50 protein-coding genes and 1 tRNA gene (2 of these 51 only partly in view) are annotated in these 57,671 nt (G+C 46.9%); 45 read left to right on the top strand and 6 right to left on the bottom strand.

Annotated features, from left to right (window positions below):
- From DFP83_RS07285 to DFP83_RS07195, 19 genes are all read left to right on the top strand, one after another.
- Positions 1-615, top strand: partial view of a DUF294 nucleotidyltransferase-like domain-containing protein gene (locus tag DFP83_RS07285; protein ID WP_110574356.1) — the end only. It extends 1,224 nt beyond the left edge of the window; 615 of the gene's 1,839 nt are visible here — the last part of the coding sequence; its start codon lies beyond the left edge, outside the window; its stop codon occupies positions 613-615.
- A complete protein-coding gene (locus DFP83_RS07280) occupies positions 615-1,268 on the top strand; it encodes a 3'-5' exonuclease (protein WP_110574355.1) in 654 nt (217 codons plus the stop codon). Before DFP83_RS07285 ends, DFP83_RS07280 begins: the two co-directional genes overlap by 1 nt.
- A gap of 129 nt (positions 1,269-1,397) precedes the next feature.
- Complete coding sequence (locus DFP83_RS07275) at positions 1,398-4,388, top strand: TonB-dependent receptor (RefSeq protein ID WP_110574354.1); 2,991 nt, start codon at positions 1,398-1,400, stop codon at positions 4,386-4,388.
- A 246-nt stretch (positions 4,389-4,634) separates the two neighbouring features.
- The gene (locus DFP83_RS07270) at positions 4,635-7,535 is read left to right on the top strand and encodes a TonB-dependent receptor domain-containing protein (RefSeq protein ID WP_110574353.1); all 2,901 of its coding nucleotides are present in this window, start codon (positions 4,635-4,637) and stop codon (positions 7,533-7,535) included.
- Between the two features lie 287 nt (positions 7,536-7,822).
- Positions 7,823-10,480, top strand: coding sequence for a TonB-dependent receptor plug domain-containing protein (locus DFP83_RS07265; protein ID WP_110574352.1), 2,658 nt, complete (start codon positions 7,823-7,825; stop codon positions 10,478-10,480).
- Positions 10,481-10,587: 107 nt separating this feature from the next.
- Positions 10,588-11,517 (top strand): class I SAM-dependent methyltransferase, encoded by a 930-nt coding sequence (locus DFP83_RS07260; protein WP_110574351.1) that lies wholly within the window; start codon positions 10,588-10,590, stop codon positions 11,515-11,517.
- Between the two features lie 161 nt (positions 11,518-11,678).
- Complete coding sequence (locus DFP83_RS07255; protein ID WP_110574350.1) at positions 11,679-14,543, top strand: TonB-dependent receptor domain-containing protein; 2,865 nt, start codon at positions 11,679-11,681, stop codon at positions 14,541-14,543.
- A gap of 213 nt (positions 14,544-14,756) precedes the next feature.
- Complete coding sequence (locus tag DFP83_RS07250) at positions 14,757-15,098, top strand: LytR/AlgR family response regulator transcription factor (protein ID WP_110574349.1); 342 nt, start codon at positions 14,757-14,759, stop codon at positions 15,096-15,098.
- Positions 15,099-15,161: 63 nt separating this feature from the next.
- The gene (locus tag DFP83_RS07245; RefSeq protein WP_110574348.1) at positions 15,162-15,713 is read left to right on the top strand and encodes a FlgO family outer membrane protein; all 552 of its coding nucleotides are present in this window, start codon (positions 15,162-15,164) and stop codon (positions 15,711-15,713) included.
- Between the two features lie 6 nt (positions 15,714-15,719).
- Entirely contained in the window at positions 15,720-16,283 is a 564-nt protein-coding gene (locus DFP83_RS07240) for a FlgO family outer membrane protein (RefSeq protein WP_241971606.1), read from the top strand.
- Between the two features lie 64 nt (positions 16,284-16,347).
- Positions 16,348-17,055 carry a DUF1499 domain-containing protein gene (locus tag DFP83_RS07235; RefSeq protein WP_110574346.1) on the top strand — a complete coding sequence of 236 codons (708 nt, stop codon included), beginning with the start codon at positions 16,348-16,350 and terminating at the stop codon, positions 17,053-17,055.
- Between the two features lie 15 nt (positions 17,056-17,070).
- Positions 17,071-19,371, top strand: coding sequence for a TonB-dependent receptor (locus tag DFP83_RS07230; RefSeq protein WP_110574345.1), 2,301 nt, complete (start codon positions 17,071-17,073; stop codon positions 19,369-19,371).
- A gap of 11 nt (positions 19,372-19,382) precedes the next feature.
- Entirely contained in the window at positions 19,383-21,524 is a 2,142-nt protein-coding gene (gene lpdA / locus DFP83_RS07225) for a dihydrolipoyl dehydrogenase (RefSeq protein WP_110574344.1), read from the top strand.
- A complete protein-coding gene (locus DFP83_RS07220; RefSeq protein WP_110574343.1) occupies positions 21,521-22,606 on the top strand; it encodes an ABC transporter substrate-binding protein in 1,086 nt (361 codons plus the stop codon). Before lpdA ends, DFP83_RS07220 begins: the two co-directional genes overlap by 4 nt.
- Positions 22,582-24,180 (top strand): ABC transporter permease family protein, encoded by a 1,599-nt coding sequence (locus tag DFP83_RS07215; RefSeq protein WP_126753152.1) that lies wholly within the window; start codon positions 22,582-22,584, stop codon positions 24,178-24,180. Before DFP83_RS07220 ends, DFP83_RS07215 begins: the two co-directional genes overlap by 25 nt.
- A complete protein-coding gene (locus DFP83_RS07210) occupies positions 24,167-24,790 on the top strand; it encodes an ATP-binding cassette domain-containing protein (protein WP_110574341.1) in 624 nt (207 codons plus the stop codon). Before DFP83_RS07215 ends, DFP83_RS07210 begins: the two co-directional genes overlap by 14 nt.
- A complete protein-coding gene (locus tag DFP83_RS07205; protein WP_110574340.1) occupies positions 24,783-25,397 on the top strand; it encodes a CDP-alcohol phosphatidyltransferase family protein in 615 nt (204 codons plus the stop codon). Before DFP83_RS07210 ends, DFP83_RS07205 begins: the two co-directional genes overlap by 8 nt.
- A gap of 4 nt (positions 25,398-25,401) precedes the next feature.
- The gene (locus DFP83_RS07200) at positions 25,402-26,184 is read left to right on the top strand and encodes a sterol desaturase family protein (RefSeq protein WP_110574339.1); all 783 of its coding nucleotides are present in this window, start codon (positions 25,402-25,404) and stop codon (positions 26,182-26,184) included.
- Between the two features lie 434 nt (positions 26,185-26,618).
- Entirely contained in the window at positions 26,619-28,226 is a 1,608-nt protein-coding gene (locus tag DFP83_RS07195; RefSeq protein ID WP_110574338.1) for a putative bifunctional diguanylate cyclase/phosphodiesterase, read from the top strand.
- A 3-nt stretch (positions 28,227-28,229) separates the two neighbouring features.
- Here the strand turns inward: DFP83_RS07195 and DFP83_RS07190 are convergent.
- The 6 genes from DFP83_RS07190 to flgA form a co-directional block, all read right to left on the bottom strand.
- Positions 28,230-28,306: transfer RNA gene (locus tag DFP83_RS07190), tRNA-Arg, on the bottom strand.
- A gap of 61 nt (positions 28,307-28,367) precedes the next feature.
- A complete protein-coding gene (locus tag DFP83_RS07185) occupies positions 28,368-29,555 on the bottom strand; it encodes a flagella assembly protein FlgT (protein ID WP_181416386.1) in 1,188 nt (395 codons plus the stop codon).
- 78 nt (positions 29,556-29,633) lie between these two features.
- Positions 29,634-30,113, bottom strand: coding sequence for an LPP20 family lipoprotein (locus tag DFP83_RS07180; protein ID WP_110574336.1), 480 nt, complete (start codon positions 30,111-30,113; stop codon positions 29,634-29,636).
- 73 nt (positions 30,114-30,186) lie between these two features.
- A complete protein-coding gene (gene flgN / locus DFP83_RS07175) occupies positions 30,187-30,588 on the bottom strand; it encodes a flagellar export chaperone FlgN (protein WP_110574335.1) in 402 nt (133 codons plus the stop codon).
- Positions 30,589-30,605: 17 nt separating this feature from the next.
- Positions 30,606-30,941, bottom strand: a complete 336-nt coding sequence (gene flgM, locus DFP83_RS07170) for a flagellar biosynthesis anti-sigma factor FlgM (RefSeq protein WP_110574334.1) — start codon at positions 30,939-30,941, stop codon at positions 30,606-30,608.
- A gap of 81 nt (positions 30,942-31,022) precedes the next feature.
- Positions 31,023-31,730, bottom strand: coding sequence for a flagellar basal body P-ring formation chaperone FlgA (gene flgA / locus DFP83_RS07165; protein WP_110574333.1), 708 nt, complete (start codon positions 31,728-31,730; stop codon positions 31,023-31,025).
- A gap of 166 nt (positions 31,731-31,896) precedes the next feature.
- Here flgA and DFP83_RS07160 point away from each other — a divergent pair, with 166 nt between their 5' ends.
- The 26 genes from DFP83_RS07160 to DFP83_RS07035 form a co-directional block, all read left to right on the top strand.
- Entirely contained in the window at positions 31,897-32,844 is a 948-nt protein-coding gene (locus tag DFP83_RS07160; RefSeq protein ID WP_110574332.1) for a chemotaxis protein, read from the top strand.
- Positions 32,845-32,861: 17 nt separating this feature from the next.
- Positions 32,862-33,701: a CheR family methyltransferase gene (locus DFP83_RS07155; RefSeq protein WP_110574331.1), complete on the top strand. Its 840-nt coding sequence runs from the start codon at positions 32,862-32,864 to the stop codon at positions 33,699-33,701.
- Positions 33,702-33,769: 68 nt separating this feature from the next.
- Positions 33,770-34,174 (top strand): flagellar basal body rod protein FlgB, encoded by a 405-nt coding sequence (gene flgB, locus DFP83_RS07150; protein ID WP_110574330.1) that lies wholly within the window; start codon positions 33,770-33,772, stop codon positions 34,172-34,174.
- Positions 34,175-34,185: 11 nt separating this feature from the next.
- A complete protein-coding gene (gene flgC, locus DFP83_RS07145) occupies positions 34,186-34,638 on the top strand; it encodes a flagellar basal body rod protein FlgC (protein WP_110574329.1) in 453 nt (150 codons plus the stop codon).
- A gap of 13 nt (positions 34,639-34,651) precedes the next feature.
- A complete protein-coding gene (locus DFP83_RS07140; protein ID WP_110574328.1) occupies positions 34,652-35,338 on the top strand; it encodes a flagellar hook assembly protein FlgD in 687 nt (228 codons plus the stop codon).
- 15 nt (positions 35,339-35,353) lie between these two features.
- The gene (gene flgE, locus DFP83_RS07135; RefSeq protein ID WP_110574327.1) at positions 35,354-36,814 is read left to right on the top strand and encodes a flagellar hook protein FlgE; all 1,461 of its coding nucleotides are present in this window, start codon (positions 35,354-35,356) and stop codon (positions 36,812-36,814) included.
- A gap of 150 nt (positions 36,815-36,964) precedes the next feature.
- A complete protein-coding gene (flgF, locus tag DFP83_RS07130) occupies positions 36,965-37,708 on the top strand; it encodes a flagellar basal-body rod protein FlgF (protein ID WP_110574326.1) in 744 nt (247 codons plus the stop codon).
- Between the two features lie 22 nt (positions 37,709-37,730).
- Complete coding sequence (gene flgG / locus DFP83_RS07125; protein ID WP_110574325.1) at positions 37,731-38,519, top strand: flagellar basal-body rod protein FlgG; 789 nt, start codon at positions 37,731-37,733, stop codon at positions 38,517-38,519.
- 16 nt (positions 38,520-38,535) lie between these two features.
- Positions 38,536-39,210, top strand: coding sequence for a flagellar basal body L-ring protein FlgH (gene flgH / locus DFP83_RS07120; RefSeq protein ID WP_110574324.1), 675 nt, complete (start codon positions 38,536-38,538; stop codon positions 39,208-39,210).
- Between the two features lie 40 nt (positions 39,211-39,250).
- A complete protein-coding gene (locus DFP83_RS07115) occupies positions 39,251-40,327 on the top strand; it encodes a flagellar basal body P-ring protein FlgI (protein WP_420843785.1) in 1,077 nt (358 codons plus the stop codon).
- Positions 40,308-41,339: a flagellar assembly peptidoglycan hydrolase FlgJ gene (flgJ, locus tag DFP83_RS07110; RefSeq protein ID WP_110574322.1), complete on the top strand. Its 1,032-nt coding sequence runs from the start codon at positions 40,308-40,310 to the stop codon at positions 41,337-41,339. Before DFP83_RS07115 ends, flgJ begins: the two co-directional genes overlap by 20 nt.
- Before the next feature lie 101 nt (positions 41,340-41,440).
- Positions 41,441-43,450, top strand: coding sequence for a flagellar hook-associated protein FlgK (gene flgK / locus DFP83_RS07105; protein ID WP_110574321.1), 2,010 nt, complete (start codon positions 41,441-41,443; stop codon positions 43,448-43,450).
- A gap of 5 nt (positions 43,451-43,455) precedes the next feature.
- On the top strand, positions 43,456-44,682 hold the full coding sequence (gene flgL, locus DFP83_RS07100; RefSeq protein WP_110574320.1) for a flagellar hook-associated protein FlgL: 1,227 nt from the start codon (positions 43,456-43,458) through the stop codon (positions 44,680-44,682).
- Between the two features lie 98 nt (positions 44,683-44,780).
- Positions 44,781-45,602: a flagellin domain-containing protein gene (locus DFP83_RS07095; RefSeq protein ID WP_110574319.1), complete on the top strand. Its 822-nt coding sequence runs from the start codon at positions 44,781-44,783 to the stop codon at positions 45,600-45,602.
- Positions 45,603-45,690: 88 nt separating this feature from the next.
- On the top strand, positions 45,691-46,089 hold the full coding sequence (locus tag DFP83_RS07090; protein WP_110574318.1) for a hypothetical protein: 399 nt from the start codon (positions 45,691-45,693) through the stop codon (positions 46,087-46,089).
- Between the two features lie 123 nt (positions 46,090-46,212).
- Entirely contained in the window at positions 46,213-47,031 is an 819-nt protein-coding gene (locus tag DFP83_RS07085) for a flagellin domain-containing protein (RefSeq protein WP_110574317.1), read from the top strand.
- Positions 47,032-47,092: 61 nt separating this feature from the next.
- Positions 47,093-47,518 (top strand): flagellar protein FlaG, encoded by a 426-nt coding sequence (locus DFP83_RS07080; RefSeq protein WP_110574316.1) that lies wholly within the window; start codon positions 47,093-47,095, stop codon positions 47,516-47,518.
- Positions 47,519-47,557: 39 nt separating this feature from the next.
- Positions 47,558-49,021, top strand: a complete 1,464-nt coding sequence (fliD, locus tag DFP83_RS07075) for a flagellar filament capping protein FliD (RefSeq protein WP_110574315.1) — start codon at positions 47,558-47,560, stop codon at positions 49,019-49,021.
- 5 nt (positions 49,022-49,026) lie between these two features.
- Positions 49,027-49,455, top strand: coding sequence for a flagellar export chaperone FliS (gene fliS / locus DFP83_RS07070; protein WP_110574314.1), 429 nt, complete (start codon positions 49,027-49,029; stop codon positions 49,453-49,455).
- Positions 49,455-49,754: a hypothetical protein gene (locus DFP83_RS07065; RefSeq protein ID WP_110574313.1), complete on the top strand. Its 300-nt coding sequence runs from the start codon at positions 49,455-49,457 to the stop codon at positions 49,752-49,754. Before fliS ends, DFP83_RS07065 begins: the two co-directional genes overlap by 1 nt.
- 63 nt (positions 49,755-49,817) lie before the next feature.
- Positions 49,818-52,652, top strand: a complete 2,835-nt coding sequence (locus DFP83_RS07060; protein ID WP_110574312.1) for a motility associated factor glycosyltransferase family protein — start codon at positions 49,818-49,820, stop codon at positions 52,650-52,652.
- Between the two features lie 12 nt (positions 52,653-52,664).
- The gene (gene pseB, locus DFP83_RS07055) at positions 52,665-53,663 is read left to right on the top strand and encodes a UDP-N-acetylglucosamine 4,6-dehydratase (inverting) (RefSeq protein WP_110574311.1); all 999 of its coding nucleotides are present in this window, start codon (positions 52,665-52,667) and stop codon (positions 53,661-53,663) included.
- A complete protein-coding gene (gene pseC / locus DFP83_RS07050; RefSeq protein WP_110574310.1) occupies positions 53,663-54,823 on the top strand; it encodes a UDP-4-amino-4,6-dideoxy-N-acetyl-beta-L-altrosamine transaminase in 1,161 nt (386 codons plus the stop codon). Before pseB ends, pseC begins: the two co-directional genes overlap by 1 nt.
- The gene (gene pseF, locus DFP83_RS07045; RefSeq protein WP_110574309.1) at positions 54,820-55,515 is read left to right on the top strand and encodes a pseudaminic acid cytidylyltransferase; all 696 of its coding nucleotides are present in this window, start codon (positions 54,820-54,822) and stop codon (positions 55,513-55,515) included. The genes pseC and pseF overlap by 4 nt, the downstream gene beginning before the upstream one ends.
- Positions 55,505-56,590: a UDP-2,4-diacetamido-2,4,6-trideoxy-beta-L-altropyranose hydrolase gene (pseG, locus tag DFP83_RS07040; protein WP_110574308.1), complete on the top strand. Its 1,086-nt coding sequence runs from the start codon at positions 55,505-55,507 to the stop codon at positions 56,588-56,590. The genes pseF and pseG overlap by 11 nt, the downstream gene beginning before the upstream one ends.
- Positions 56,587-57,671, top strand: the 5' portion of a protein-coding gene (locus tag DFP83_RS07035) for a pyridoxal phosphate-dependent aminotransferase (RefSeq protein WP_110574307.1). Its footprint extends 64 nt past the window's final position; only the first 1,085 of its 1,149 coding nucleotides appear in the window; the start codon lies at positions 56,587-56,589; its stop codon lies beyond the right edge, outside the window. The genes pseG and DFP83_RS07035 overlap by 4 nt, the downstream gene beginning before the upstream one ends.

Genomic DNA, 57,671 nt, shown 5'->3' with positions numbered 1-57,671 from the left:
TGCCGCGGTACTCAGCAGCAATGGCTGGCGCGTTTTGAACGCTGGACCACACACCCAACTCCTAAAGCATTGATGTATTGCCAGATCTTTTTTGATAGTCGCGCGGTAGCCGGACAACAAAAAATGTTTAATCAGTTTCGCGAGGCGGTCGCGTCGCTGGGCAAAAATGAATTTTTTATTGGTAACCTGGCTTTGCTGATCAATCGAATTTCGGTGCCATTGGGATTATTTAACCGCTTTCGTACTGAAGATGTAGAGCAGGGTGAGCGTATTGATATTAAGCGCTACGGTATTGCGCTCATTAATGACATTGTGCGTTTGTACGCGCTGCATCAAGGGGTAACTGAGCCCGCGACGGTGCAACGTATTGAACGATTACAATCCAGTCGACTCATTAGCGAGCGCGATCGACAGTCGCTGCTTGAAGCTTGGCAATTCTTAACCCAACTCAGGCTCGATCACCAGTTGCGCGTTTGGCACACTGATGAGCCCAAAAATGCCATCGATCCCGATAGTTTAAGTACGCTCTCGCGACGGCAACTCAAGACGGCGTTTAAGATTATTAAGCAGGCGCAACAGGGCGTTGGGCTTAAGTTCAGTCGGCAGGGGTATTAATGCGTAAGGGTATCGGGTGGAGTCATTTGCGAAAACGTTGGTCAAGACAGCGACAATTGCGAAAACCTTGGCATGATCAGAGGTACATTGCTGTTGATATTGAAACGACGAGCTTAGATCCGGTGAGTGGGCACATCCTATCGATCGCTTGGGTGCCGATTGAACCGCCCATGATTTTAATCAACGAAGCGCGTTACCATGAGTTTCAAGTTGCCGCTCATGTCGACTTACAGCAAAGCCCCACCATACATGGTTTGACTAAAGCGCAGTTAACGAGTGGTGGCGACATAAAGACTATCTTAAAAGATTTAGAAGCAATTCTTTACAATCGTATCATGGTATGTCATCACCAACGCCTTGACTGGTCTTACCTTCGTGAAAACCCTATAACAAAATCTTTACATTTTGAGCCTTTGGGGATTTTTGACACGCTGAGTTATGAAAAAAACAAACTGTCTTTTAGCAGTGAATCTCAACTAAACAACTCGTCACTGACTCTGAGTGCTTGTCGTACAAGGCATGGGCTGCCGTCATATACAAGTCATCATGCAATGGACGATGCCATCGCTTGTGCTGAATTATTTTTAGCGCAAGCTACAAAAATAAAGCCCTACAATGAATCGTTGGCGTTTCTGTTGAAACAGAGTAAATAATTAACATCAACAGCAAACTTTTTAAACATATTGTTTACATATGTTGTTGGTCTTGCTATGTTCGAATGACGTCAAAAAGTCTTAGATGCTTTGCGACGAAAAAAAATAATTCCAGGGAGTTATACAATTATGAAATCTCAGTTTTTTAAACGCACATTGACCGCTGCCGCAGTCGCAGCGTCATTGACTGCCATCGCTCCAGCAATGGCACAGCAGCAGTCAAGCATTTTGGGTGAAGTGCAAGCTCAGAATGTTCAAGGCTTGACTGTTACAGCAACAAATCCAGAAACCGGGTTTTCTCGTGAAATCGAAGTAAGCGACGGTAAATTCCGCTTCCCAGCGATGCCTACTGGTAACTACGAGCTTCAAGTGAAGCGTGGTACCGAGGTTGTAGCGACTCAAAACGTCCGTGTTTCATTGGGTACCAACGCAACTCCGACTATCACTGTCGGCGACTCAGTTGAAACCATTCAAGTTACTGGCGCGCGTATCTCTAACGTCGACGTGACCACCACCAACTCAGGTTTGGTTGTAGGTGAAGTTGAGTTCGATAAACTGCCTGTAGCGCGTAACTTGACCTCAGTCGCATTGCTTGCACCAGGCACCGTTCAAGGTGACTCTGGTTTCGGTAACACTGCGTCATTTGGTGGTGCATCGGTTGCAGAGAACTCTTGCTACATCAACGGCTTAGAAGTTACTGATACTCGCCGTGGTCTTGGTTGTGGTTCAGTACCTTTCGAATTCTACAAAGAATTCCAAGTTAAAACAGGTGGTATGTCACCTAAATATGGTCGTTCTACTGGTGGTGTGATTAACGCCGTCACTAAGAGCGGTACCAACATGTGGGAATTCGCAGCGGTTTCTTACTTTGAGCCGTCTGGCCTACAAGAAGAAGGTGAAATTTCGCGCGGTCAAGGCGGTACAGGTAATGTATTCCGTGACAACAGCGTCACCGAAACTGACGAATATAGCGTATCTTTGAGTGCGTCAGGTCCAATCATTGAAGATACTCTCTTCATCTATGCGTTGGTTAACCCGGGTTCACGCGAGAGCAAATACGCAGCAGTAACAGGCGGCGAGTTCGCAGCAGATACGCGTTACAACGTTGACGAGTCGACTGGCGGCGATAACCTGTTCTGGGGCGCGAAAATTGACTGGGATATCAATGCAAACCATCGCTTGAGCTATTTCGGTTATTCAAACGAGCGTACTGTAGAGCGTGAAACGTTCCAATATAACCCTAATACTGGCGTTATTGGTAACAACATCGGTACGACGATTCTTGAGAATGGTGGTACGGCTCACAGCTTAAGCTACACGGGTTATTGGACTGACGATCTCACTGTATCTGCTATGGCGGGTGAGTTAGAGACTCAATACGGTTCACAGCCATCAAACACTGAATGTTCTACTGTAATCGATACACGTGACGTTGCTGACCCAGCAGTATCATGTGGTCCTGGTGGTTCTATCGGTGAAAACTTCGATAAAAACACTCAGTATCGTTTAGATATCGAGTACTATTGGGGTGATCACACAATCCGCGCAGGTTACGATTATCAAGAGCGTGATTCTACCAACATCACTCGTCCTATCGGTGGTCACAGCTGGGAATACGCAACACTTGAGAACGGCGGTTCTGTTCAAGGCGACAGCGGCGTGTTGTTCACCAATAACAGCGGCGGCCCGATTGACTACGTTTCAGACCGTATCTTCGAAGGTGGTGGTCAGTTCGGTTCAGAACTTTCTGCATACTACATCGAAGACGAATGGCGCGTTACTGATAACGTCCGTTTGAACATTGGTCTTCGTAAAGACAAGTTTGAAGGTTCAGGTACTACTGACCAAATCTTGTACTCTTTTGATACAGATTGGGCTCCACGTTTAGGCGCAAGCTGGGATGTATTTGGTACAGGCGAAACTAAGTTGTACGCAACTTGGGGTGAATACTACCTACCAGTACCTAACAACACCATCTACCGTGCTGCATCGGGCGTAAGTGATACAACTACGTATTACTACTTCGATAGCATCGATCCAAACAGTGGTGTTCCACAAGGTCTTGACCCTGTTAACGGTTCAGCTGGCAACAGCCAAACTGTGAGTTCGGTTTCTGTTGTTCCTTCAAAACCAGTATTCCAATCACAAGAAGCGGACCCGTTTGCACGTGAAGAATTCATCATCGGTTTTGAGCAATCTATCAATGATGACCTTGCATTCTCACTACGTGGTACTTACCGCGATGTGACCAGCGCATTGGATGACTACTGTGGTATCTACGCATATCCATACTGCGTATTGATCAACCCAGGTGAAGATTCTTCATGGTTCAAAGATGGTTACTATTGGGATGGCGAGCAACTAGACGAAAGCAAGTTGCCGTTGTATGACGGTCAACCTGATGAAGGTTCTTTGACTACGCATCCAAACGATACAACTATCCAAATGCCTGAAGCGAACAACGAGTACTTAGCATGGCAAACTGAGTTGAAGTATAATACTGATAACTTCCGTATGAACTTCATCTACACTTGGTCACGTAGTACTGGTAACTTCGAAGGTGCCGTTAAGTCTGATATCGACCAAGCGGATCCAGGTATTACTCAGGACTTTGACTTCCCAGCATTGATGGATGGCGCACAAGGTTACCAAGCAAACGACCGTCGCCACGTATTCAAATTGTTCGGAAGCTATGACATCGACGAAAACTGGACTGTTGGTTTCAACAGCACCTTGTCAAGTGGTCGTCCATTGTCAGCGTTCGGTCAAGGTTACCCAGACAAAAATCCAAACATCTATGGTAGCTACGGTGACACGTTCTACATCGCGGATTGTGACGATGCAACAGGCGAATGTACTTATGATCGCGTACCGCGTGGTACGGTAGGTCGTACGCCTTGGACCTTCAACGTTGATGCATCTGTCGCATACAACTTCACTGCTGGTGGCGTTGATATGAAAGCATCACTTGACGTATTCAACGTGTTGAATACTCAAGAGCCTACTTCATTGAACGAGCACTATGAAGTAACTGAAGGTAACCGTAACCAATGGTACGGTGCTGCATACTCATGGCAGACTCCACGTTATGTCCGTTTAGGTTTCGAAGCACGCTTCTAATCTAAATTTACATAACACACAAAATCCGCGGCTGGGAAACCAGTCGCGGATTTTTTTTGTTTCTATTTCCCACGCAATTCCTCCCCTTAGCGTTCAGAAAAACAATTTTGTGTCAAAGACTCTATAATAAATTTAATTACATATGCGCAACAAAGTGTTTACATAAAATTAACTTCTTGCTAAATTCAAATTGCCTCAACCATATTTTGAGGTAAAAAACAATAAAGTTCCGGGGAGTTTCAACTCATGAAAAGCACAACTTTTCGCAAAAGTTTGTTGGCTGCAACCATTGCAGGTGTATTTAGCATGCCTGCTTTGGCGCAGGACCAGCAAGATCCTGCTTCTGATGATCAACAAGCAGAAGAAGTAGCCGAGCGCATTCAGGTAACAGGTTCTCGTATTCCACAGTCGTCAAACGTTGTGAGCTCGAGTCCTATTTCTCAGGTTACCTCTGAAGAATTTGAATTTTCGGGTAACGTGCGTACCGAAGACTTGGTGAACGACTTACCGCAAGTATTCCCAGGTCAAACTTCAACCGATTCAAACGGTGCAACAGGTACGGCAACCATTTCATTGCGTGGCCTAGGCTCAAACCGTACCTTGGTCTTGATGAATGGTCGTCGCTTGGTAATGGGTTCTCCGTTACAAGGCGCGATAGCACCTGACTTGAACCAAATTCCAGGCGCATTAGTCGAAAACGTAGAACTACTCACAGGTGGTGCATCTGCGACTTATGGTTCTGATGCCGTCGCGGGTGTTGTTAACTTCATCATGAAAGATGACTTTGAAGGGGTGAAGCTCGATTATCAACACAGCTTCTATCAATACAATAACCCAAATGAGAACGACGTGGCGCAAGCTGCGCGTGATGCCTCTTTCGACTTAGCACCAGGCTCAGGTCGTGACGGTCACATGAATGACTTCTCTATCATCTGGGGTGTGAACGCTGATGATGGTAAGGGTAACATCACGGGTTATGCGACTTACCGCGACATTAAAGCCGTAACTCAGGACAACCGTGATTACAGTATCTGTTCGCTCGCCGGTGGTCCGGGTGCATACTCGTGCGGTGGTTCAGGTACTATCCCTGATGGTCGATTAACTGACTTCGTTGATTACGATTACTTCATCGACCAAGGGACGTTCCAAGAATACGACGGTCGCTTGTACAACTTCGGCCCACGTAACTATTTTCAACGTCCAGACGAGCGTGTCACTATCGGTGCCTTCGGTCACTATGAAATCAGCAAGAACATGGAGTTCTTTGGTGAAGTGGGTTTTGTTAAAGACCGCAGCGTATCTCAGATTGCAGAATCAGGTGCGTTCTTCCCACAGGTTGACTTAAGCTGTGACAACCCATTCTTGTCTGAACAACAAGCGGGTGTTATCTGTGGTCCTGGTGGTCCTGCTGGCGCATCGGGCGATCCGAATGTGTGGGAAGGCGTTTATATAGGTAAACGTAACGTCGAAGGTGGTCCACGTCAGAACGATATCCAACACTTGTCTTATCGCGGTGTGTTTGGTATCCGCGGTTACCTAAATGACACTTGGAGTTACGACGTATCCGCTAACTTCGGCAACGTAACGCTAAGTTCAACCTACCTAAACGACTTAAGTATCAATAACATTGGTCGTGCATTGAATGTTACCACTGATCCTGATACCGGTGAGGCCGTTTGTACCGCAGCACTGAGTGGCGTTGATCCAAACTGTGTGCCTTGGAATATCTTTGCACCGAACATCAGCCAAGAAGCACTCGATTACCTCACGCTGCCTCTGTACGCGAATGGTGAAACTAACTTACGCGAATATACTGCTTACGCAATTGGTAACTTAGGTGATTACGGCGTTCGCAGTCCTTGGGCCGTTGGCGGCGTTGAACTTCTTATCGGTGCAACCACTCGTACTGAAGAGCTTATTTTCCAACCGGATAGTGGCTTTACCTCGGGTGACGGTGCTGGCCAAGGTGGTCCTACGATCGGTGTATCAGGTAGCTTAAGCGTTGACGAGATCTTTTCAGAAGCAAAAATCTACTTAGTAGAAGGTGCTGACTGGGCAGATACATTAACGATGGACTTAGGTTATCGTTATTCTGAGTACTCAACTGCTAAAGAAACCGATACATACAAGTTAGCGCTAGGTTGGGATATTAACGAAACGTGGAAAGTACGGGGTAGTTTCCAACGTTCAGCGCGTCACGCAAACATTCGCGAATTGTATCAAGCACAATCGCTAGGTTTGTATGATATGGACTCGGATCCTTGTGCAGGAGCTAGCCCAGAGGCGACATTGGAACAATGTCAACGCACTGGCGTAACGTCAGCGCAGTATGGCAGCATTCCACAAAGCCCGGCTAACCAGTACAATGCGATCTTTGGTGGTAACCCGAATCTTGAGCCAGAAACCTCAGATACTGTTTCGGCAGGTTTTGTTTATCGTACAATGGATGGCGACTTCGACGTATCAGTTGACTACTTCGATATCAAAGTTGAAGACGCGATTGGTATTGTTGCTGCTGAGACCACATTGGACCTGTGTTTAGACACCGGCGATGCTCAGTTCTGTGACTTAATCAACCGTGGTTCGCAAACAGGTTCACTTTGGTTAGGCGAAGACAACATCGTAGCCACTAACGTTAACATTGGTTTCGAACAACGTTCTGGTTTCGACATCAACTCGAGCTATACGCTTCGTTTTGATGATGACTTCGGTAAATTGAAGTTTAACTTGGTGGGTACTTACTTCACTAAGTTCGACACACAACCTGTCGTAGGCCTTCGTGTATACGAGTGTGCGGGTTATTGGGGCGGCGTCTGTGGTTCTCCAAACCCAGAGTGGCAGCATAACCTGCGTGCAACGTGGGAAAATAACGACGGCTTAGCAGTATCAGCTAACTGGCGTTACCTTGGCGAGACACAGCAGTTGGATGATGGCGCTCAAGACATTGATGCTGAAAGCTACCTTGACTTGACTGCTCGTTATCGCTGGGGCGAGAACACCACAGTGAGCGTGGGTGTGAACAACGTACTTGAGAACGATCCTCCGTACTTAACAGGCGCACCGGGTAGTAACGGTAACACCTATCCTGGTTACTTCGATGCGTTAGGTCGTTATGTATTCGCGAGCGTCTCTTACCAGTTCATGTAAGTTAAAATTAAGCAACAGCTAACATTAAAAGGCAGCCTTCGGGCTGCCTTTTTTACATCTTTTAAACAGCTGTTAATATAAAATTAAACATTAGACCAACAAGTAGACATTCAGACCAAAAAGTAGCCAAACAGCACACTGTTTATAGTCATTTAGTTGAATTTCCCTTCTGCTAGCGTTAAAAGTCTTGCTCGGTATTTCTAAGACCTCAACTTAGCGATGCCCTCTAGTTCAAGTCGCGAACTTAGTTCATGACAGAATAAGAACATACACCAGGGAGTAAAAACATGACTAACAGTACCTTCCGCAAGAGCCTTACCGCTCTCGCTGTGGCGGGCAGTTTAGCTGCACCTGCAGTCGCTGTAGCTCAGGACAACGTTGATGCTCAAGCATCATCAAGCAACATCGAAAAAATTCAAGTAACAGGTTCACGTATCAAGCGCTCAGACCTCGAGAGTGCTTCACCTGTCGAAGTGATTTCAGCAGAACAATTGTCTGACCAAGGCCGTTTGTCTGTATCAGACGCATTGCGTAACTTAACGTCGAACTCATTTGGTTCGTTCGTACCAAGTTCAGGTAGCAGCGCACAATCGCAATCTACCGTAAACCTTTTAGGTGTAGGCGCTAGCCGTACTTTGGTACTTTTAGATGGTAAGCGTGTTGCAGGTTCACCTTCATTAGGTGGCTCTTCTGCAAACTTAAGCACCATTCCAATGGCCGCTGTCGAGCGTATCGAAGTACTAAAAGATGGTGCTTCTGCGGTATACGGTTCTGACGCTGTAGCGGGTGTTGTAAACATTATTTTGAAAGACGATTTCGAAGGCGTAGCAGTTAATACGCAAGTCGGTCGTCCAGAAGCTGAAGGCGGCGATAACGAGAGCTTCAGCATTACTGCGGGTACTTCGTCTGAACGCGGTAACTTGACCATGGTGTTTGAGCATCAAACGCGTGATGCCATTTATGACCGTGACCGTCCGTACACTGCACCACAAATGAACGACGAGAACGGCGACGGCTTGATCTCGATCTATGACGAGACCATCGGTATCTCTTACTACGGTGCGACGCTTGTAAACCCTCAAGGTAACTATGAAGCGTCACCTCTTTGTGGTGATCTGGCAAACAATGTTGAAGGTTTCGTCGGTGTACTTGACCAAGGTACATCATTCGGCGGCGTTGGCGGCGGTACTGTGTGTGGTTACGCGTTCGCAGGCGTATCAACGAACATGGCATCGACCGATCGTAACTCTTTGATGGTTAACGGTAACTACAAGATTACTGATGACATCGAAATGTACATGCGTGGTTTGTTCGCTAAGAACAGCTCATTTGGTCGTTATGCACCCGCAGCAGCGCCTTGGGAAAATATTCCAGCAGACGCTTCACACAACCCATATGACGAAGAGCTAGAAGTCGGCTACTTCCGTTGGTACCCCGTAGGTAACCGTGACGGTTATGTTGATGACTATCAACAGGATTACGTGGTTGGTTTCCGTGGTTTTGCACTCGACAACATCGACTGGGAAGTTTACTACCAGCGTGCAGAGATGGATTACAAAACAGTCGGTCGTGATTACTTGAGCAATTCAGCGTTGAACTGGTTAGCCGCTGAAGGTGAGGACCCGTTCTCTGCAGAAAACTCTGACAAGATCGGTATCACTACCTTGACCGAAGGCAAAACGATTTTCGATCACTACTATGCGGGCTTCGGCTTTAATGCAGGCGAGTTGGCCGGTGGTATGGTTTCTCACTATGTCGGTTGGGAAATGTATGACCAAGTGTTCGAAAACAGCTACGATGCGCAGTCTGAAGCCGGTTTAGTTGGCGGCGGTGCGGGTAACTCTGCAGCAGAAGATCGCAACGTACAAGCATACTTCTACGAAGTAGCGATGCCGTTCACGTATGACTTAACTGTAAGCGCAGCTTTCCGTTATGACGATTACAGTGACTTCGGAACTGCAACGACCAGCAGCCTGAAAGCTGAATACCGTCCAATGGATGACTTATTGATCCGTGCATCATACAGCGAAGGCTTCCGTGCACCTTCATTAGAAGAGCTGTCTGCACAAGATCAGTACTCAGCAACTTACGCGTATGATTATGTTGCATGTCAAACTGCCGGCGTCGCGTTAACCGAGTGTCCTGAGATTCAGATTGATAACCAGGTACAGAGCAACCGTAACCTAGGTCCAGAAGAGTCAGAATACATCAACGCGGGTATCGTATACTCAGGTCTTGAGAACTGGGACTTCCGCCTTGATTACTTCGACCTACAAGTTGAGAACGTAATCTCTGATGTGACTGTACAAGACTTGATTAACATCGAACTTGGCGGCAACTTGGACTCGTTCTTGGCGGCTAACCCGGCATTCGACCTACAACGTCGTGCAAATGGTTCAATCGATGGCGATGTGTACACGCGTACAGAAAACGGCGCGATTTTGGCACGTAAAGGGTTCGATTTTGAAGTAGCGGCTGAGTACCCACTCGGTGCTGGCTTATTCAACGCGACCTTCGGTACTACGTACATGATGGAAGTTGAAGAAGATGTATACTTCGGCGGTCCAAGCCAAGATATGGCAGGTTCTTCAGGTGCACCTGAGTTACGTTCACAGTTGATGTTGCAATACGCAATCAACGACTTCAACGTGACTTGGACATCAGACTACATCGACTCAACAGGTGAGACTGACGTACTTGACACCTCATGTGGTGATTCTCAGTGCTTCAACTACAACTTTGTTGGCGAGCTTGAGTCTACGACGTACCACAACGTTACTTTCTCATACAACTTAGGTCAGTATGGTAAGGCGACACTTGGCGTGCGTAACCTGTTTGATGAAGAACCAGTGCTTAACAGCAGCGGTGAATACACTAACCCAGAGCTATACGTTCGTGGCCATATTGGTCGTGAATTCGTAGCGGGTTATCAAATCAAGTTCTAATCGAACGGATTGTTTTAAAAAAGGCTCCTTCGGGAGTCTTTTTTTATGCGTGATTATCGGGGTATGATAGGGATGTTCGTTTAAAACCATAACCACAAGAGCAGTATATGAATAAGAACACTCAACAACAGCCCAACGCGTGGGATAGTTATTGGCGCTCGGGTGCAGAAGCAAGTTATTTAAACAAGAATACCTCGTTGCAACGTTACCAGATGCGCAAGTTTTGGCGTGAGCGTATGGAAGAGTTTGAACCTAAATCACCTATCGTTGATGTGGGTTGTGGTAACGGGATCGTGCTGCAATGGCTTAATGAATATAAAGAGGAAAAGAATAAGTCGAAATGGACTTTCATTGGCGTTGATAAAGCGGCGTTGAAGCCGATTAATCCTGCACTCGATATTCGTGAGCGCACGCCTTACGAAACGTTTAAGCTAACCGGTAACAAGAAGATCGGTACCGTCGTGTCGCATTTTGGTCTTGAGTATGGGCCGCTGAGCGAGGGGTTAAAGCATTTACACGGGCAACTTAAAAAAGATGGCGCGTTAGTTGCGCTCGTCCATTCACCTGAGTCCTCGTTAGTTCGAAATAACAAGGCTATTTTTGAAGTAATGCCGCCGCTCATCCGTCATTTAGAGAAGCACGTTTTCTCTTTATATACAGCGATTTTAGAAGCGCGGGGTAAGCCGCTCGGTAAACAGGCAGCGTTATCGCAACGTAAGCTGGATGAACTGGCACACACTTATCGCAAAAATCCGGCATTTGGGCGCAGTAACTTCGTACCCGCTGTACGACATATTTTACAAGCCGCCTCAAAAGGTAAAAAGCTTGAGGCACGGCAGGTATACAATGACTACCTCACTAATCTGAAGCTGCATCATCAACAGTTGAGTACCATGGTTGATGCGGTAGCACAGGTAAAATCTGCGGATCAGCTTATGAAGCTAGCGGAACAAGCGGGCTATAAGCGCGTTGTAGTACAGGATGTTGAGTTCCCAGAGACCGGTGTTGTAGGCTATTGCCTGCAAGCGATCAAATAACGATCTTTTGTAGCCCAAGTGTTATAAAAAGGTTGCCTTGTTATTAAAAATATGTTCTTCTTCTCTTTGAGCGCAGTCTAGCAAAGGGCTGCGTTGAATAACGACTATATAAATAAAGTTATTTTGTCGTAATAATAATAAATTATTCGGGGAGACTGAACATGAACGAACAGTCATTATTGGCTCGTTCTATCAGAACGATTCTAATGGCAGGTGTAAGTTCTGCGTTTATCGCAGTGCCTGCTTTAGCACAAGACCAATCGAGCAACACTGAAAACCAAAATGCAGAAGATGTAGAGCGCATTGAGGTTACAGGTTCTCGTATCAAACGTATCGGCGAATTAGCACCGACGCCTGTAACAGTTATCTCAGGCGACTCGCTAATTGACGCGGGTGTTAACAACGTAGCTGACTTGTTGAATGACTTACCTTCATCAAGTGTAGGTATCTCGCCAGAAACCAGTAACAACACCATCTTCGCCAGTGGTTTGAACAACACTGACTTACGTGGCTTAGGTAGTGAGCGTACGCTAGTACTTGTGAATGGTCGCCGTTTCATCGGTGGTTCACCAGGTTCTTCTGCAGTTGACTTAAACAACATCCCAACTGCGATGATCGAGCGTATCGAGATCACCACGGGTGGTGCATCGGCCGTTTACGGTTCTGACGCAGTCGCTGGTGTTGTTAACATCATCACTAAGAAATCGTTTGACGGTATCGAGCTAGATGTTTCTACTAGCCAACCGACTCAAAGCGGTGGTGAAGATGAGTTCGCTTCATTTACTTTCGGTTCAGAAGAAGGTAAAGCAACGTTCATCACTAACCTGAGCTGGGCTCGTCAGAAGCAAATCAAAGGTAGTGACCGTGATTGGTATGTAAATGGTCCTGTTACCATTGCAAACCCAGAAAACGTCGATAACACCGATGGTATCCCAGCACGTGTTGTTTATGCGTATGCACCTCAATCACTGCGCTTCTATAGCCGTACCGTAGACTTCTTTGGTCCAACTGGTCACTATACTTTCTCTAACGATGGTCAATTACGTCCATTCGAAGAAGGTGAAGTATTACCAGCAGGTCCTCCTGGAACAACTAACACCAACTACTATATTGGTGAAGGTGATGGCTATAGCTTCATCGAAAACGGTTACTTGAGAACACCGCTTGACCGAGTCAACTTCTCGACTATCGTCAACTACGATATTAACCGTGACCACGCGTTAACGATGGAAGTAAACTGGGCAAACAGCCAAGCTTACGGTGAGAGTTCACCTGCATTCTTCGGTGGCTTACCAATTTATGCTGATAACCCGTTCTTACCGCAAGAAGCACAAGATGAGATCAATGCTGCAGGCGGTGTTGTTGGTGGTTATTATCTAGCACAGGACTTCGGTAACCGTCAGTACAGCCAAGATCGTACGACTTCACGTATCGCTCTAGGCCTTGAAGGCTCATTAACAGACACTTGGTTCTACAACGCATATGCAACAGTGGGCGAAGTACAAGCAGATACCCGTTGGTACGGCGAAATGTTTGAACAGCGTTTCTACGATGCAATCGACGCTGTAGAAGTCGATGGTGAAATTGTTTGTCGTGACGAAATCGCACGTGCAAATGGCTGTTTACCTTTGAACATCTTTGGTCGTAACCAGTATAGCCAAGAAGCTTATGACTACGTTGCAACCGACGCTATCCGTGAAGCTGAAATCGGTCAAACTGTATTTGGTGCAACGGTAACGGGTGATATGTTCATGTTGCCGGCAGGTCCAATCGCAGCAGCATTCAGTGCTGAGTACCGTGAAGAGCGTTCTGAAACATTGCCTGATCCAGCAATGCGTGCAGGCTTGTTGTTTAACAACCAGTCTCAGCCGTTATCGGGTGAGTTCGATGTGTCAGAAGCTTCTGCTGAGTTCTCAATCCCATTGTTAGCTGATATGGAATACGTTCAGTCATTGACGTTAGAAACTGCATATCGCTACATGGACTACTCGACTTCTGGTACTGATGATGCATGGAAAATTGGTTTGAACTACGCGTTAAACGACGACTTCCGTGTTCGTTTGAACCGTTCAAAATCAGTTCGTGCGCCTAACATCTCTGAGTTGTACGCGCCTCCAGGACAAACGTTCCGTAGCCTTTCTGATCCATGTTCACAAAGCAACATCGATAATGCGAATCCAAAATATCAGGACAACATTATCGCAAACTGTCGTGCGCAAGGTATTCCAGAAGGTTTCGAACCATCTGATGAGTGGAAAGGTGTTACTCAGCCTGGCTTCATCGTAGGTAACGAAGACTTGGTCAACGAAGTTGCAAAAGACATCACTGTTGGTGTTGTTTGGACGCCTTCATTTGTTGATGACTTGAGTCTTACAGTTGACTACTGGTCATTCGATATGGAAAACATGATCCAGTACTTCTCTGGTCCTCAGGTTGTGCAGTACTGCTATCAAGCGTCTACTTTAGACAACGCATTCTGCCCATTAATCGAACGTGATCCGAACAACTTCGAAATCGTTAACTATTTCGAAAAACCAGTTAACTCTGCATCAAGTGAAACTACCGGTGTAGATATCGAAGCGGCTTACGGTTTTGACACTGAGTTTGGTGCATTTAACTTCCGTGTTATCTCTACCTACTTAGACAAGCGTCAATTCAACAGCACCGGCTTTGAAGAAGACCTTCAAGTGCTAACTGGTGAGCAATCTCGCCCACGTTGGAAAGGTCGTTTCATCACTGATTATAAAATTGGTGACTTCTCTGCTGTGTTGATCGGTAACTACCGTCATGCAACAGTTGCGGATCGCGATTGGGATCCAGAAGTTAATAACTACAACGAGATTCCGTCATACACCACTTGGGGTTTGACTGCTCGTTACGATATTACTTCAGGTCTACAAGTGCGTGCGGGCATCCAGAACATGTTTGACCGTATCCCACCGCAAACTCCGTTTGCATATGACCAAGGTGCATACTACGACCTACGCGGACGTCGTATCACAGCTGGCATTAACTATCGTTTCTAATCAACGAATCGATATGTTCAAAAGCCCTCCTTCGGAGGGCTTTTTTTGTTTTTGTATTACAGAATAAAGGGCTCACATACACCATTATATATCTCTTAAAATGTAGTGTTTGAGGTATAAGGTGTCGTGTTAGTCACAAAATATCCCATCTTGAACTGGGTGCCATACCATCATGAGTTAAACCTTTATGAGCCTGATGGATGCTGGCGTAAGATGGATAACGTATTTCCCGTGAGGATGGTAGGTAAAATTGTTTTTATTCCCCTGACCGATATTATTTGTATCAAAGGGGCTGCCAATTACGTTGAGGTGCATACATCGCAAGAACGTCTGCTTCATCGCGATACCATGAAAAACGTTGCTGAAACACTTCGTGCTGCACAGTTTCAGCGCGCTCACCGCAGTGTGATCGTCAATTTAAACCACGTTAGAGAAATCACCAGTGAACTGGGTCGGCTCACATTACTGGTGCTCAGCAATGGTGACGAGGTGCGCATCGGTCAGTCTTATCGCGAGAGTATCTTTCGAAGCTTAGGCATTGTGTCTACCACCTAAAACACTAAATTTTTTCTGCCACAAGCCGATAGGGTGATATCACGTTTAATAAAGAGACACCCTATGCGTATATTGGTTATTCTATTCGGCTTGTTGGCGGTGCCAGTGCAAGCGCATTCAATTAGCCCATATGATGAAATTGCCGATAGGTTGTCACAGCAACTTGTGCTGCAGTTGAACAAGCATCAGGGTCACCAAGGTTATGCGCAACTAGGGATCACACGTTGGGTGATGTCGGATACTTTAGCGCTACCGACTCCCGAAAATGCACTTTACGCGGTGAGCCATGAATTAAGTGAACTGCTATACAGCCATCTTGCCGAACGTAACGTCCAGCTTATCGACTTTCGTGCACAAAATGGTGTGACGATGACGTCTGCTGGTTCCACCATGTTGACTAATGATAAAGAAAAACTGAATCTTCATCCCCAATTAGACTGGGTTTTGGTTGGTACAATGAGCCGCGAGGAAGATGGTGTGATGCTTAGTATCCGTGTGTTAGATCGTCGTTCTCAGTCCGTTTTAGCGGCGGCAAACCATTATGTGCCCAAACACTTGTATTGGACAAATAAGGGTGCAGAGATAGTCAATGGGCACCTACAAAGAAGTCGTTAGGAGAAAATGATGCGCTTATTATTAATGGTTGCCATGACATTTGTGCTGGCAAGCTGTACGGTGCTTCCTAAGCCAGAAGCAAAAGCGGAGTTCGGTAGTGGTAGCGCTGCGCCTGCGCCAACGAATAGTTTTAGTCGGCAGCTCGCTGAACAATTGGTGAGTAATAGCCAGATTGATTTGGCAAAAACCCATATTGCAGTCAGCGATTTTGTCGGCGTGCAGTCCGCCTACAATAAAGCGACGCCTTTTGCTCAGGTCATGTCTGAGCAACTGCGTGGTGAACTGGCATTTCGTCACTTACCAATTATTGATTTTAAAACCACAGAGTTTATTCGTGTCACCCCGCAGGGCGATTTTGCGCTAACGCGAGATTACCTTGAGATCGATGAAATTTTACCTATCACGCATGTGGTGGTCGGCACCTACAGTCACTATCGTGATGGCGTTCTGGCCAATGCACGCTTAGTCGACATCAACAGTAAGCATGTTGTCAGTGTAGGCTCGGTTTATATCCCGAGTGCAATTATTGAGCGTTTGGACGAACCTAATACACAACCCATTATACGTTGATCTGGCTTAACCGCGCTTTCGTAGTCTAATATCTTATAAAACAATAATTTGTTCAGGACAGACTATGAAAGCGTTGCACTCTATTTTGATTTTCCTCGGTTTACTCTCTGTTGTTTTAATTGGGTTGTCCGGTCCGCTTTACCAACTCGAATGGCTCACGTTAGGTGGCGCATTTACGTTACTGCGTTGGGCCGTTTATCTCGCCATCGGTGCCGGTGTTCTGAATATTATTGCGTTGTTCGTACGCCGACCTAAGGGTGCCCGCGCGGGGCTGAGTGTTTTAGCCATTGTCGCTTCGTTTATTGCGTTTTATTTACCCTATGCACAATATCAGACGGCAACCTCGGTCCCAGCGATTCACGATATCTCAACAGATACGGTTAACCCACCCGAGTTTGTGGCTATTGCACCGTTACGAGCTGATGCGCCGAACCCCGTTGAATATGCGGGTGAGGAAACGGCCAAACAGCAAAAAGAAGCGTACCCAGATATCACCACTTATGTGTCACCGAAGTCTCCAGATGAACTCTATCAAAAAGCGCTGAGCGTTGCTGAAAACATGGGCTGGGAAATTATCGACACGTCGGATGAACAGCACCGTATCGAAGCGACTGCAACCACCACTTGGTTTGGTTTTAAAGACGACGTGGTGATTCGTATTCAAACACAAAATGATGAAACACTGCTCGATATTCGCAGTAAATCACGCGTCGGTCGTAGCGATGTGGGTAAGAATGCAGAGCGTATTCGTTCGTTCTTAAGCAAGCTATAACAAGGAACTTCCACTATGAAGTACGCTTGGTTGATGCTGTGTCCTGTGGCAGCGCTGGCACAAGAGCCTATCGAAGTTATCGAAGTAATAGGTAAAGGCGAAACCCTCGTTTTGCCGAGTGAGGAGCCTGTCGAAGGGCTATTTGGGCTATCGGATGCACTGCAGGAAATCCCGCGCTCAGCGACGATGATATCGCGTTCGCTGATGGATCAAGCCGCGATTAATGACCTGCATGATATCGCTCGGTTTGCCCCCAACAGTTTTGCCGCAGCAGGCTTTGGCAATCCGTCTCTGCCGAGTATGCGGGGTCAGTTGGGTGAGCTGTTTGAGGCGGGCATGCGGCGCCAAGCGGGCAATAATGGTTTAGGCGTACCGATGTCTTTTAATAGTATCGAAGGCATCGCCGTGGTGAAGGGCGCGCCCCCGGTGATGCTTGGGACGACGCAACGCGTTGGAGGCTTTGTCAATCTGCTGCCGAAAAAGGCGATGACGGATGATGAACGCTCGCGCGTGCGTGGCGAGTGGGGTCAATGGAGTCAGTATCGACTGCAGTTGGACCATAATGCGGTACTTAAACGAGACAAACATGCCCTGCGGGTCAGCGCTGAATTCGTTGACCAAGACAGTTTTTACGATTTTACCTCGACCCGCAGCGACGATGTGTTTGTCGCTTATCGGTATAGCCCCAATAGCCGTACTGAATGGGATATTGGGCTTGAGTACTATGATGTCGAGTGGACAGACAATGCCGGTATTAACCGGCCAACGCAGGCGTTGATTGACGATAATCTGTATATTACCGGGCAGGGTGTGCAACCCAATGGCTCAACGGTGCCAGGCGCCTTTGCCGTGGTGAGTCCGACCGGACAAGTGGAGATTGATCGCAGTCGTGTGTTGACCGATCCCGCAGACATTAACACCGCTAAAACAACGTTATTGCACTCGACTTTTCAGCAGCAGTGGTCTGACACGCTGACCTTTGTGAACCGTACTTACTATCAATACCTAGAGCGTGAGGGGATAAACCAAAATAGCTTTGTCGAAATCATCGATGGCGCGCATACCTTTGAGAACCGCGCTGAATTGCATATCAATGATCACACTATTTTAGGTATTAATGTACGGGTGAATGACGTTCTGGGATACAGTCAGTTCAGTACCGAAGCTGACCTCCCATCCGACTTAACTGGACCGATTGCGAACCGACGCATTCCATTAACTGCGGCGCAGCAAGCTCAGCTCGTTCAATTGCGTCCAGGTCTGTTCGTTTCACCAGGAACCAATTACGACAATGATGGCGATGGCATTGGTGACTATATTCTGTCGGACACGACCGATTCGTTAAGTCAACAATGGGGATTGTTTGGGCAGCATGAGCTGGCATTAACCGATCGTTGGCAACTTACTGCGGGCGCACGTATCGACTATTATGATGTCATCGCCAAAGATCCGTTACCACCTGCGGGCTTTGATGCTGCAGAAGACAGTTATAGCGATTGGTTAAGTGCGGTGAGTTTGTCGTCTCAGTATCAACTGTCGAGTGCGGTGATGGTCTATGCATCGGCGTACGAGAGTGATTCGACCTCAAATTCAATGGCGGGCGGTACCGTATTGAATGCCAACCAAGTCATCGATTCACAGAATTTCGCCACCGAAAATACGTTGTACGAACTCGGCATCAAAATAGCACCGGTCAATAGCCGCTGGTATGCCGACGTTGTCATGTTTGACCAAACGCGCAGCTTGCGTAATCGAGATGGTTCCAATAGTGGTATTGCCACGCAGGGGGTCGAAGCGCAGTGGAATTACCGCAATGAACACGGCTTTTGGATGACACTTGCGGCGAGCTATCTTGATGCACATTATGATAATTCCGCGGCTTTTCAAGATACGCGGCAAATTGCGGATTTATTTGACGATTCGCGCCCTGATATTATCGAAGGCACGGGCATCGGCGCACCTAACTTTGCGGCATTTCCAGCGTCTAACCAGCGCTTACAAGGCGTGCCCGAGGTGCAGGCATCGGCCGTGGCGGGATGGCAGGTGACACCACAGTGGTCCGTGGGGGGGGATGCCAATTACACCGAAAGTTACCCGCTTGATTATTTGCAAACGGTGATGATCCGCGATCAATATATGCTGAACCTGAATGCGACCTATCAGATGACCGCACAGTTGAGTGCGCGCGTCGATGTGTTTAATGTCACCGACGAAGAAAATTGGTCACCAGTATTTGAGGGCGGCTACTTTGGTTCGACCTTAGCGTTTCCGTCGTTACCGCGCCACGCGCAGCTCACTGTTGATTACCGCTTTTAAAAGGAGCCTTTGTGTCCGTAAAAAAAATTCTGTTGGCGCTGGTCATCGTCGCCGCCATCGCCGCGGTGATGGTGTTTGATGTCACGCAATACCTCAACCTCAATACGTTAAAAGACCAACAAGCGCGGGTTAATGGATGGTTCGAAGCAGAGCCCTTGCTCACTTTTGCCATTTACTTTGTTGCTTATGTCTTGGTGACCGCGTTATCGATCCCCGGTGCCACCATTCTCACCTTAGGTGCGGGGGCTATCTTTGGGCTCGGTTGGGGATTATTGCTGGCGAGCTTTGCAAGCTCTGTTGGCGCCTTACTGGCGTTTTTAAGTGCACGCTTTTTATTAAAAGACTGGGTGCAAAGCAAGTTTGGTCAACGGCTCGAGGCCATCAATCGCGGCGTAAAACGGGACGGCGCCTTTTATCTGCTGAGTTTACGGCTGGTGCCCATTTTTCCGTTCTTTGTGATTAATCTTGCGTTGGGTCTTACGCAAATACGCACGTGGACCTTTTATTGGGTGAGTCAAGTCGGCATGCTGCTCGGTACTGTAGTCTATGTGAACGCGGGCACACAGTTAGCCGATATCGAACAAGTCGGCGATGTGGTCTCTGCCGACCTGATCGGGGCGTTTGTGTTGTTGGGTGTGTTCCCGTTACTGGCGAAGTGGTTACTTACGCTCATCAAGCGTCGTCGGGCGTTTAAAGGTTTCACTCGACCCCAGCAGTATGACAATAACCTCATCGTCATTGGCGCTGGTTCAGCGGGGTTGGTGAGTGCTTACATTGCTGCGACCGTTAAAGCAAAAGTGACGCTGATTGAACGTGATAAAATGGGCGGTGATTGCTTAAATACAGGGTGCGTGCCCTCTAAGGCGTTGTTACATGTTGCCAACCAAGTGCACCATATGCGCCATAGCGAACAATTGGGGATCACAGCACAACCTGTGAGTGTTGATTTTAAGCAGGTATTGGCACGGGTGCAGCAAGTCATTCAACGCATTGAACCCCATGATTCGGTCGAGCGCTATCAAGGTCTGGGTGTAAATGTCGAGCTGGGAGAAGCAACGATTGTATCGCCATGGGAGGTTGAGCTTAAGCAGCAAGGCGAAGTCCGTCGTTTAACCACCAAACACATTGTTGTCGCGACAGGCGCGCGCCCATTAGTACCGAACTTACCGGGCATCGATACCATCGATTACCTCACCTCGGATAATTTGTGGCAACTTGATGAGCTTCCTAAACGACTCCTAATCCTAGGCGGCGGACCGATTGGCTGCGAAATGGCGCAGGCTTTTCAGCGGTTAGGCAGTGAAGTCCACCTTGTTGAAATGAAGGACCGCGTACTGAGTAATGAGGATGAAGATACTTCGAACTATGTGGCTCGTGCTTTACAAGATGATGGTGTGCAGCTCCATTTAGGGACTCAAGCCAAGGCGTTTAGCCAAAGCGAGCAGGGGATCCTTCTGGATGTCGAAGGTAACGAGGGCGCACAACAACTCGGTGCTGATCGTGTGCTTTTGGCATTAGGGCGTCAGGCAAATCTAGAAGGCTTCGGTCTTAAGGAGCTGGGTATTGAGCATGGCAAAACCATCCAGGTGGATGAGTTTATGCAAACCAGTATGCCGAACATGTATGCCTGCGGTGATGTCGCTGGGCCTTATCAGTTCACTCATGTCGCTTCACATCAGGCGTGGTACGCAACCGTAAACGCGTTGTTCGGACGCTTTAAACGATTCCGTGTTGATTACTCAGTGATTCCTTGGGTGACCTACACGTCGCCTCAGGTCGCTAACGTCGGCTTGACTGAACAACAAGCACAGGCGCAGCAAGTGGACTATGAAACCACCTGTTATGACATCGCCGAATTAGACCGAGCTATTGCCGATGGCCAAGCGAATGGGCGTGTCAAAGTGCTGACCAAACCCGGTAAAGATACGATCCTGGGTGTTAATATTGTTGGTCCGCAGGCAGGCGAACTGTTGGCCGAGTTTGTTTTAGCCATGAAGCACGGTATTGGACTCAATAAGATTTTGGGTACCATCCACAGTTATCCGACACTCGCAGAAGCCAATAAATACGCTGCCGGTGAGTGGAAGCGCGCGCATGCTCCCGAAAAACTGTTAAAGTGGGTCGAAAAGCTGCATCGATGGTTACGTTCATGAGATATCTGTTTTTACTGCTAACAGCGATAGTGGTCAGTGTTTTTTCCGTGCCGAGTTCGGCACAGGATAAGCCAACACCCGTATATTTTTACGCATGGGGCGGGAACCCGGCGATTAATGACTATATACGTTGGGCCGCAAAGGAGCTGCAGCCAGAAGGGATTCAATTACACCATGTGAAAGTGGCTGATATCGCCGAGGTGGTTAAACAACTGGTTGATGGACAAAGCAACGCTGACTTAGTGTGGATTAATGGCGAGAACTTTCATGCACTCAAAGCCGCGGATCGGTTGCGTGCGGTTGTTGCCGAGCTCGATTTAGACACCACATTGAATGATGACTTAGATTGGCGCAGTGACTTTGGTGAGCCGATTGAAGGTTTGGAAGTACCGTGGGGAGTCGGGCAGTTTTATTTGTTGACCTGCCAGAGCTGTATCGCCGGTGATCAAGTCAGCGCCAATGAGCTACTTGAGTACGCGGCCCAACACCCGGGGCGCATGACCTATCCAAAGCCGCCGGAGTTTCACGGGACGACATTTTTAAAGTCCTTGTTGCTGTCGCTGTCTGAGCAAGATACCGCCTTCAGGCAACCAGTAGACGCTGTCGATGCGGAAAAGCTGACAGCGCCGTTGTGGACTTACTTGGATGAGTTGCAACCCTTGTTATGGCAAGGGGGCGAAAACTTTCCGTCGAGTGCAGCGCAGCAGCTTAATTGGTTCGCTAACCAACAGCTAGATATCGCGCTCTCGTTTAACCCCAACGAAGTGAAAACGTTGGTTAATCAAGCACGCGTGCCGCAAGGCACCAAGCGCGTGACACTCGGCGAGGGTGCGATTACCAACAGCCACTACTTAGCCGTGCCTACAACCAGTCAGCATGCAGAAGCCGCGCAACGCGTGATTCGCTTTTTCTTGTCTGAAACGGCGCAACGCAAAAAAGCCGACTTGTCTGGCTGGGGTGACCCCACTGTTCTGGATCTTGAGCTTGCCGATATGCCGCCTCTACTGCCTGTGGCTACCGAGTTTCATGCCAGTTGGCAGAGCTACCTTGAACAGCAATGGCAACAACGTTACCCACGTTAACCATGAATCGGTTGACGCGCGCTGGGCTCGCATTACTGTGGATCATTGTGCCGTTGGTGGTGATCGCTTGGCATGTGACAACAACGCCGCTTAACGCGTCAATTGGTAGTGCGTGGGAGGGCTTAGGCGAGAGTGCTTGGCTTACCTTGCTGGTGACCGTACTGACTAGCGTCGTGGTTTTATTCGCGGCACTGGCAGGTTCCCGTGGACGCCACCTGAACGCTACCTGGGCCAGTTTTATTGCGGTGCCGCACGTCGCCTTTGCTATTGGCTTATTATGGCTTGTCAGTCCTTCTGGTTGGCTTGTGCGCTTAGTTGATGCGCTATTGCCAGCTTGGCAAGGACCGGTGCAGTCGAGTTGGCTCTCGGCGAAGAGCACCTTGACGTTGTTGGTGGTGTTGATTCTTAAAGAGCTTCCGTTTTTGTTGCTGATGGCACAGGCGAATATACGGCAAATGCCGATTGCACGCTGGCAGCAACAGGCGCTTGCATTAGGCTACAGCCAACGCCGGTTTTGGTGGCTGATTGTGGTACCCGCGTTACTTAAACCACTGCGACTCCCGTTGTATATCATCGCAATTTACACCGTTTCGGTGGTGGATATTCCGTTGTTGGTGGGACCCAACGCGCCCGCACTGCTGGCGCATCAGGTGTTTGAGTTGAACTGGCAATTTAGCGCCGGAGATAACGACTGGGTCGCTTGGGGGGCGTTACTCTTAGTGCTGTTGGCATTCATCAGCTTGCTGTTATTGCGCGGTTTAGAGTGGCTGTTGCAAAGGGCGCTGGGTCGGTGTGCAATAACGGGGCGGCGCTCGCAGTCCGGCGGCACAGGTGGTAATGCCTCGAGCAAGCCCTGGTTTTGGACTTTATTAGCGCTAGCGGTGCTTACCAGTTTGATTTTGCAGTCGGGCCAGCAAGGGTGGTTTTATCCCGCGTTATGGCCACAAGGGTGGCAATGGGAACGCTGGCTTTCGGAGTGGCCTTACATTGCGCCTTTACTTTATAACACATGGACACTGGCGGTGTTCAGCGCCACCCTTGCATGGCTTTCGGCGGTTATTCTTTTAGAGTTGCAAGCTCAGCGACAACAAAGCAAGCTCAATGCCGCTTGGTTGATCATGTTGATCATTCCACAACTGGTATTGGTGCTTGGCTGGCAACGGCAGGTTGGACCTGATAACAGTTTTGTGTGGCTGTTATGGTCGCACACAGTGTTTTGCTTCCCCTATGCTTACTTAACCTTGCACGGCGCTTATTTAGCGTATCCTAGACGGTGGCTCTGGCAAGCGCGTAGTTTGGGGTATGGACCTTGGGCGGCTTGGTTTAGAGTACTTGCCCCGATGTTAAAGCGGCCACTAGCCTTGGCGTGGGCGATGGCGTTCTCAATTAGCGTGGCACAGTACTTACCGACGCAATGGTTGGCGCCTGTGACCCATCCTACGCTTACGACCGAAGCGGTGAGTATCGCCTCCGGCGGTGATTGGCGTTTAGCAAGCGTGTATGCTCTGATGCAGTGGGTCAGTGTGTGGATAATATTTATGGTGGCGCTAGGAGTAACACGTGCTCGAAATTAATCATTTGACCATGGTGTTCAAACACCACCAACTGGTGATTCCCAAACTGTCGGTGGCACCCGGACAAGTGCTGACGCTAACGGGAGCCAGTGGTATTGGTAAATCCAGTTTGTTGCAATGGGTGCTGGGTGTGCCGCAACCCAACGTCGCCATTGCGGGTGAACTGAGCCTAAATGGCGTCGATTTAACGCAACGACCGATTGAGCAGCGCAATATCGGCTTAGTAACACAACAGGCGGATTTGTTTCCGCATATGACTGTGCAGCAAAATTTACTTTTTGCGCGAACCGCACAATCAGCGGATAGACAAGCTTGGGTCGCCGAGCAACTTAATTCGGTGGGCTTATCGGAGTACGGCGATGCGTACCCGGCTGAATTAAGTGGCGGCCAGCGTGCGCGCATTGCTCTATTGCGAAGTTTAGCCGCGTCACCAAAAAGTATACTGCTGGATGAACCCTTCTCTGCACTCGACGTAAAATTAAGAACAAGCGTACGTGAGTTTACATGGTCTAAGTTGGCGGATGCACAGATGCCTGCCATGCTGGTGACTCATGATCCAGCCGATGCGCCGGGCGAAGTCGTTAATTTAGAGCACTATTATTATGATTGATCGGTATCTCATTCCGCCGCTACACAAATTACTGGATAAGCCAGCTGAGTTACTTGTTAATCGAGCGGTGACCGCCAATCAGGTGACTCTTGTAGGGTTTGCGTTGGGTCTATTAGCCGTACCTCTGTTAGCGGCTGGCGCGTTCGAGCTGGCACTTATTGCGATTCTGCTAAATCGACTTGCGGATGGACTCGATGGTGCCGTCGCTCGGCGCACGCGAACCACCGATGCAGGCGGCTTTTTGGATATTGTATTAGACTTTATTTTTTATCAGGCGGTGGTTGTTGGATTTATTCTAAGCAGCCCGCATGAACACTTGCTGGCTGGCTTGTTTTTGATGCTATCTTTTGTTGGGACAGGTACGAGCTTTTTAGCGTTTGCTGTTCAGGCATCAAAGCGCGGATTAAACAACCCGCATTACCCCAATAAATCCATGTATTACATGGGCGGTCTGGCAGAGGGCTTTGAAACCTTTGCGGTGTTCATACTGTTGTGTTTGTTACCACAGCATTTTGTCATGATTGCCTGGCTATTCGGTACGGTGTGCTGGGTTACAACGGCAACGCGTATTTGGGCAGGGTTTAATACCTTAAAAGCGGACAACTAAAGCGATGGAAGCATGGATTCGATTAGGCATTTTTGTCGCGATACTGGCATTGATGTTGAGGTGGGAGGCGGCAAATCCGAAACGGCAACAGCGTGTCAGTCGGTGGCGCCGTTGGCGCAGTCACCTTGGACTGATTATCAGCTCCAGTGTGTTAATGCGTTTGGTTGCGCCGCTTGGGCTGACAGGGATTGCTTTGTGGAGCACAGAACATACGTGGGGGCTGTTTAATCAGTTTGAGTTGCCGCTATGGCTTGCGGTTATTCTAAGTATGGTGGTACTCGATCTCGTACTCTATTGGCAGCACCGCATGTTTCACCAAGTGCCGTGGTTATGGCGCTTGCACCGCGTCCACCACGCCGACCCTGACTTTGATGTGACCACAGGCGTGCGTTTTCACCCCATTGAAATGGTGCTTAGTTTAGGTATTAAAGCGCTCGCTATTATTTTGTTGGGTGTGCCTGCTGTCGCCGTATTGTTTTTCGAGATTGTTTTAAACGCATGCTCACTCTTTAATCACGGCAACGTTCAGTTACCTGCGAAGCTTGAGACGGTTGTTCGGCGCGTGCTCATTACCCAAGAATTGCACCGGATTCATCACAGTAGTGTTAAAGCTGAGACAAATAGCAACTATGGTTTTAGTGTGGTGTGGTGGGACTGGCTATTCAGTAGCTATACCGACCGCGCCGCCGCTGGCTCTGACCACGTGGATATCGGACTCAGTGAATTCCGTGAAGAAAAACGCAATACGCCATTTTGGTCACTCCTAATACTGCCTTTTAAACGTTGATAAATACCTTGTCAATCATAGGGTTGCCGTGATACTCCTAGCACCGTTGCTAATGAATAACATTTTCTTAAAATTTAAACGGAATCATCACTTTTAACTTCAACCCGTTAGCATGGTTTGCGACTGTCGGTTGTTTAAAAAATCAACGGCGCTTTATGACAGAGGGCGTACAGTGAGCATCAATGATTAATGCTAAAATCAGTATAAGTACGGATTTACTGATCGAGGTGTAATGGTATTCACTCGATACAAAGAAAGAGGTGCTGTCTTGAGGGCAGCACAGTGAGCACGGTCGGTGTTGGCGTTAGGGTAGCTCGGTGTGTATTAATAGCCGTTCGTTGCACAGTAGAGCAAAGTGCCCAGTCAACTATTAAACAAGGAATACGGATAAAAGTCACCTGGCAAATAAACGGGTGAAACTAAAGGATTAGGTTATGCAACATACCTGTGCGCGTTATGAAATATTTGATAAAAGTCGCATTGCTATCGTTATTGTCGATAGTAATTGTGCGATCACGTACGCGAATCAAGGTGCCAAAGCGTTACTAACGAACCAATCTGAGTTAGGCAACAAGCTCGCGATACAATTGCCGGCGGGCGATAAAGAGTTTTTTTCTAGCTCATTTCAAGCGTTTGAAGAGGGCGCCCGACCCGTATATTACTGCGCTATTACCATTATCGATGACGACTGCAAGCACTATATCGTTTATCTGCATCCGTTCAACATGAAACCGAGCGGTACCGAGCAGTTACCCTTTTTATCGCAGCACGATCCATTAACGGGTCTACCTAACCGCATGCAGTTTATTATGCGGTTACAGCGTCATTGTTTATCAGAGGATTGTGACACCAGTCTTACCGCCGTGGTGTTTTTAGACTTAGATGGGTTTAAAGCGATCAATGATAGCCTGGGTCACGAGATGGGTGACAAACTGTTGCAGGTGGTTGCAGGTCGTATTCGTAATCAATTACGTAATTCAGATACATTAACCCGCCTAAGCGGTGATGAGTTTTTGATGATCCTGACAGGACTAGAGACGCGCCAAGATGCGGCGATGGTCACACAACGTATCCTCGACGACGTGGCGCGCCCCTATAAAATTGATAGTACCGATATCTATATTACCGCAAGCGCGGGTGTGACATATTGCAAAGAGCGTATGAACCGTGCCGAGGTGATGATACAGCAAGCTGATATTGCAATGTTTGAGGCAAAGCGCGCTGGTAAGAACACGTTTCAATGGTTTGATAAAGCACTAAATGACGAGGTGAACCGCGCATTATTAATTCGTAATTCAGTGCAAAAGGGCATTCACCGTGATCAGTTTCATTTAGTTTATCAACCTCAAATTTGTTTAGAATCGAATACTGTCTATGGCTTAGAAGCCTTGGTGCGCTGGCGTCACCCTGAGATTGAGGGATTATCACCTGGCGAATTTATTCCAATACTAGAGAGCTCGGGTCAGATTATTCCCTTGAGTTATTGGATTATGCGCCAAGCCTTTAGTGATTGGCAAAAATTAAAACCTCTGCTGGCGACGGGCGCGCGGATTTCTGTCAATGTATCGACAGTGCACATTACCCGTACTGATTTCATCGAGCAGCTCAAAAAAGTCATAGATGATACCGGAATTGCACCATCAGATATCAAACTCGAGATTACCGAGTCGATGATGTTACGCAATGCACAGGCGGCGGTCAGTACGCTCGACAAACTCACGGATATGGGCATAGCGATTGCGTTGGATGATTTTGGTACCGGGTTTTCGAATTTACGTTACCTCACTCAAATGCCTATTACTGATGTAAAACTCGATCGTAGTTTCATCCGTAAAATTGATACTAATAACGCAAACCAAGCGATTGTACGCGGTATTATTGGTATGGCACATGAACTGGGCTTAAACATCGTGGCAGAGGGTGTCGAAGTGGCATCCGAAAAAGCAATGGTTCAGCAGCTGCACGCTGATGTGATGCAAGGCTTTCTTGAAGCAACGCCCATGCGGCTTGAGCCTTTAATCGAATTTCTAAACCGACGTTAGTACTGGCGTCCCCGGCAGGAGTCGAACCTGCGACCTGCCGCTTAGGAGGCGGCTGCTCTATCCTGCTGAGCTACGGGGACAGCCGTAGATACAGCCGCGAATTATGCCAGAGTTAACAACCGCTTTCCAGCGACGCCGACCCTACTGAACATTACCATTGTCTGGCTTAGCGGCTGGCACAACCCAATCGTTGACTTGCACATTAGTTAATACATCAGGACCATTAATTGATGCGACAGCACTATCTGCCTGGACTTGTTCTACGGTAACGGTGAAGCGGCTCACTTGCCAACGCTGACGGAAATGACCCTGATCATCAACATAGTTGCTTGGATGAACAACGTTCAACTGGTCGCCGATTTTAACACCGTGAGATGAGCCCAGATTAACCTGAACCTGCTGACGATCATGCCAAACAACACGTCCTCTTACCGGTCTACACTGCACTTGCATTTGAACACCAGAGGCAAGTTCCTCTAATGATGATGCCAGCGCAACGCCAAAAGGCGCGTCCCAAAACTGGGTCGTAGCAACATCAACCTGGGCATTGCGTGGAAAAGTCCATGGCTCAGCGCCTTCTACGCGCGCTCGTGTGATGAGATCGCCACTCATGGCATCAATTAAATAGAGTGTTAACGCGAAGTGGCGCGTCGGTTGTTGGTCAAACACGCCGAGGAATGCGCTTTTCTCGGTGACTGAGAGATCGTCAAAGATCCCTAAGATTACGAACTGACTGTCGTTAGCATAGCCAATTTGTCGTCCAATACGGCCCACCTCGGCCAAGTTCAGGTTGTCGAGGGCGGCTTGCAGTCCTGCATTTCGGCGCAGTGTGTGGTTAACGAATAACTGATCGCTTTGGCTGGCAATATCGCGAGCGAGATGCTGAGCGGAAATGTCGCCTAAATTCCAAATTTGCCCGTAAGCGGCATGTTCACGGTTAGAAAACTCAAATGGCGCGATAGTGACCCCAGCTTTGTAATGACTGCCTCGACAAGACTGTTCGCGTTGCCAAATCTCCGCCTGAATAAGTACGAACAGACGACCATCGCGCATTTCTTCACGCAGCACATCAACACGTTCGACATTACCTGTCGCGGATACTTGAGTTTGGTTGTTATTAACAACACCGTTGACGATTGATTGGACAGAGGTAATAGAGCTGCCGGTCATGAGTAATGCCTGCTGCAGAGCGCTCTTGATAGCTTGGTTACGTGCAGCTTGGGTATCGCCGTTAACGATGCGGGCACTGCCTTCAACTTCGATGATGCGTGCATCAATACTCAGCGTCATTAATCCGACGATTATAGCAATTACCAACGTACGTAGCATGTTTATACCTTTAATCAGCCAACCTAGGGTTACTTCAGGTAAACTTAAGCAAGAATCAGACCACAGTGTACGTTGCTATCAATAGTAAACAACACGTTTGATTTTTTGCTTGCGACTGGTGCTCTCATACAGGTTATGCACTTTGGCAAAGTCTAGACGTAGTTCGGTCGCGTAATATTCGCCGACGGTATAAGTGCGCACCACTTCAGCGCCACGAATTACGCCATCAACAGATGCTTGGAACTGGTCGTTGCCAAGTGACCAGTTTTGTACGGACGTATTGCCTGAGATGCGTTGACCATACACTTGCTCGGCTAGCTCGCGGTAGGCTGCCAACTTGGACGCACGCATCGCTGCAAGGTCTTTATGCTGCTTAGTTTCACCAGGCTGTGCATCGATTGGGGCAAAACCGGTAGCGGTAATGACAGGAAACGTTTCGGGCGTGGTGGACTCCCACTCGACGTATTGCTGGTCGTATAGCGTATCGTAAACGGCACTGCATCCACTGAGCATCAGTAAACTGGTAAATAACGATACGGTAAGGGCTGCACGTTTCATATCGACCTCAAGCCTAAATGAGTTATATCAGATAATTCATTAACGGCATATGCGGTAAAATCTTTAGTGCAGATTAACGGATTTTGCCCTTGGCATTGTATGTAAGCGTGTCACCTCGGGCCTGAGAGGCGTGACGTACGATTTCGTGTTTCAATTGATCGATGTTCGACAGCGTGCGTGTAACCACGCGCTCATTCACATCGTTTTGGCGTTTAACATCCGAGAGTGTGGCGCGTAATTCAGCGACTCGCTCACTCAACACTTCGTCAGTTGTGAGTTGCTGCCGCTCTGGATGTTCAGCAAGTACGCGATCGTACTCACTCAATTGATCAAGTAAGTTTGTCTTGAGCGTGGTTAACTCGGCAACGCTTTGATGTTTACGTTCAACGATCGCTGCCAACTCCTGCTCTTGGCACTGCTGCAATTGCTGCAGTGCCTCAGCCATTTGTTCGAGAACTTCTGTGATGGGCGTCATAGATTCCTAAGCGCAGGTTACGCGTCTTTGTCTGTGTCAATCGCGCCGCCAAATAAGTCACCTTCGAACTGAGCCAGTTTCGAGGCGAGGCGGTCGACATCGACTTTATAGGAGCCGTTTTCGATGGCCGTTTTAATGCGGTCTACTTTGCTCTGATCAATGCCGCTGCTGTTCATTGCTTTCTCTTGCAACGACGATAAATTTTGTGCTTCAGCGGTTAAAGAAACCGAGTCAGAACCATTTTTTGCATTTACGTCAGTGTTGCTTGACTTGTCTGTCGCCGCTTGACGTTGAGTCTGTTTGGTGTCGATCGTGCTGTTCTTAACACCATTATTATTTATATTAATTGCCATATCGCTCGCCTCACATGTTATAAGTTCTCGGTTAGTAATCGGCCGCAGAAAAAATAACTTTAATCCTTTTTGATAAAAAGTTTATAAATTAACCGTTACTTCGTTCAAGCCCGTCACAACGGCTTCTAACGACTTGTTTGAGCGCACATTTCGGACCGCTACCGACTCTCCTTGTAATCCGTCTCCTAACGCCTTACCGGATGCTGTGATGCGCAACGATTTATTTGTAGCCACTATTGTAACGGTTTCTCCCTCGCAAACAAGACAGGTGTCACGTGCTTCTATCGCATCGCCGGCAGAAATTCGCCGCTTTACACGTGCGCCAACGAGGAGTGCCTTATCGGTGAAGGTATTTGCGCGTACCTGATTTATATCAATCTCCGCTATACGTATGTCGCTATCGCTGATGAGGTGACCAGGCGACATTGGCACTGCAGCTGACCAAACTTCTTGATACTGATAAATGCGCACCGGAACATAGGTCCGCCATGGCTGGTTTCCAGTCGTACACTGAATCTCGACGGTGGTGTAACTTTCGAGACCTGAGTTGCGTGCAAAGCTGACAGCTGGCGCGGATGAACAGAGTTTGGGGGCCATACGCGGGTCAAGTGAGTTCACCACCACCTCAACTCGACCGTTGTCAGGTTGGGTCACTTGTTGTTGCACAAATTCATTCGCCAGCTGTTGTAGCTTTTTGTAATTATAGGAGGCAGGTTCAGCTGATAATGCTAAACTTGACGTCAATATGAAAAAGATCGAACTGATTATCGCGGTTTGCCGTATTATCATATTAACTCCACTTAAAGTTTTAGGTGTTGCCGGTCGATTACATAGTGAAATATGCACAACTCGCTCATCGTCAATCAATTGACATTTACACCTGAGATGACACTATTGATGGTTAAGCAAGCAAAGAACATGCCAGTGATTAAAAGCGGCACAGAGGGGAGATAACATGGCGAGCATTCTTGACTCGGTAAACCAACGCACGCAAATGGTGGGTCAGAACCGTTTGGAACTTTTGCTGTTCCGCCTCAGTGGCCAGCAACGATTTGGTATCAACGTATTTAAAGTAAGAGAAGTGCTGCAGTGCCCACGGCTCACCTCTATCCCGAGACGCAACCGTCTGGTTCGTGGGGTGGCACACATCCGCGGACAAGCCATATCGATTATTGATTTAAGCCTGGCAACAGGTGGTCCGGCCATTACCGATATCGAAAATCGATTTATTATCATTGCCGAGTACAACCGCACGGTACAGGGCTTTTTGGTGGGTGGTGTCGATCGCATTATCAATATCAATTGGGAAAACATCATGCCGCCACCGAAAGGTGCTGGACGCGATGCCTATTTGACTGCAGTAACCGAGATAGACAACAAATTGGTTGAAATTATTGACGTCGAACGCATTTTGGCGGATATTTCCCCTGTCAGCACCGAACTGAGTGATGACGTAAAAAACCAGCCGATTACCGTTGCTAAAGAGAACCTCACGATACTCATCACAGATGACTCCGCTGTGGCGCGCGGGCAAATTAAGCGTGCTTTGGAAAGTCTCGAGATTCCACTTGAAGTTAAGAAGAACGGTAAAGAAGCGCTGGACTGGTTAAAAGAGAAGGCGAAAGAAGTCGATGGTAACGTGCAACCGCACGTACCTGTTTTAGTCTCGGACGTCGAAATGCCTGTCATGGATGGCTACACCTTAACCGCTGAGATAAAAGCTGACCCTAATTTAGCGGATGTTCGTGTTATACTGCATACATCACTCAGTGGGGTGTTTAATCAGGCAATGGTTAAGAAAGTTGGGGCTGACGATTTTATTGCGAAGTTTCACCCTGACGAACTCGCCACCGCTGTTAAGAAATGGCTCAATGCTGAAAACATTGTCGCTGAAACTGAGTAATGGAATAGACGCAGTTAATGTCGAGTAATAAAGAGCTCAATACACAAGAATACCAAGAGTTTAGACAGTTTTTGGAACATCAGTGCGGGATAGTGCTTGGTGACAACAAACTGTACTTGGTGAAAAGTCGTTTGTCGCCGTTGATGAGTCACTTTGGCATTGATTCATTGGCGGAGTTGGTAAAACGTTCGATGAAAATCAGTGAGCGCGCCTTGCGCTCGGCTGTGATCGACGCGATGACGACGAATGAGACGCTATGGTTTCGCGACACCTATCCGTTTGAGATTTTAGTTAATCGCGTATTCGAAGAATATAAGAATGAAACGAAACCGCTAAAAATTTGGTCCTCGGCGTGTTCCAGCGGTCAAGAACCTTATTCGATCGCGATGTCTTACCTTGAGTACAAAGCGAAAAACCCAAACGCGTTGAAAGGTGGTATCAAAATTACCGCAACGGATATTTCGAACAAGGTCCTTGAACAATGTGCAAAGGCTGAATACGACAGTTTAGCCATTGTGCGCGGACTCTCGCCCGAGCGGCGCAAGAAGTTTTTTGATGAGGGTGTCAAGCCGGGCTCGTCCATACTAAAAAACGAAGTTAAGCAATATGTACAATTTCGTCATCTCAATTTGCTCGACAGTTATGCATTGTTGGGGAAATTCGATGTCATCTTCTGCCGTAATGTCTTGATTTACTTTTCGGCAAACATCAAGCGGCAAATCATTGCCCAATTCAGGCAAGCGTTGAATCCTCAAGGTTACCTTTTCCTAGGTGCCTCTGAATCGATCTCAGGTCTTACCGATGACTTTGAAATGATACGCTGCAACCCCGGTATTATCTACAAGCGTAAAAACTAACCTCCGCTAAATAAGCTTGGCACAGTTAATGCATTATTTTGCTCACCTGAAATGTGGGAGACAAAATTATGGCACTGACTATGGACAAGCTTATGGGTATCCAGCAGCACACGCTAGGTATCCGGACGCGTCGCGCCGAGGTAATTGCTAACAATATCGCCAATGCAGATACCCCAGGCTACAAAGCTAAAGGGCTCGATTTTCAACAAGCCTTAGCACAGGCGCAACGGGGTATTGAAAATCACAAGCTCGCGCGTACCCACGAAAAACACTTTTCTGTAGAAATCAAACCGCAAGGAACCGAAAAGTTCCGCATACCAACGCAACCTGATACCGGTGACGGCAATACGGTCGATGTACAGGTGGAACAAAACTTGTATGCAAAAAATGCGTTGGAATACGAAATGACCATGAACTTCCTCGACGGACGCATTAGCGGCGTTAAGAAAGCGCTAGGCGGCGGTCAAGCATAGGAAACTGAACGATGAGTCTTTTTAATATTTTTAATGTCAGTGGGTCGGCAATGAGTGCACAGTCAGTGCGCTTAAACACCACCGCCAGTAACTTAGCCAATGCGAACTCGGTGAGTAGCAGCGTAGATGAAACTTACCGCGCACGGAGTCCAGTGTTTGCAACTGCATTAGCCGATGCCAAGGGTGACTACCGTGGTAATAGCCTGACAAATCAAACCCAAACGGGTCAATCGGCGGGTGTCAAAGTGATGGGGATTGTCGAGAGCGATAAGCCCTTGCAAATTGAATACGCTCCAAATCACCCAATGGCGGATGGTAATGGCTACATCTACCGCTCTAACGTCAACGTGACTGAAGAGATGGCGAATATGATTTCTGCGTCACGTTCATATCAAACCAATGTGCAGGTGGCGGATACAGCGAAAACCATGACACAACGGTTGTTGCGTCTTGGGCAAGGGTAACGGGAGATAAGCCATGAACAACGTAAGTAACAGCAACCCGTTAATCAATGAGTTAACTTGGAAAGAGCAAGAAGGGGCAAAGTATGCAGACCCCTCAGAGAATCAAAAGTTAGAGCAGCAAGACTTTTTTAAACTGCTTACTGAACAATTGAACATGCAGGATCCAACTAAGCCCGTTGATAACGACCAAATGATTGCACAAATGACCAGTTTTACGATGGCTGAGGGCATTACTGGCTTGCAGGAGCAGTTTACTAAGTTCACCGATAATATGTCGTCGAACCAAGCGCTGCAGGCATCGACGCTCGTGGGGCGGCAAGTCTTAGTACCCACCAACAGTGCATCGATTGACGGTGGCGGTAAAGCGTCGGGTGTAATTGCTGCGCCGCAAACAGCGCAGAACGTAAAAATCAGAATCAAGGATGAGAATGATTCGGTAGTGAGAACCATTGATGTAGGCGATCTAGCTGCTGGCACGAAGGATTTTGAGTGGGATGGTTTAGATGAAAGCGGCAATTCAGTGCCGGCTGGCAAATATACCTTCACGGCGAATGGTCAGCTCGGTAATTCCGCAGAAGATTTGCCATTGCAAATGCATGCGACGGTACAAAGTGTCAGCACTGGCGGTGACCGTGGCATCGTACTTAATTTGAAAGGTTTAGGCGGCATCAACTTTAAAGATGTCACAGAGATTGGCTAAATAGCGAGGTGACTTATGTCATTTAATATTGCACTGAGCGGCATCAATGCATCACAAAAAGATCTTGATACCACTGCGAATAACATTTCGAACGTAAAAACGACAGGTTTTAAACAATCACGTGCCGAGTTTGCTGATATCTACGCAAGTAGCATCTTTAATTCGGGCCGTGCAAAAGTCGGCGACGGTGTTTTGACGGCATCCGTTGCACAACAGTTTAGCCAAGGCACACTTGAGTTTACCGAGAACTCGTTAGACTTGGCGATCAGCGGCAATGGATTCTTTGCCACTGCATCTCAGATTGGCGATCAGGATTACAACTTTACGCGTTCAGGTGCGTTCAAGCTGAATAACGAAAGTTACATGGTCGACAACAATGGCAACTATCTTATGGGATTCCCGGTGGATGAAGCGACCGGAGCTAATCAGTCAACCAGTTTGGCAACCGCGCAACCGATTCGCATTCCAGACACAGCCGGTGCGCCTAACCTAACAGAGAACGTTAACCTCTCATTTAACTTGGATTCACGCAGTCAGGAAGTTGCTGTAGAAACAGGCGCTCCGACCGATCCTGATTATATTGAGGGACGTCCTTTTAACCCAGAAGATCGCAACAGCTATACTTCTTCCACATCAACCACGATTTACGATTCGTTAGGTGAGTCTCACGTGATGACGACCTACTATGTGCGAAGAGAAGCTGGACAAGGCGGTGAAAATGGCGCTGATGCGGTGCCTGATGACGGTAACAGCTACTGGGATGTGTATTCCACAGTAGATGGTCTGGGCGTCGATCTACAACAGCTCGACACGGATGGTCTTCCTATTCCGGGTGCAGAAGCCGAACCCACAGCGGGCTTTGGAGACAACAATGCAAGCTTTAGCGGAATTCGAGTCGCCTTTGGTGCCGACGGTTTACCTAGCCCTGACTCGCCTGGGTACGACAATACCTTAGGAACGTTTTCACCTGCATCGGCGCAAGTCGGCTCGACTTATACTAATGGTGCTAACGGTGCCCAGCGCATTAATATCGACTTTAACGATCCGCAAGGTGATGTGATACCGACTCAATACGCATCCGAGTTTGAAGTGAACTTTTTAGAGCAAGACGGCAGCACCGTCGGTCGACTGACTCAGGTTGATACCGCCGAAGACGGTAAGATTTCGGCAACCTATTCGAATGGCGATACGCGCTTCTTGGGTCAAGTGGCGCTGGTACGGTTTGCTAATGAACAAGGTTTAACTCAAGTCGGCGGAACGTCTTGGAAACAAAGCAGTGCCTCGGGTGAAGCGCTTGCCGGTGAAGCCAACTCTGGAACCTTTGGTGCGATTGAGTCGTCGGCACTCGAGAACTCTAACGTCAACTTGACCAAAGAGTTAGTAGACTTAATTTCAGCGCAACGTAACTTCCAGGCGAACTCGCGTTCGTTAGAAGTTAACAACACCATTAACCAGGCGATCTTACAGATCCGCTAACACGCATCGTAAACGCTGATAGCTTGGTCGAGGGCTTGCATTGCGCAAGCCCTTTTTTTGTTTAATGAAGTCCGCAAAAAATATTGGCACGCTACATGCATAGTCATTAGTTAGTAGAAGTATCTGACAAATTTTTGGCTGGAGGTCTGCATGGACAAGATGCTTTGGGTCGCAATGAGTGGCGCGAAAGAAAATATGAACGCGGTGGCATTGCGTGCGAATAACTTAGCCAATGCGAATACCACGGGCTTTAAAGCGGATTTACAACAAGCGCGCTCAATGCAGGCGTTTGGTGAAGGATTACCTACACGTGTGTTTTCATTAACAGAGAACCCTGGGCAAAATTTTGCCAGTGGTGCCCTAGTCACCACCGGTCGTAACCTCGATGTAGCGGTCAAAGGACAAGGCTGGATCGCAGTGCAAAACGCCAATGGTGAGGAACGTTACACCCGTAACGGAAGCTTAGAAATTGGCGCTGATGGCATGTTAAAGAATGACCGTGGACAGCCGGTGATGGGCGATGCAGGACCTATTTTTATTCCCATGCCGATTGATAATTTAACCATTGGGGCGAATGGCAATATTTCGATTCGTCCTCAAGGTGCACCCGAGGACGCACTCGAAATTGTTGACCGCATCAAGCTCGTCAACCCGCCTAACGGTAATGTCAAAAAGGATACTGACGGTTTGTTTTCTCTCAAAGACGGTCAACCTGCACTGGCTGATGCCAATGTGAAGCTGTCGATCGGGGCGCTCGAGGGAAGCAACGTAAATACTGTTCAGGAAATGAACAATATGATCGCGCTACAGCGCCAGTATGAAATGAACGTCAAAATTATGAAGACCGCCGATGAAAATGCTCAGCGCGCGGAATCGCTCATGCGTATGAGCTAAGCGGACGTATAGGAGACGCACAATGAACCCAGCGCTTTGGATTAGTAAAACCGGACTTGACGCGCAACAGCGTGATATCTCGGTTATTTCAAATAACTTAGCAAATGCGAGCACCGTCGGCTTTAAAAAAAGCCGTGCGGTATTTGAGGACCTTTTATACCAAAACATTAACCAGCCAGGTGGGCAGTCTGCACAAGATGTCGAGCTACCTAACGGGTTAATGATTGGTGCCGGTACGAAAGTTGTCGCCACACAAAAGTCACACACCCAAGGTAATGTTCAGACCACCGATAACTCACTGGATGTGATGATTGATGGTAAAGGTTTTTTCCAGATTCTGATGCCAGATGGTACGTTGTCATATACCCGTAACGGGCAGTTCTCCTTAAACGAAGAGGGTGAGCTGGTGACCTCGGGTAACGGTTATCCGTTAGAGCCTGCCATTCAGATTCCTGAGGACGCAACCTCTTTGAGCATTTCACAAGAGGGTGAGGTCACGGTTCGTCAACCGGGTAACGCAGATAATGTTGTCGTCGGACAGATGAACTTGGCGAGCTTTATCAATCCTGCCGGCCTAGAGCCCATTGGTCAAAATCTATATAAAGAGACCGCCGTTAGCGGTGCGCCACTTGAAGCCGTACCTGGCGTAGACGGTATGGGCAATACCATTCAAGGTGCTTTGGAAACGTCGAATGTGAACGTGACGGAAGAGTTAGTCAATTTGATTGAAGCACAACGTGGCTACGAGATGAACTCCAAAGTGATTTCATCTGTTGACCAAATGCTGAGCTACATTAATCAGCAGTTGTAAAGGCTTGGAGGCGATTATGCGCTTATTTTGGATGAGTTTGGCATTGCTGAGTTTGGCTGCCTGTAGTTCGAACCAACCTGCGCCGATGCCGGATGATCCTTTTTATGCGCCGGTATTGCCAGAAGAACGATCGCAGCCTGTGGTTCCGACTGGCTCACTGTACGAAGCGAAATACTCCGATAATCTGTATTCGGACATTAAGGCACGGCGGTTAGGTGACATCATCACCGTGACCCTGCAAGAACGTACAACGGCGAGCAAATCGGCTAATACTGAAACCGCTAAAGAAAGCAACGTTGATCTGCCTGTGCCCAACATTCTTGGTCGAGCAGCGACTATCAATGGTAATCCCATAGCGGCAACATTGGGCGGTACACGTGATTTTACGGGTGATGCAACAGCCGACCAAAGCAACCAACTGAGTGGTGAAATTACTGTGACGGTGATAAGAACACTCGCCAACGGAAACCTGATCGTGCGCGGCGAAAAATGGCTACGGATTAATACGGGAGACGAATACATTCGTCTAACCGGTATTATCCGACCACAAGATGTTAGCGCTGATAACACCATTCCGTCGACACGCGTCGCCAACGCTCGAATCGAATACAGCGGTACGGGTACCCTCGCCGCGACACAAGATCAAGGCTGGTTGAGTAAGTTCTTTAATAGCAGTTATTGGCCGTTCTAAGGTTAAGGAGTTACATGTGAAACAGGTTAAAGTCGGGTTACTGATTATTGCTATTATTAGCCAATTACTGGCGCCCGCTTACGCTTCACGCATAAAGGATATCGCCTCAGTAGCGGGTATTCGCTCAAACCAACTGATTGGTTATGGTTTAGTGGTGGGTCTGCCGGGCACTGGCGAGCAAACACCATTTACCGACCAAACCTTTCGCACAATGTTAGGTAATTTTGGTATCAACGTACCTCAAAACGAACGACCTAAGATTAACAACGTCGCCGCTGTGGCGGTACATGCGGAAATTCCCGCATTTGCAAAACCAGGACAAACCTTAGATGTGACGGTGTCGTCAGTGGGGAGCGCGGATAGTTTGACCGGCGGCACCTTGTTACAAACGTTTTTGAAGGGCGCCAATGGTGAGGTGTATGCAGTCGCGCAAGGGAGCTTGATTGTTGGCGGTTTAGGCGCCGAAGGTAACGATGGTTCTAAAATTGTAATTAACACGCCCACGGTGGGGCGTATCCCCGGTGGCGCGATTGTTGAGCGCGAAATTCCAACAGCCTTTGCACAAGGCGACTATTTTACATTTAACCTGCATGACTCTGATTTTACCACTGCTAAACGAGTGGCGAATACCATCAATGGTTTAGTTGGTGAAGGAATGGCACAGGCCATTGATGCCACCTCGATTCGCGTAAAAGCGCCAAGAGAATTGAGCCAACGGGTGAGTTATATGTCGACATTAGAAAACTTGGAAGTGGAACCAGCGATGTCGGCAGCGAAGATAATAATTAATGCACGCACTGGGACTATTGTGGTCGGGCAAAATGTTGAACTGCGTCCAGCCGCTGTAGCGCATGGCAACATGCAGGTCACCATCTCGGAGAATGTGCAGGTCGATCAACCGAATCCATTTGGAGAAGGTGAAACCGTCGTCACCCCGCAGAGCATTGTCGATGTGCAACAAGATGATGCCCGGATGTTTGTTTTTGAACCAGGTACCACGCTGAATGACTTGGTGCGCGCAGTTAACCAAATAGGCGCAGCACCTGGTGACATTATTGCGGTACTTGAAGCGTTAAAACACGCAGGAGCGATTTCTGGTGAGCTCATCGTTATTTAATACAAACGCGACTCGCTTGTACGACCTTGCGCCCAAGGCGCAAGCGACGGGCTCGGTGCTTGACACTGGGTCACTCGACTCGTTGCGCCAAAAAGCCTTTGGTGAGGATAAAGAGAAAGCCCTACGTGAAGCGGCACAGCAGTTCGAGGCGATATTTTTGAATATGGTCATGAGCAGTATGCGTAAGGCGAATGACGTGTTCGCCGAAGATAATCCGCTTAACTCTCGTTATACCAGCATGTATCGCGATATGTATGACCAGCAGTTAACGTCTGAATTATCCAACAAAGGCGCACTGGGTCTCGCTGATCTGATGGTTCAGCAGTTGAGCCCAAGTAAGGGAAAAGAACAGTTTCAACGAAATGGCGGTGACTTAGGTGAGAAACGAATGCACTCGCCCAGTAAAACCCTCTCGGAACAAGGTGGGTTGCCCGTAGGTTTGTACTATGGAGAAACTCGAGTCAATAAGGTGAAAGCAGGCGATGAGGTGATCAAATTCACTTCACCCGAATCCTTTGTCGAGGCAATTCGCCCATCAATTGAAAAGTTTGCTGCTGCTGAGGGTATCAACCCTGACGTATTAATCGCGCAAGCAGCGCTTGAAACCGGCTGGGGACAGCGACTTATTCCGGGTCAAAGTGGTGGTTCAAGTAACAATCTTTTTAATATTAAAGCGGACACTCGTTGGCAGGGGAAGCAGTCGCATGTGAGTACCGTCGAGTTTGATGGCAATGTGGCAAAGCGTGAAAAAGCGGCGTTTCGGAGTTACGACACACTTGAGCACAGCATTAAAGATTACCTGAGCTTTATTCAAGACAGTCCGCGTTATCAAAACGCTATGAAGCACGCAGGCAATGCTAAGCAATTCGCGATTGAGTTACAGAATGCCGGTTACGCTACCGATCCAAGCTATGCCCAAAAAGTGGCACAAATAGTGCAAAAGGTACAAGCAATGCAGGGCACACAAGATCTACAGAGCGCAGAACGGTATCAGCCGTCTTTATCAGAATGATTGCTCTACAAAAGCGGCAATCACTTGCCGCTACCGTTAAAGTTTAAACAATAAGAGTCGATAACTATCGTGTTGATGAGTATGAGTCGGGGAGTATATGAATGAGTTTTGATCTTTTAGATGCTGGCAAAAAGGCAGTACTGGCTCATCAACAGAGCTTACAAGTCACCGGTAAAAACATAAATAACATCAATAACGAGGGTTACGTACGCGAGCGAACCATCTATAACTCAAGCGATTACGGCGGCCTTGAGGGTGTCACTGTAGAGCGCGTGATAGATCCCTTTGTATTAAAGCAGCTGTACCGGAATATCTCAGAGACAGGCTTTCAAAATGCAAAGCTCGACCAGGCGGAACAGCTTGATAAGTTAATGGGTAATCGCGAAACAAACGTCGTGACTGCCATTGAGAGCTTTTTTAACTCATTACAGGACGCGAATAGCGACCCAAGCTCAATAACCGCGCGGCAGATCGTCATAACCGAAGCAGAAGGCGTAGCAACTCAGTTTAACAGCTTCTCGGGTTACCTAAGAGAACAAGAACAGGTGGTCAATGATCGCTTGAAGGTTTCGACCGAACAGATTAATGCAATTACCTCAAATATCGCTGCGCTGAATAAAGAAATTGCCACCGGTTCGGCGTCTGGACGTGGTGCGGATATCAACTCGCTCAAAAACCAACAAGAAGAAGAGCTGCGCAAGCTGTCAGAACTTGTATCAATAAGCACTGTTGATTTTGGTAATGGTGCGGTCGGGGTCAACATGACCAATGGCACATCGTTAGTGCTTGAAGATGGCAAATTTAACAGTTTGGTAGCAAAAAGTTCGCCTGATACGAATCGCTTGGAGTTGGTTATACAAGGTAGTAATGGCAGTGGCGACCGTGTTCAGTTCCCTGTTAATAGAGGCGACGTCGGGGGGGAATTAGGGGGTTACCTCGACTACCGCGACCAAATTCTGCTCCCTGCACAACGGAGTTTAGGTCAATTGGCGGTTCGGTTTGCGGACACCTTGAACACGCAAAACCAAAAAGGAATGGACCTCGATAATCAGCTCGGTACAAAGATCTTTGACCTAACGGATATGGAGGTGAAAGGCCTCCCATTCGAAGGCAATTCGGGCTCGGGTAACTTATCCTTATCAGTTTTGGAGGGCAACTCCTCGCAGTTTACAGCGGATAATCTGAAGATCACCAAAACTGGAGCAAACGAATATACAGTGCAAGCTGCGGATGCAGAGGGTGAAATTATTCCTGGTAGCGAACCGCAAGTGATAACAACGTCGGGTGCGGGGAGCTACGCAGTGCAAAGCTATGGCGTTTCGTTAAATATTCAAAACGACTCCGCGGATACCGAAGATATGTTTTTGGCGAAGCCTGCAGAAAATGCAGCGTTTAACTTGGATGTTAACATGCGCCGACCACAGGACTTAGCGTTGGCATCGCCCATTCGAACAATCACGACGGCCGATAACGAAGGGTCCGCAGAGCTTACTATCTCGCAACTTAATACACCCGATACGTTTTATAACGGCAATGCACTTGATGCTGACGCACCGAGTCGATTTGAGTTCACGAATAACGGCGATGGTAGTTACGATGTCACCGCGTTTGATCAAGATGGCGACGTGTTTGGACAAATTAATGGAGCCACCTCGCTTGAAAACTTAGTCACCCAAATGACAGGTGACCCTGAACCCGATTACGACTTTAGTGTTGATGGGGTTCCGCTCACGGGCGATAGCTATACGGTTGAGTTCAATACCAACGGCATTAACGACAACAGAAATGGTCAAGCGCTGGCGGATTTTCAACGCGAGACGACTGTAAGACGTTCCTCGGTCGACAACGCAGAACCGACACTCACGTTTAATGACAGTTATGCACGTATTGTGTCTGACGTTGGTAGTAAAGTGAGTCAAAGCCGCGTTGCCAAAGAATCGGCTGAAGCGATAGAAGGCCAAACGCGAGCGCTTTATGACTCCGCTTCAGGCGTCAACCTTGAGGAAGAGGCGAGCAATCTCATCCGATACGAGCAGGCGTACAACGCGAGTGCCCGAATTATAACGGTGGCTCAGGATCTTTTTAATACCCTGCTGCAGGCTGCGAGGTAATTATTATGCGATTAAGTACCAACTTATATTTCAAAAACAATTTAGATAATTTACTGCGTACGCAAGAGCGGGTTAATACGGTTCAGGAAAAGCTGACCAAACAGACGAATATCTTGACGCCAGCAGATGACCCGATTGGTAACACGCAAGTGTTAGCGCTGAACGAGAAAATCTCACAAAACGAGCAGTTTGCTCGAAACTCAAACTTTCTAGAGAACTCCCTCAAGCGCGAAGAGAGCGTGCTCGGTAATATTAACCTGTCGCTGAACCGGGCGCGTCAGTTAGCCGTGCAAGCGGGTAACGGGGTGAACTCAGAGCAGGATTATAAAGCTATTGGTCAAGAGTTAGCGGCAATTGAACAAGAAGTGTTTGATTTGATGAATACTCGTGACGAAGCCGGTAACTTTATCTTTGGTGGCTATCAAAACCGTCAGCAACCCTTTGAGTACGATCCCACCTCACAGTCTTATAAATACCAGAACGATGATGGTCAGCGGACGATACAAATATCACCCACACTTAAGCTCGCCGCGGGCGACCCCGGCAGTGAAGTGTTTGGGTTGGTGTCTAAGCGTACTAATGTGACGTTGCAGAACGATACGATTGGGGTTGAAAACGTAACTGTGCCTGACCGTAAACAGTTTACTGACATTTCAGAACAGCTTTACGACAATGCGACGCCTGTGAACAACTTTGTCGAGTTGAGTTTCACTGGTCCGAATACGTTCGATGTGTTGGATGCAGCAGGCAATACCATCGCTGGTGGACAAACCTTTGTTCCAGGAGCACCTATCGAAGCTATTGGACTAGAAATTGACTACACAGGTACGCCCGCAGCGGGTGATACGGTGCAAGTGGGGTTCGATGAACCTGTAGAGCGTAACGTCGCATCGGTAATAGGTGATTTAGCTCGCACACTACAAGATTCAGCAAGTCTGTCTGAAGTTGAAATTCAGAATCAAATTGGCTTTGCGTTGGATGATTTAGCCGCAGGTAACGATCAAATTTTATCTGCGCGTTCCGGCGTAGGTGCACGTATAAATGTGATGGAAAACGCCAACAACAGTAACGCCGACTTCCAGGTAGTAAACAAGGAAACGCGCGCCTCGATAGAGGATATTGATTGGGCGACCGCCATTACTGACCTAACTAAGTCGGAAACGATTCTGGAAGCCTCCCGCCAAATTTTTAGTCGGGTCAGCGGCTTAAGTTTGTTTGATTACTTGCGGTAAAAATTTTCAAAAAATATTAAAGGTTACTATGTAACCGCCGATACAGAAATTAACCAAGATAATGAAACAATTTTAGCTAACATCGCCTGGAGGCAATCATGGCTTTATATGTAAACACTAACGTATCTTCTTTGAACGCCCAGCGTCAATTGATGCAATCAGGTAACGGCCTAGACACAGCATTTCAACGTTTGTCTTCAGGCTTTCGTATCAATAGTGCAGCGGATGATGCTGCGGGTCTGCAGATTTCAAGCCGTATGACCTCTCAAATTCAGGGTCTTGATCAGGCGGTTCGAAATGCTAACGATGGTATTTCTGTAGCGCAGACCGCTGAAGGTGCGTTACAAGAGACCACAAACGCATTGCAACGTATTCGCCAGCTAGCTGTACAAGCTCAGAACGGTGTTAACGGTGACGAAGATCGTCTAGCACTTCAAAAAGAGGTTCAGGCGCAGTTGGACGAAATTGACCGGATCAAGGAGACTACTCAGTTTGCTGGTAAAAACTTGCTAACTGGCTCATTTGACGAGAGTTTCCTAGTTGGAGCGAATGCGAATCAAAACATCGATATCACAATCGATTCGTCTTACGGTGTGACGGGTCTGGGAATTGACGGATTGTCAGTATCCGATGTAACTGGAGCATCAACTGCTTTGGCTGACATTGATGATGCGTTATCATCCGTCAATGCGCAACGAGCCGACTTGGGTGCTTTGCAGAATCGTTTCCAATCAACGATTCGTAACTTGAGTAATATCTCTGAAAACGTGACTGCTGCACGTTCTCGCATCCAGGATACCGATTTTGCTGCTGAAACTGCGAACTTAACGAAGTTCCAGATTCGCCAACAGGCAAGCACAACAATCCTTGCCCAGGCGAACCAGCGTCCTCAGGCAGCGCTATCGCTTTTAGGTGGTTAATTTTAAGAATCAAAGCAGTAGATCGAAAGCCACTCTGGACAGAGTGGCTTTTTTGTTTTTCACTGTAGAAAAATAACAGGGGATGACTATGCAAAATAAGCAGTACGAAGAGATGATGAAAGCGCTTAGCCAAGATGCGGTCAAATTTGCTCGTGTTGAGTTTGAGCGTGAACTGGATTTTTCAATCGAGAGTTTGCCCGTGATTGATGCAATAGTGGACTCAGTAAAACAAAAGTTTGCTAGTCAATTGACTGACGATAAAGTGGTTTTTACTCTCTCAAATATGCTTGGTGCTTACTGCGGCGAAGTTTATATCCAGCATATAGGTGGAAATTGGCTAATCGAGGAAGCTGATACCGACAAAAATTTGGTTTACGTTCAGGATGGAGACAAAACCTTTCCATTTCCTGGAATTGTTTATTTAAATTTGGTTTCGGATGATAAAAAATCTATCTCTGAATATTTTTCTCTTGCTGTAGATAAATAAGGTATTGATTTATAAAGATAAATTAAAAAAACTGTAAAAAGCGGCAAAAAAACCTAAAGGGCGGCAAAAAGTTGCCGATACCAAAAGTGAGAGCCTATTTATCTCACTTTTGGAGGATGTGCCATGGCACTATATGTAAATACTAATGTTTCGTCGCTTAACGCTCAGCGACAGTTGATGAACTCAGGCAATGGTCTCGACACCGCGTTTGAGCGTTTGTCGTCAGGGTTTCGTATAAACAGTGCGGCAGACGATGCTGCAGGCTTGCAGATTTCAAGCCGTATGACATCTCAGATTCAAGGCCTTGATCAAGCCGTTCGTAATGCCAACGATGGTATCTCAGTTGCGCAGACTGCAGAGGGTGCGTTACAAGAGACCACAAACTCTTTGCAACGGATCCGTCAGTTGGCCGTTCAGGCCCAGAACGGTGTTAACAGTGACGACGATCGTCTGGCACTGCAAAAAGAGGTACAAGCACAGCTAGATGAAATCGATCGGATTAAGGATAATACTCAATTTGCTGGTAAAAATTTGTTGACTGGCTCATTTGACGAAAGCTTCTTAGTTGGCGCGAATGCGAATCAAAACATCGATATAACAATTGATTCTTCTTTTGGTGTGTCAGGTTTGGGAGTTGACGGATTATCAGTGTCCGATGTAACTGGAGCATCAACTGCTCTGGCTGATATTGATGCTGCGTTATCAGCTGTCAATGCACAACGAGCTGATTTAGGTGCACTTCAAAACCGTTTTCAGTCGACAGTTCGTAACTTAACTAATATCACAGAAAATGTGACTGCTGCTCGCTCGCGTATTCAGGACACAGACTTTGCAGCTGAAACTGCAAATCTGACCAAGTTCCAGATTCAACAGCAGGCAAGCACCACCATTCTTGCTCAGGCGAACCAACGTCCGCAAGCGGCGCTATCATTGTTGGGATAGTAATTGAGTTGCCACTTGACTATAGTAGTTAAGTGGCAACTGTTTAATTGAGGCAAATACCATGGGTATTGAAATCAATGCATTTTCTTCTTCATCCATACGGCTTACTAAGCAGGATGAAGAGCCCTCTGCTGTTCAGGCGAACGAAAAAAGCGTCAAAACTGCAGCCGAGACTAGTGTAATTAATAAAAGTACGGTGAAGAATGAAGAAGCTAACGGCATAGCCACAGATTCTCAACAATCTATAGAGCGTGTTAACGAGCTTGTTCAAGAGTTAAATGATAACTCGAATATCCGTCGTAAAAATTTAGAGTTAGTAGTCAATGACGATATCGGACAAACTATTGTGAAAGTAGTTGATTCGGAGTCGGGAGAGGTTATACGCCAAATTCCCTCTGAAGAGTTAGTTCGCTTATCGGAACGCCTTAAAGAAAGTGATAAGATTGACGATATAGGTGTTGGCTACTTAATTGATAGTGTTACTTAGCTTTAGACTTGAGTCTGGTCGTTAAGTGGAGGTGTTATTATGGCAATTTCGTCGTTAGGTGTAGGGTCAGGTTTGGCTCTGGAAGAATTAGTGACACAGTTAATTCAAGCCGAAAGACGTCCGAAACTTGAGTCACTTCAAGAGCGGCAAAACGAAGTTAATGTCTCCCTGTCCGGATACAGTAAGCTAAAGTCAGAATTATCTAAAGTATTAGACAGTTTAGAAACGCTCCGTAGTTCCAGAGATATGAACGCTCGTACTGCCATTATTAATGGTGTGTCGCCGTCATCGACCGATGGTGGCGATGAGGATGACGCTTCTACTACGCCCACCAATCAGTATCTATCCGCCACAGCGAGCAGTAATGCTGCTGCGGCTTCTTACGAAGTGTCTGTAGAAGCACTGGCGCAAGGGAGTAAAGCTAAATCGGCAGCGTTTACGGGCACCGATCAGGTGATTAACTCAACGGCTGGAACATTAACATTAGCCACGGCTAACGGGGATAGCTCGTTTTCTATCAATGTTGATGCGGGAGCGACGCTGAGTGACATTGCCTCGGCGATTAATAACAGCAATGATAACTATGGTGTGAGTGCATCTATTATTAACACGGGTGGCGCAAACCCTGAAACCCGTCTTGTACTTAGCTCTAGTGTGACGGGCGCTGAAAATGAACTCGTAGTAACTAACGATAACGCAGAGCTCGATGCGGTTTCTACGGTCGCTTCCGGCGCTGGCGCTGCGGGCTTAACAATCGCTGCCGAAGATCAGGCGTCAGACGCCCGCCTTAATATTGACGGTATCGATGTCTACAGCTCATCGAATACCTTCACCAATGCGATTGAAGGTGTTGAAATCAATGCCAAGAGTTTGTCGCCAGGCGATCCTCAAACGCTAGAGATCGCTACAGACAAAGAGGGTATTAAGAACAACGTTAAAGATTTTGTCGAGGCTTACAACAAGTTTGTCGACGAAAGCAATAAGCTCACAAAAGTCAATGTCGAGGGCACCAGTGGCGCGCTTGTCGGAGACTCGATGATACGTGGATTGTCCTCAGGCCTGAATAATATTATCGGCGGTGCAGTCGCGTCAGGCGAGACTGGGTTCAAAACTTTGTACTCGTTGGGTTTATCGTTTGATTCTGAAGGTAAGTTAGAATTTGGGGATGAGGGCGAAGCTAAGCTCGATGAGGCGCTGTCTAGCGACTTTAATTCTGTCAGCAAGCTTTTTTCAAACGAAGACGGGATTGCGACACAGCTCGATTCATACATAAAGCAGTATACCCAGTTGGGTGGTCTTTTTGACTCGAAAGAAGATGTTTTTGAATCACAGAAAGAAAATTTAACTCAAGAACGCGAGCGGTTTAACCGATACATGGAGAACTATGAAAAAAATCTGCGTGAGGAATACCAAGCGCTAGACTCGATGATTGGGCAAATGAACCAGACAATGTCAGCTCTGCAAGGGCAACTGGCTAACTTACCTGGTTTCGGCGGGAGTTAAATAATATGAAAAAAGGGTTAAACGCTTATAAGCAAGTCGGTGTGAGAGACCAGCTCGGGGCTGCCGACGCTTACCAAGTGATTCAGATGTTGATGCAAGGCGGTATTGATCGCATGGTTATGGCTAAAGCGGCAATCGAGCGAAAAGATCTATCGGCGAAATCTGAGCACATAAGCAGAGCTATTGCTATCGTTCGTGCGTTGAACGACTCACTTCGTCCTGTTGAGGGAGGAGAGGAAATAACTAATAACTTAGGTAGCCTCTATGACTTCATCGTAGATAGCTTGTCAGAAGCCTCACGAGAAAATTCTGTTGAGAAAATCAAAGCAAGCCAAGATATTCTGTCAACAATCAAAGAAGGTTGGGACTCAATTCCTCAAGATGTAAGGCAGTCTACGCTGAGTAGTCATCATGCAAATGCTGAAGGCTTCTGATGACCAAGGTGTTCGAAGCTAAGCTTGCTAAGCTGCGAGAGCATATTACTCAACTCTTAACGAGTGACGAGGCCCCCGTAGAGGACCTCGAAAAGCATATTAATATTTATTACAAACAACTGCCGTTTTATACCGAAGAAGTGCTTGAGACAAACGGACAGGAGGAAGCCGCTCAAATTTTATCAAAAGAGATTAAATTTGTTGAGGTTCTTAAGGGACAGCTAGATGAACTCAAAGACGAGAGAAAGCTGGCTTTGCTTGGTTTAGCTAAGGGGAAAAAGGCAAGGCGCAAGTATTGATTGGCACGAGGTTTGCTAGTAACTTTAAACTAAGTCAAACCTTTGGCAGTTGGGTCACTAGCGATGCAAACTACTCTTAGATTCCAGGTAGAAGAAGAAGAGAAGCAAAAACATATCGATAAAGATTCGTTCCCTGTTTATGATAATAAGTTTAATAAAAACATTCAGTTCTTAAAGCTGCACTATCCCGATTTATTCAAAAAGGTAGCTCATTCAAGGTTTGATTCCCATAGTATTTTCTTTACTAAACATGGTGAGTTGAACATTGTCCAGTTAAATTCTGGAGAGACTCTCTACCCGCTTAACTGCGACCAAAGCCAGTTATCTCATGCCCACGATGCGGGACTCACAAACTATCGTATCGGAAAAGCTTCCAATAAGGCGCCTTGTTACCATCGTGACCAGAGCGGATTGATTTTAGGCACTGATAGTATCGCTGAGGGACAGAGCTGTGAAACATTGGTTTGTCTTGGGCTCGGGCTAGGAGCGTCAAGCGAGTACATTATTCATTCGTCTCAATATAAAAATGTCATTCTGTGTGAGCCCTGTTGGGATTTTTTCTTGGCTTCGCTTTACCGAATTGACGTTAGTGCTATCGCTGAGTCAATTCACTCAAAAGGAGGGCTGCTCGCTTTTGATGTTGGCGAGGAAACTCCAATCTCTGATACATTGCAGACGATACAAGAGCATTTGAACTTGAAAGAGTTTGATGTTTATCAACACCTGCACTACGAGGAGTATGACGCTGTCACAATTGGACTGTCGCAAGGACTGTGGGGGGATGACTTAAAAAGCTTTGTAGATAACACGGTCATGTCATACAAAAAACCATCACATGAGACACCTTTATTTTGCCAGTCGATACGCACCGAGTTGAAAGGCGCAAACGATAATGCATCACTTGTTAGTTCAGACTTAACAGCCCGTTTTAACGAAAATCTACAAGCCTTTGATAAATTTTTCCCTGACATATCCCGAGCGATGGCAACATATCGTCCGCAACATTGGCTACTGACTGTTTCTGGGCAGGGTCAATATAATCTTTTTCACACCGAGCGAGAAGCTTTTTGGTATACCACTGAACTCTCTCAGGATATTCAGGCAGCGTATGAAGCGTTCGTTGAGAGCCCTGTACAAACTGTACCCAGCAACAATGTCGGCGGTGGCAAGCTGTCACACTATACATTTTATCAGTATGCTCAAAAAGTAACGGCTATAATGAACCGTTACGGCAAAACCATGAAAGGTCTACCCGACTCAGTGCCGTCTATGATTTTTCTCTCTTTAGGTATTGGTTTAGCCCAAGAAAAGCTCATAAAAAATCACGACGTTGAGTATCTTTATGTTATAGAACCGAATATCGACTTTTTTTATTGGGCTATGCATTTTGTCAACTGGTCCGATATTCTGGATTCTTTTAACGAGTCAGAAAAGCATATTAACTTTAGTATTGGAGATGACGGTACCTATTTCATCGAAGACATGAAAAGCTCAATGAGCAAATTAAACGGGTTCTATCTATTTAACTCTTTTCTGTTTATCGATAGAAAGCATAAAAATATGGCGTCCAATATAATAGAGTTCAGAGAAGAGTTAAGTAACTTACTTACGTTATCTGAGCATTTTCATTACGCTCACTATGCACTTTCTCACACTATCGAAAACTTTAAGTCTAAAAATTGTTTGGTTAATGTATCGCATAGCAATAACGTTGACGGTTTATTGCCTATTTTTGTTGTAGGTAACGGCCCCTCTCTTGATAGCAGCATTGAGCAATTAAAAGAACTACAAGAAAACGCCTTGGTGGTATCCTGCGGTACGGCTTTATACTCTTTATGGAAAAATGGGATAACGCCAGACTTTCATGCCGAGCTTGAACAAAACCGGTGTACATACAGCATCATCTCTCAAATACCTGATAAAGAATATTTGAAGAAAATATCCCTATTAGCCCCTTGTTGGAGCCATCCTGACACAGCAAAACTTTTTAAAAATCACTATGCGGTTTTTATAACCTCTAGTGGCGGTATGCAGTACCTCTCGCACTTAAAGCATAGGTTTGGAATAAATCCTGTATTACCAAAGAGACCAAACCCAACAGTAACTAATTTCGCGGTCAGTAGTTTACTTGCCTTGGGGTTCCAAAACCTAATACTCATTGGCGTTGACTTGGGCTTTAAGGATATCACTCACCACCACTCAAAAGACTCGTTATATTATAAAGACAGAGAAGAGAAGTTTAGTTACCAGAAATCCATGGGAAGAAGGCTAATGGTGCGTGGAAACTTTACTCATTATGTATATACGAAACCCGAGTTTAGAATATCAGCCAAAAATCTAGGCCACACCATCAGTGAAGGGGGAGGTGGGCTTGTCAAAAACACCAGCGACGGCGCTAAAATAGAGGGCGCGGAGGGTGTCCAATTGAGTGATATTCACTTTGACAAAAGCCTTTCCAAGAAAAGCTTTATTACTGATTACTTTGATAAGTTATTTTCAAGTGGACTATCTGAGGAATTGTATCAAGAGCTTTGTTCACTGTGCGACGTCGAGGAAGTTGAACGGCTCTTTAACCAGTTAATGCAGCTCTTTGAAGAACTCGATGAGTCATTTTCAAACTTGAACGCTGTCATAAAGCAGCAGAAGAAGTTTCTTTATGATTCATACCATAAAGGTCATAGAGTATTTTATGGATTGTTTGTTAGCACTTTCAACTATGTGCATGCGACACTTTTGAAAGTGGCGCACAGTCAGCAAGAAGAAGACCAGCAAATCGCTATTTTAAATGAAACGTTAAAAGAGCTCTGTGAAATGCTGACGCTATGTCACGATGCGTTCAAGGAAAACCCGTTGGCTCTTGAGGATAGTGACACAACAGAGTTAGTTACCCCATCGTGATGGAGAAAAATCATGTTTAAAGGCGCTTCAATCCTTGTTACTGGTGGAACTGGATCCTTTGGTCATAAGTTTATTCCTATGACATTAGCCAAATACAATCCTAAAAAAATTATCATCCTCTCCCGCGACGAAATGAAGCAGTGGGAAATGGCCAAGCTGTTTGAAGGCGATCCGCGCGTGCGTTTTTTTATTGGCGATGTGCGCGATAAAGACCGTCTATATCGGGCGCTCGATGGCGTCGATTACGTGGTTCATGCAGCGGCAACTAAGATTGTTCCCACCGCGGAGTATAATCCGTTTGAGTGTATTAAAACCAACGTGAACGGTGCGATGAATCTTGTCGACGCGTGTATTGATAAGGGCGTTAAAAAAGTGGTGGCGCTTTCAACCGATAAAGCCAGTAGCCCAATTAATTTATACGGTGCCACTAAGCTTGCCTCTGATAAATTGTTTGTGGCTGGCAATCATTATGCGGGTGCAAAAAAAACGCGTTTCTCTGTTGTTCGTTACGGCAATGTAATGGGCTCACGTGGGTCAGTGATTCCATTTTTTATGTCCATCCGCGATAAGGGCGTTTTACCTATCACAGACGATCGCATGACACGTTTCATGATTTCGCTTGAGCAGGGCGTAGAGCTCGTCTGGCATGCCTTTGAAGATATGGTCGGCGGTGAAATTTACGTCAAGAAAATCCCGTCCATGAAAGTGACGGATGTGGCTCGGGTGGTGGCACCAGAGGCGAAGCAAGAAATCGTAGGCATTCGTCCTGGCGAGAAACTGCATGAGCAGATGATTGGCTTTGAAGATGCGCCTTATACCTACGAATACCCAGAGCACTATAAAATACTGCCGGCAATCAACAATTGGGATAAGGATGCCGACCGCATTAAGGACGGTAAAAAGGTTTCTGAAGGCTTCATCTATTCGAGTGATAATAACCTGGATTGGATGTCTGATGCGGCTTTACAGCAATGGCTCGACATTAACTATGCCAAAATAGGTGAAATCTGATGATACCTTACGGCAAACAGGACATTCAAAAGTCGGATATTGATGCGGTGGTGGAGGTGTTAACGTCAGACTTTCTGACACAAGGACCAAAGGTGCCTGCGTTTGAATCTGCAGTTACGCAAAAAGTCGGTGCTAAACATGCACTAGCCGTCAACAGTGCTACGTCAGCTTTGCATATTGCTTGTTTAGCACTGGACCTAGGCGAGGGTGATAGGCTATGGACGACACCGATCACCTTTGTAGCCTCGGCGAATTGCGGGCTATATTGTGGAGCAAAGGTCGACTTTGTGGACATTGACCCCAAAACCTACAACATCTGTGTTAATGCGCTAAGAAGTAAACTTGAAAAGGCCGCAAAGGAATGCACTCTACCTAAAGTATTGGTGGTAGTGCACTTGTGTGGTCAGCCTTGTGATATGCAGGCGATTAAATCTTTGGCCGATAGACATGGTGTAAAAGTCATTGAAGATGCTTCTCACGCTATCGGTGGCAAATATCAGGGCGAGTATATCGGTAATGGCCGTTACAGTGATGTTACTGTGTTTAGCTTTCATCCAGTAAAAATCATCACGACTGCCGAAGGTGGTATGGCGTTGACTAACTGTGATGAGTTGGCGGACAAAATGAACTTACTTAGAAGCCATGGTATTACCCGAGAGCCTGATCTCATGACGCATGAGCCAGACGGACCTTGGTATTATCAGCAGGTTGGCTTGGGCTTTAATTACCGAATGACTGAGCTTCAGGCGGCACTTGGCCTAAGTCAGTTAGAACGCCTCGATAAATACGTAGCGCGCCGACATGAGATAGCGGAGCGATATAATGAATCATTTGAAGACTTGCCGATAAAGGCTCCCTGGCAGCATCCGGACAGTTATTCCGCTCTGCATTTGTACGTTATCCGCTTAAACTTGACGGAGATAAAGAGCAGTCACCGTGAGGTTTTTGAGTCTCTGCGTTCGCTGGGGATTGGTGTTAACCTTCATTATATCCCTGTTCATACACAACCTTACTATCGTAATATGGGATTTGTCCCCGAAGATCATCCTAATGCAATGGCGTATTATCGGGAGGCTATCAGCCTACCTATCCACCCGAATCTAACAAATCTAGAGCAACAAACTGTTATTGAAGCATTAAAAGAGGCGATATTCCAATGAAGGTGGCGGTGATCCCAGCTCGAGGCGGAAGCAAAAGAATACCAGGCAAAAATATCAAGGACTTTTGTGGTAAGCCTATGATCGCTTGGTCAATAGAATCGGCGAAATCGAGTAAATGCTTCGACCGTATCATTGTTTCTACCGATGATACTGAAATAGCGGAGGTTGCGAGGAAATACGGCGCAGAAGTACCGTTCATGAGACCAGAAAGCCTGTCAGATGATTTTACTGGTACTTTAGCCGTTATCATTCATGCTATTGAAATGCTAGAGAATGATTGTGGCGAGATTTCTGAGGTATGCTGTCTTTATGCGACAGCGCCTTTAATTACGGCTGAAGATATCAATCGCGGGCTTGAGACACTTAAAGCTTCTGGCTGCGAGTATGCAATTGGGGTAAGTAGTTTTTCGTACCCGATTCAAAGAGCTTTGCTAATTGATGAGCAACAAAAAGTCAAAATGGTTGACCCATCCGCGTTCTCTGCTCGTTCACAAGATCTTAAGGAAGCTTTTCACGACGCAGGCCAATTCTATTGGGGAACAAGAAACGCTTGGATGAGCGGTGTTCCCTCGTTTTTAGCCGATACTGCACCCGTAATACTTCCAAGATATCGCGTACAGGATATTGATACGACTGAAGATTGGTATCGAGCTGAACTATTATTTAGAGCGATGTCTTCATATGGTTCCTGATAACGTTTTCTTTCGGGCAGACGCAAGTCTTGAGATTGGTAGTGGCCATGTAATGCGGTGCCTAGCGTTGGCTGTGGCTTTAGAAAAAAAAGGGATAAAAATCTTTTTTTTATCCAGACCACATGAAGGAAATTTGATTTCTTTTGTGCGCGATAAAGGGTTTAGTGTTGTTGAGTTGGGTTTACCAAAAGAGAATACTCCGACGACAAATGGATACGAGCAGTGGTTAGGGGCTAGTTCCCGTGCCGACGCAATGGAGAGCCTAGAGCTACTAGCGGATATTCAGGGTACGGTGTGGATGGTTACCGACCACTACGGCATAGGTGATAGTTGGGAAAAAGCAATTCGAAAGCGAGTAGATAAGGTAGTCTCTTTAGATGATCTGGCCAACAGAAAACATGATTGCGATGTTTTGATTGATTCAAGCTTTGAAAGGAAAGCCGCTGACTATGAAGGTTTAGTCGCCGAGGGGACACGTATTTTGACTGGTACGAAATACTGTCTCTTGAGGAGCGAGTTCGGCCAAACGAGACAAAAAGCAGTTCAGCGAACATTTGAATTACCTCTTAATAGAATTCTGGTAACTTTAGGAGGCGTCGATATTCACAACATTACAAAGCTTGTAATTAGTGAGTTAGACCAATCAAATATACCAGATAATACGCACTTGGACGTTGTAATAGGGCCGGCGAGCCCACATGCCGATGCTCTCCAAACACGGGCGAATCAATCCCGACTGCGTGTAGATATAAATCAAGGTGTGAATAATATGGCCGAACGACTCATGTTAGCCGATCTTTGTATAGGTGCAGTGGGCAGTAGCGTCTGGGAACGTTGCTGTCTTGGTTGCCCTTCGCTTGTCGCAACGATAGCAGCCAATCAGGCAGAAGGAACAAGAAAATTGGAATCATCTGGTGTTGTAGTTAGTTTCTCCCCACTTGTTCCTGGTGAACTAAAGCGTGTTGTCGATGCGATAGACGTGCCAACATTAAAAATGCTATCGGTTAACGGTTTTTCTTTAGTTGACGGTTTGGGTACCGAACGGATCGTAAGAGTTTTATTGGGGCAGGAATGAAAATACCGAATTTTAGTAACCATGTAAGTAAAATTAAGCGAGCGCGCTCAATTTTCATCAATGAGTTGGTTTATAAGGCAAGGCGATCTGGAAAAGATCCAGTCGTTCTTTCATTGGGTGAGGCCTATTTTGACATACCCAATTACGGATTTGATGATGACCTAGTATTTGGTGGATATCACTACAGCGATTCACAGGGGCTTCCAAATCTAAGAACTAAAATCAGAAACTACTTGGTTGATAGACATTTCGCTGAGGGTCTTGACGCTGACGAAAATATCCTTATTTCAATGGGTTCAAAAGCACTGACATATATGTCTATGCTTCTTGCGCTTAATGATGGCGACGAGGTAATACTTCATGAGCCAGCTTGGCTGAGTTATGAAGAGCAAGCGTCCCTGTGTGGAGCGTCTTCTCGTTATATGCCTTACCAGTATACGTTGGATAATATTGCGCAAAGTATTTCAGATAAAACCAAGCTTATAGTGATCAATAACCCGAACAACCCTGCGGGTTGGGTGTATGATTTTGAAGAGTTAAAGAAGCTGATTGCCATAGCTGAGAAACGCGGAGTTTTCGTTTTGGTCGATGAGGCATATAGCGATTTTACCCGCAACCAAGGATTTAAATCTACGGCATCTCTTGTTCGCAAGCATTCTAACCTGATTGTTGTTAACTCCATATCTAAAAACTTTGGAATGTCAGGTTGGCGAATCGGATTCGCTGCGGCTAGCTCACAAATTATCGAGAAAATGACCACAATTAATCAACATATAGTTACTTGTGCACCGACTATGCTCCAGTTATATATTGAAGAGAATTTTGATGAGATATGGACAGTTTGTAATCAACAAATTGATGCTTTGTTGATAAAGCGCAAGGAAGTTCGAAAATTGCTAGACCAATACGGCTTCAAAGTTCTGGAGGGAGGAGCGACATTTTATTTCTTTGTTGAGCTTTGGCCGACAGGGAAAAACGCTTCTGAGCTCGCCGAAAAATTACTTACAGAAGACAATGTTGCGGTTGTACCTGGTGAAGCGTATGGTCGAACAACTTCACATTTTGTCAGACTTTCATTTGG

The organism is Idiomarina fontislapidosi, assembly GCF_003226255.1.
Taxonomy (GTDB): domain Bacteria; phylum Pseudomonadota; class Gammaproteobacteria; order Enterobacterales; family Alteromonadaceae; genus Idiomarina; species Idiomarina fontislapidosi.
Note: the sequence above shows the minus strand (reverse complement) of the source record. Positions and strands in the feature narration are given on the sequence as shown.

Bases quoted from the DNA above. Each gene is read 5' to 3' on its own strand.
- flgH (WP_110574324.1), top strand. From the start codon at position 38,536: ATGCGCTTATTTTGGATGAGTTTGGCATTGCTGAGTTTGGCTGCCTGT.
- DFP83_RS07205 (WP_110574340.1), top strand. From the start codon at position 24,783: ATGATTGATCGGTATCTCATTCCGCCGCTACACAAATTACTGGATAAG.
- DFP83_RS07065 (WP_110574313.1), top strand. From the start codon at position 49,455: ATGACCAAGGTGTTCGAAGCTAAGCTTGCTAAGCTGCGAGAGCATATT.
- flgM (WP_110574334.1), bottom strand. From the start codon at position 30,941: ATGGCAATTAATATAAATAATAATGGTGTTAAGAACAGCACGATCGAC.
- DFP83_RS07215 (WP_126753152.1), top strand. From the start codon at position 22,582: ATGGCAACAACGTTACCCACGTTAACCATGAATCGGTTGACGCGCGCT.
- pseG (WP_110574308.1), top strand. From the start codon at position 55,505: ATGGTTCCTGATAACGTTTTCTTTCGGGCAGACGCAAGTCTTGAGATT.
- DFP83_RS07095 (WP_110574319.1), top strand. From the start codon at position 44,781: ATGGCTTTATATGTAAACACTAACGTATCTTCTTTGAACGCCCAGCGT.
- pseC (WP_110574310.1), top strand. From the start codon at position 53,663: ATGATACCTTACGGCAAACAGGACATTCAAAAGTCGGATATTGATGCG.
- DFP83_RS07155 (WP_110574331.1), top strand. From the start codon at position 32,862: ATGTCGAGTAATAAAGAGCTCAATACACAAGAATACCAAGAGTTTAGA.
- DFP83_RS07280 (WP_110574355.1), top strand. From the start codon at position 615: ATGCGTAAGGGTATCGGGTGGAGTCATTTGCGAAAACGTTGGTCAAGA.
- flgN (WP_110574335.1), bottom strand. From the start codon at position 30,588: ATGACGCCCATCACAGAAGTTCTCGAACAAATGGCTGAGGCACTGCAG.
- DFP83_RS07085 (WP_110574317.1), top strand. From the start codon at position 46,213: ATGGCACTATATGTAAATACTAATGTTTCGTCGCTTAACGCTCAGCGA.
- DFP83_RS07240 (WP_241971606.1), top strand. From the start codon at position 15,720: ATGATGCGCTTATTATTAATGGTTGCCATGACATTTGTGCTGGCAAGC.
- flgF (WP_110574326.1), top strand. From the start codon at position 36,965: ATGGACAAGATGCTTTGGGTCGCAATGAGTGGCGCGAAAGAAAATATG.
- DFP83_RS07270 (WP_110574353.1), top strand. From the start codon at position 4,635: ATGAAAAGCACAACTTTTCGCAAAAGTTTGTTGGCTGCAACCATTGCA.
- DFP83_RS07255 (WP_110574350.1), top strand. From the start codon at position 11,679: ATGAACGAACAGTCATTATTGGCTCGTTCTATCAGAACGATTCTAATG.
- DFP83_RS07080 (WP_110574316.1), top strand. From the start codon at position 47,093: ATGGGTATTGAAATCAATGCATTTTCTTCTTCATCCATACGGCTTACT.
- DFP83_RS07220 (WP_110574343.1), top strand. From the start codon at position 21,521: ATGAGATATCTGTTTTTACTGCTAACAGCGATAGTGGTCAGTGTTTTT.
- DFP83_RS07160 (WP_110574332.1), top strand. From the start codon at position 31,897: ATGGCGAGCATTCTTGACTCGGTAAACCAACGCACGCAAATGGTGGGT.
- DFP83_RS07090 (WP_110574318.1), top strand. From the start codon at position 45,691: ATGCAAAATAAGCAGTACGAAGAGATGATGAAAGCGCTTAGCCAAGAT.
- flgK (WP_110574321.1), top strand. From the start codon at position 41,441: ATGAGTTTTGATCTTTTAGATGCTGGCAAAAAGGCAGTACTGGCTCAT.
- flgG (WP_110574325.1), top strand. From the start codon at position 37,731: ATGAACCCAGCGCTTTGGATTAGTAAAACCGGACTTGACGCGCAACAG.
- fliD (WP_110574315.1), top strand. From the start codon at position 47,558: ATGGCAATTTCGTCGTTAGGTGTAGGGTCAGGTTTGGCTCTGGAAGAA.
- DFP83_RS07140 (WP_110574328.1), top strand. From the start codon at position 34,652: ATGAACAACGTAAGTAACAGCAACCCGTTAATCAATGAGTTAACTTGG.
- DFP83_RS07180 (WP_110574336.1), bottom strand. From the start codon at position 30,113: ATGAAACGTGCAGCCCTTACCGTATCGTTATTTACCAGTTTACTGATG.
- flgE (WP_110574327.1), top strand. From the start codon at position 35,354: ATGTCATTTAATATTGCACTGAGCGGCATCAATGCATCACAAAAAGAT.
- fliS (WP_110574314.1), top strand. From the start codon at position 49,027: ATGAAAAAAGGGTTAAACGCTTATAAGCAAGTCGGTGTGAGAGACCAG.
- DFP83_RS07235 (WP_110574346.1), top strand. From the start codon at position 16,348: ATGAAAGCGTTGCACTCTATTTTGATTTTCCTCGGTTTACTCTCTGTT.
- DFP83_RS07260 (WP_110574351.1), top strand. From the start codon at position 10,588: ATGAATAAGAACACTCAACAACAGCCCAACGCGTGGGATAGTTATTGG.
- flgL (WP_110574320.1), top strand. From the start codon at position 43,456: ATGCGATTAAGTACCAACTTATATTTCAAAAACAATTTAGATAATTTA.
- DFP83_RS07230 (WP_110574345.1), top strand. From the start codon at position 17,071: ATGAAGTACGCTTGGTTGATGCTGTGTCCTGTGGCAGCGCTGGCACAA.
- flgA (WP_110574333.1), bottom strand. From the start codon at position 31,730: ATGATAATACGGCAAACCGCGATAATCAGTTCGATCTTTTTCATATTG.
- DFP83_RS07275 (WP_110574354.1), top strand. From the start codon at position 1,398: ATGAAATCTCAGTTTTTTAAACGCACATTGACCGCTGCCGCAGTCGCA.
- DFP83_RS07195 (WP_110574338.1), top strand. From the start codon at position 26,619: ATGCAACATACCTGTGCGCGTTATGAAATATTTGATAAAAGTCGCATT.
- DFP83_RS07250 (WP_110574349.1), top strand. From the start codon at position 14,757: ATGGATAACGTATTTCCCGTGAGGATGGTAGGTAAAATTGTTTTTATT.
- flgB (WP_110574330.1), top strand. From the start codon at position 33,770: ATGGCACTGACTATGGACAAGCTTATGGGTATCCAGCAGCACACGCTA.
- DFP83_RS07200 (WP_110574339.1), top strand. From the start codon at position 25,402: ATGGAAGCATGGATTCGATTAGGCATTTTTGTCGCGATACTGGCATTG.
- DFP83_RS07245 (WP_110574348.1), top strand. From the start codon at position 15,162: ATGCGTATATTGGTTATTCTATTCGGCTTGTTGGCGGTGCCAGTGCAA.
- pseB (WP_110574311.1), top strand. From the start codon at position 52,665: ATGTTTAAAGGCGCTTCAATCCTTGTTACTGGTGGAACTGGATCCTTT.
- DFP83_RS07185 (WP_181416386.1), bottom strand. From the start codon at position 29,555: ATGCTACGTACGTTGGTAATTGCTATAATCGTCGGATTAATGACGCTG.
- flgC (WP_110574329.1), top strand. From the start codon at position 34,186: ATGAGTCTTTTTAATATTTTTAATGTCAGTGGGTCGGCAATGAGTGCA.
- DFP83_RS07265 (WP_110574352.1), top strand. From the start codon at position 7,823: ATGACTAACAGTACCTTCCGCAAGAGCCTTACCGCTCTCGCTGTGGCG.
- DFP83_RS07060 (WP_110574312.1), top strand. From the start codon at position 49,818: ATGCAAACTACTCTTAGATTCCAGGTAGAAGAAGAAGAGAAGCAAAAA.
- pseF (WP_110574309.1), top strand. From the start codon at position 54,820: ATGAAGGTGGCGGTGATCCCAGCTCGAGGCGGAAGCAAAAGAATACCA.